Genomic DNA, 57,671 nt, shown 5'->3' on the forward strand with positions numbered 1-57,671 from the left:
GCCGTCGAGCGGAACGGTGGATTTGCCGTTGTATGCGCGCATCGAACCCTTGGCCGAGATACCTTGGGTCAGCCATTACTCGGACCTGGTGAAGGTGACGGTCACTTGGTAAGCGCATTTTTTACAGTACGCAACCTGGCGGAGCCACGGTTGGACAAGGAAGGGGCGTTCGTGGATGAACGCACGTTTTTTGGGTCCTGAGGAATGGGATTGGCGTGATGAGCAGCAGATTCTGGACAGTGATCCCCTTCGCCGCACTGGCATTGCCGCCCCAGGGTGCACAAGCAGCCGTCAGCGGGCAGATCTACGCGCGACTGACGATTTCCGCCGGTTGCGAAGTGACCAACGGCGCCAGCCCCGGCAGCCCGATCAGCGATTTCGGCACCCTCGATTTCGGCCAGCAAGGACCGACCTGGAGCGGCCCGATCAAGGCCAACCTCAGTAAAGAGGGCAGCGGCAAGCTCAACGTTGCCTGCAACCCATCGGTCACCGGGTTCACGGTCACCATCGATGGCGGTACCCATGGCGACGGCACCACCCGCCGCCTGAGCAACGGCACCTGGAGCATTCCTTATCAGTTGTTCCTCGATGCTTCCGGCAACCAGAGCTACAGCATCGGCCAACAACACAATTTCGCCGTCACCAGCGGGGCGCAGGTACCGATTCCGGTATTCGGCTCGGTGGTGGCCAATACCCGCGCGCTACCGGCCGGTGTCTATACCGACACCCTGACAGTGACGCTCGACTGGTAAACCTGTAGAGGACGGACACCATGCACATGCTTGTATCAAGGATAGGTTTGTCATTGCTCGGCCTGGCCCTGGCGTCCGGCGCCCAGGCGGCCACCACTGTCACTGGCCAAATCACCTCCAGCCTGATCCTGACCAGCAGTTGTCAGGTGAACGGGAGCGGCGGTTCCACAGGACTGAACTTCGGCGCACTGAATTTCGGCACCACCGACAGCCTGTTCACCTCTGCCACCGGGCAGGTGTTGGGCGGTGGCGGCGGGGCGTTGTCGATTCTCTGCTCCAGTGGCACCACCCCATCGGTCAAGGTGCGGGCCGGCGCTCACGATGGACAATCGCCAGGCGGTAGCCGGGCGCTATACGACGGTGTCGCCAACTATGTGCCGTACGATTTGTACACCGATGCCGGGCACTCGCAGCTGCTGGCCATCGACGGCGTGATCAATCTTTCCGCGAGTACCGGCGTGGCACAGACCGTGAACATCTACGGCCAGGCGGTGGGCAAGGCCGGGCTGCCGGCGGGCACTTACACCGACACCATTGCCGTCGAACTGACGTTCTAGTGCGATGAAGCGCCACGGCTGTGCGGCGCTGCTCCTGTTCTGTGCCGGTAGCGTGCCAACGCCCTTGGCGGCGGTGACCAGCCAGAGCTTCCAGGTCAGTGCCACGGTGACGGCGGGTTGCCTGGTGGTAGGCGGGGGTTCCAGTTACGGCAGCCTGAGTTTCGGCAGTCGCTCGGCCCTGGCCACCGGCACGGTACAGGTGGCGCTCACCGGGGGCGTGCAATTGCAGTGCACGCCGGGCGTCACCCTGAACATGACGGTGGATGGCGGGCAATACAACAGCGGAGGGCGACATCTGCAACTGACAACCGGCAGCAACCAGATCGCGTACCAACTGTTTCGCGACGCGGCATTCAGCCAGAGCCTGGGGATCGGCCAGAGCGTGGCCGTGGCGTACAGCGATGCGAACAACATCAGCCTGCCGATTTACGGTCAGGTGCAGTTACCGGGCAATCAACCCGGGGGGACATACAGCGATGTGCTGCAGGTGCAGCTGTCGTGGTAACGGGGTGATTGGATCAGGCCTGAGGGTCTTAAGGAGTTGGCATATGTATTCACCTTCGCGGCGGCCTTGGGTCGTGCGTCACGCGTTGTGGGCACTGCTTTGGCTGGGGGCGGCCAAGGTGCAGGCGGCCAGTTCGGTGCTGATCTGGCCGATCGATCCGGTGCTGGAGGCCGATCAACAGGCCAGTGCCCTGTGGCTGGAGAATCGCGGCAACGAAACCGCCAATCTGCAGATCCGCGTGTTTGCCTGGAGCCAGAGCGGCTTCAACGATCAATATCAGAACCAGCGCGACGTGATCGGCAGCCCGCCGGTGGCGAAAATCGAGCCCGGCCAGAAGCAATTGGTGCGCCTGACGCGCACCCGGGAAATTCCCCCAGGGCAGGAACTGGCTTACCGCATCATCATCGATGAAATTCCCTCGGCCAAACCGCCCGCCGCAGAAGACGGCAAGACGGAGGCGGCAATTCGTTTCCAGATGCGCTACTCGGTGCCGCTGTTTGCCTACGGCGCGGGTCTGTGGAGCAAGGAAGACACCACCCGCCAGCGTGATCTCAAAGGCGTGGGCCTGCCGGACCTGAGCTGGCGCACGGTGGCGGTGGACGGACGTCCCTATGTCGAAGTACGCAACCAGGGCGCGGTGCATGCACGGCTGACAGACGTGGCGTTGAAGCAGGGCGGCCAGACCAAACCCCTTGTGGAAGGGTTGCTGGGCTACGTGTTGCCCGGCGCGATCATGCGCTGGCCAGCGCCCGGTGCAATGGCCGGGGATCCGGCGTTGCAAGTTCGGGTCAATGGCGCGCCGCAGGTTCAGAGTATTGCGCCGGCACGGTGAGTCCTGCCGTTTTTTTTGTGGCGAGGGCATTTGCTCACCCTGGCTGCGCAGCGGCCCAAGACCCTGCTGCAAGATTGGCCAGATCACTGCACTGAACGGATGACAGGTTTATGTGCAGGCAGGTGAAGTAACGGAGGACGGCGTCCATTGACGGACAATCAGTAGTCATGAGCCAGGGTTGGGCTCGCCATGTTCAGCGTCCGTTGTGGGCCATGGGCTGTGCGTGGTGCCTGGCGATCGTTCATCACGCAGAGGCCGGTGACCTGCCGCCTCCGCCCAGCGGCATGGAGGCGGTTGCCGATGCGCAGTTGTTCCTGGAACTGGTGGTCAATCAGATGAACACCGGACGAGTGGTGGCGGTCGAGCAGCGCAACGGGCAATTCTTCGTGCCGGCCAGCGCATTGCGTGACACCGGCATGAAACTGCCGGAAAACATCGGCGCCGAAGTCGCGCTCGACAGCTTGCCGGGCCTGCACAGCGAGTACGACAGCACCGGTCAGCGCTTGCTGCTCGATGTACCGCCAGACTGGCTGCCCGAACAGTTTGTCGGCCGTCGCGACGCCTATCCGCGCACCCCGGCCCTGAGCAGCTTCGGCGCCTTGCTCAACTATGACCTGTACCTCAACGACACCGATGATGCCGGCACTTATCTGGCGGCCTGGAACGAAGTGCGGCTGTTCGACCGTTGGGGCACGTTGTCCAATACCGGGCAATATCGCCGCACGATGTCGGGGGCTGCCACCAACGCGCTGAACAACGGCTATTTGCGTTACGACACCACCTGGCGTTACTCCGATGACGATCGGTTGCTGACCTACGAGGCTGGCGATCTGGTCAGCGGTGCATTGCCCTGGAGCAATTCGGTGCGCATGGGCGGGGTGCAGTTGTCGCGGGATTTCGCTGTGCGCCCGGACCTGGTGACCTACCCCTTGCCGCAATTCGCCGGGGAGGCTGCCGTGCCTTCATCGGTGGATCTGTTCATCAATGGCTACAAATCCAGCAGCGCCGAACTGCAACCCGGCCCCTACACGCTGACCAATATTCCCTTTATCAATGGCGCTGGCGAAGCGGTGGTGGTCACCACTGATGCCCTGGGACGGCAGGTCTCGACCACGGTGCCGTTCTACGTCACCAGCAGTCTCCTGCAAAAGGGCTTGAGCGACTTTTCCGTGGCAGCCGGCACCTTGCGCCAGGACTACGCGCTACGCGATTTCAGTTACGGCCGGGGTGCCAGTTCCGGCAGTCTGCGTTACGGCGTGACAGACAACTTCACCCTGGAAAGCCACGCCGAGGCCTCCGATGCCCTGACCCTGGGCGGCATTGGCGGCAATGTGCGGCTGGGCAATTTCGGGGTGCTCAACTCGGCCATCAGCCAAAGCCGTTTCGACGGTGAAACGGGCCAACAACTGAGTCTCGGCTATCAATACAGCAGCCAGCGCTACAGTTTCTCCTACCAACGGCTGCAACGCCGTGATCAGTACGCTGATCTGACATTGGTCGATAGCCCCTACACCACACTGAGCAAACGCAGCGAACAGGCGACCCTCAGCCTGAGCCTCGATTCCTGGGGCAGCCTGGGCGTCGGCTACTTCGACGTGCGCGCAGCGGACGATTCACGCACCCGTTTGCTCAACCTGACGTGGAGCAAACCGTTGTGGCGCAACAGCAGTTTCTATCTGTCGGCCAACCGCGAAATCGGCGATAGCCATTGGGCGGTGCAGGCGCAACTGGTGATCCCGTTCGACCTGCGCGGCAGCCTGGCGATCGGCAGTGAGCGCAGCAATAGCGGGCAAACCCGGCAACGGGTCAACTACAGCCGTGCCGTACCCACCGAAGGCGGGGTCGGTTTCAACCTTGGATACGCCACCGGTGACGGCCCGGACTATCGTCAGGCCGACCTGACTTGGCGCCTGCAATCGGTGCAATTGCAGGCTGGCGTTTATGGCTCCAGCGATGCCGAAACCCGCTGGGCCGACGCCAGCGGTTCGCTGGTGTGGATGGACCGCCAAGTGTTCGCCGCCAATCGCATCGATGATGCCTTTGTCGTGGTCAGCACCCATGGCTACGCCGATATCCCGGTGCGTTACGAAAACCAGTTGGTCGGCCAGACCGATCGCAACGGCCATTTATTGGTGCCCTGGAGTAGCGCCTATTACCGCGGCAAATACGAAATCGATCCCCTGAACCTGCCGGCCAACGTGCGCAGCCCCAACGTCGAACAGCGCATCGCGGTACGTCGGGGCAGCGGTTATCTGCTGGAGTTTCCGTTGAGCCGGGTCATCGCCGCGAGCATCGTCCTGGTGGATGGGCAGCAGCGGGAATTGCCCTTGGGCAGCGGTGTGGTGCACGAGCAAAGCGGAACGCAAACCGTGGTGGGCTGGGATGGCCTGGTGTACCTGGAAAACCTGCAACAGCAGAACAACCTGCGGGTGACGCTGGGCGACGGCAAGACCTGTCAGGTGCGGTTCACCGTCGACATGAACCAGGATCAGGTCCCGCTGATCGGGCCGTTGGTGTGTCAATGAAGGGCATGAAGGGGGTGCTGCTGCTGACGCTGTGTCTGCCGGGCTCGGCCTGGGCATTGTGCTCGGTGACCGGGACCACGCCAGTGGCTTTCGGCTCGGTGAGTTCGATTGCCGTGCGCACCACATCGCAATCCAGTTCCACCGTGAATGGCGGCTTGAGTTGCACCGGTTCACTGCTGTCATTGCTGACCACCAACGATCATTTCTGGGCCACCGTCACCTCAAGCCAAAGCGGCTTGCTCGGGCCGACCGGTGATGTCATCGGCTACACGATCTATGCCAACAACAGCACCAGCTACCCGCTGACCCGCGGCACCGCCTACGACTTTGCGCGCAACGGCATCATCGATGCACTCGGCCTGCTCGGCAGTGTGGTACCCAAGTCCGTGCCGCTTTACCTCGGCACGACCATCGGCAGCAACGTCGCCGCCGGGGTCTACACGGAAACCCTGAGCATCTTCTGGAACTGGAATTACTGCTCCGGCATCGGTGCTCTCGGAGTCTGTCTGGGGCGCGACATCAGCAGCGGCACCGCCACGTTGACGGTCAACCTGACCGTGGCCAACGACTGCACCATCACCGCGCCGAACATCAGTTTCGGCAGCGCCCCGGTGGTCAGTGCCTTCACGCCGGTCACCGGGCAGACCATCAACCTGGCCTGCACCAAGGGCAGCGCTTACACCGTGGGTTTGAGCGATGGGCAAAACCCTGTGAGTGTCGGCGGGCGTCGCCGGATGATTTCGGGCAGCAATTACCTGGCTTACGACATTTTCAAAAGCGCCGGCACCACACGCTGGGGCAGCGTCAGCAGTGCCCGCCGGGCCAGCTCCGATGCCGAGATCAACCCGGGCAACGGCCTGGGCACCGGCAGTCAGGTCTTCAACTACAACGCGAAGATCTATACCGACCAGGCCACACCGCCAGCAGGTACTTACCTGGACAATGTGATCCTCGACGTGGGGTTCTGAAGCCTTGCCTGAATTCGCGATTGTCCTCGAACCTCTGTAGGAGCGAGCCCGCTCGCGATGGACGTCAGCGATAACGCCTGCCATCGGGTTGTCTGATCGTTTTTCGCGAGCAGGCTCGCTCCCACAAAGGCGAAGGGTGTTCAGAACTGGTTGGTTTGCCTCAGCATCTGCGCCGCCGGCGTATCCGCCGGGCTGACCATTGCATAGTTGTAGCCGCCCCCCGACCAGTATTCGGCCTGCAAGCCGTCATCACGGCGACTGCCCCTCGGCAGCAGGAAGTTTTTCGGTCCCGGCGGGCGCACATAGAAGCTGATCTTGTGCCCGCCCTGATCTTCATAAACCACCATCGCGGCCGGCCCTTGCTCGGTACTGAGCAAACGCCCGCTGACCGGTTTGAACCCGGCGCCCGAGAGGTCGGGCAGGCGATTGGCCTGGGTGAAATACCTGTCGAGCCAACCTTGCATGTCGCCGTCGGTGCTGACCTTGTAGTCGGCCGGCAAGATGCCTTGCTGGGCAAACAGTCGATAGGCCTGCAAGGCATCGGTCATGGGCAGCGGGGGGCTGGCGAGCGTCATCTCCCGCGCCTGCCAGCCGCTGAGCCCACCGATGCTGACGGCGATCAGCAACATGGCGGCACTGGCCAGGTGGCGACGGGACTGGCGTTTCAGGCGTTGACGAATCATCACCGGATCGAGGTCCGGGTTGGCCGGTTGCTGCAAGACGCCGCTCAGGGCCGCGCGCAGTTGCTGGGCGTCTTTTTGCCAGGCGCGCACTTGCTCGGCTATCTGCGCATTGTTGGCGAGAAAGGTTTCCACCAGGCGTCGGTCGTCATCGCTGAGTTGGTGGTCGACATACGCGTGCAGATCACGCTCGCTGGGAGGCATGCTGATCATTTGAGTCTCCGCAGGGAAGGGCGGTTGATTTCACCATCGCTGAGTTGGCGCAAGGCCTGGCGGGCGCGGGACAGGCGGGACATCACCGTGCCGGTGGGGACGTCGAGAATCTCGGCGACCTCTTTGTAACTCAGGCCTTCCACCGAGACCCAAAGCAGCAGCGCGCGCTGTTCGGTGGGCAGTTGGTCGAAGGCGTTGAGGGTCGATTGGGCGATCACCGTGCGTTCTGCCGAGGGCTGTGCATCGTCACGCCCGGTGAAGAACTCGAGCATTCGCGCATAGCGTCGGGAGCGCCGGTGCGCGTCGAGGAACTGGCGATAGAGAATCGAAAACAGCCAGGCACGCAGGTCGCCGTCGGGCCGCCTGTCGCCCCAGGCCGACAGTGCCCGCTCCAGGCACGACTGCACCAGATCGTCGGCACTGCTGGGATTTCGCGTCAGCGATACGGCGAAGCGGCGCAGCCTGGGAATAATTTCCCGCAATTGTTCGTCGATCTCATTCATGAAGTTCTGACCAGTCACTACGCTGTGGTGAGTGTCCAGGAAGACGCACGGCAATCGAGGTTATTCCACGCCGGAAAAAATAAATACCGAACGATGGAATAAACCCTCAGGGGGTTCGTCTGTCTGGTTCTTCTCACTTGTGGCCGATGGCCCTGGAGACCTTCATGGTAGATCGATCAACACCGCCCACCCGGCCACCCCTGAGTACCGCGAGCCTGATGATGCGCCTGGCGGGCATTGCGGTAGTCGTCGCTGCCGCAGCCGGGACTTTTGCCTACGTCAACGGCACCCTTGACCCACAACGCTTGACGCCGAAAAAGCTGATCAACGTCCTGGAAACCAACAACGGCGTGCACCCCGGGTTCCGGCGCAATCACTCCAAAGGCGTGTGCGTGATCGGCCATTTCGAGAGCAGCGGCGAAGCGCGCAGTTACTCCTCGGCACAGGTGTTCAATGAAGCGCAGACCCCGGTGGTCGGGCGTTTCGCTTTGCCGGCGGGTAATCCTTATGCGCCGGACAGTGCCGTACCGATTCGCAGCCTGGCGTTGCGCTTCACCCAGGCCAACGGCCAGCAATGGCGCACCGGGATGAACAGCATGCCGGTGTTCCCGGTAGGCACCCCCGAGGCGTTCTATCAATTGCAACAAGCCCAATCGCCAGACCCGGCCACCGGCAAGCCGAACCCGGCAGCGGTGCCCGCGTTCTTCGGGTCGCACCCTGAAGCCGCACCTTTCCTGGCCTGGATCAAGACCGCCAAGCCGTCGGCCAGCTACGTGACGGAAACCTACAACAGCGTCAACGCGTTTTACCTGGTGAACGCCGCCGGACAACGGCAGGCGGTGCGCTGGAGCATGGTGCCAGTGGCCCAGGGCGCACCCGGTGCCACGACCCCGGAAGGCAGCGATTATCTGGAAAAAGACCTGGTTCAGCGCATCGCCGCAGGGCCTTTGCGCTGGCAGTTGAACATCACCCTGGCCAACCCTGGCGATCCGGTCAACGATGCGAGCAAGGCCTGGCCTGAGGGGCGCAAAGTGTTGAACGCCGGCACCCTGGTCCTTGAAAGCACCCAGCCGCAACTCAGTGGCGAGTGCCGTGACATCAACTACGACCCGTTGGTATTGCCGGCCGGGATCGAAGCTTCCGACGACCCGTTGCTCGCCGCACGTTCGGCCGGTTACGCCAATTCCTACCTGCGCCGCACCAGCGAAGTCAGCCAGTTACCCGCCGCTAAACAGGAGGTCAGGCAATGAGCGCCCAACCGAACCATTTCGCTCCCCTGGCGCGACTGCTGCATTGGCTGATGGCGCTGATGATCATCGCCATGTTGTTCATCGGCGCGGGCATGGTCGCGTCGGTGTCCGAACGCCATGAGTGGCTGATTCACCTGCACAAACCTTTGGGCGTCGCCATTCTGCTGCTGGTGATCGTGCGTCTGGCGGTGCGGTTTTCCACGCAACAGCCACCGCTACCGGCGGACCTGCCGGGTTGGCAAGCGCTGGCGGCCAAGGCCTCCCACGTGCTGCTTTACGCCTTGATGCTGATTTTGCCGCTGCTGGGGTGGGCGATGATTTCGGCTTCGGGCGAACCGGTGATGCTTAGCCACTCGCTGCAGTTGCCGTCGATTCTGCCGGCGAATGCGCAGGTGTTTGCTTTCCTGCGCAAGGCACATGGGTATCTGGCGTATCTGCTGTTCTTGACGGTGCTGCTGCATTTGGCGGCGGCGTTGTTTCACGCCTGGGTGCGTCGGGATGGTGTGCTGGACAGTATGTTGCGAGGGAAGGATCGCGGTTAGTCGTCACCTGAAAAAAGATCGCAGCCTGGGGCGTCGCCGCAGGCTGCGATTTTTTGATCTGAAAGAGCAATCAGCGCAGCGTATCAACCATCTCGGCCACCGTGGTCAACACATCCTTGCCCAACTGCTTCGACCGCTTGCCCGACCAGCCGGTCAACGGGTCCGGATGATCATTATTATCCTTGAACGGCATTTCCAGGGTCAGCGACAGGCAATCGAATTTCTCACCCACGCTGTTACACGCCAGCGTCATGTTGGCCTTGCCCGGTTCGTCACGGGTGTAGCCGTGCTTGGTCTGGAAGTCCTTGGTCAGGTGCTTCAGGTGGGAGCGGAAGTGCTCTTCCAGTTTTTCGATTCGCGGCGTGTAACCCGGGTTGCCTTCGCAACCGGCGGTGAACACGTAGGGGATTTCCTCATCGCCGTGGATGTCGAGGAACAGGTCGACGCCGTACTTTTCCATCTGTTGCTGTACGAAAAACACTTCCGGGCTGGTTTCCGGGCTGGCGCTCTGCCAGGCGCGGTTCAGGTCCTGGCCCATGGCGTTGGTGCGCAGGTGACCGTGGAAGGCGCCGTCCGGGTTCATGTTTGGCACCAAGTACAGATCGGCGCTGGCCAGCAGTTTGTTCAGCACCGGGTCGTCGTGTTTTTCCAGGCGTTCGATCACGCCTTCCATGAACCACTCGGCCATGTGTTCGCCCGGATGTTGCTGAGCGATCATCCACACCTTGCGCTGACCTTCGGCGCCCGAGCCTTTGCGCAGCAGCTGAATGTCCCGACCTTCGACGCTTTTGCCGGTGGCCAGCAGTTCGGTGCCCGCCTTGGTTAGCGCCTGCTCGATCAACCAGTCGTGACGACCACGGCTGTAGGGTTCGAAGTAGGCGAACCAGGCGTGGGTCTGGGTCGCTTCAAGGCAGAAACGCAGGCAGTCGCCCTCAAAGATGGTCGGTACACGGAACCAGTTCACATGATCGTAGGACGCCACTGCCTGATAACCGTCCCAGGCCTTGTTGTAAGAGGATTGACTGGCGTTGTTCAGGCGAAACCAGTGCTCCTGTCCGACATGCAGGCCACTGGCTTTGAAGTGGAACCATTGGAAATGCTTGCTTTTGGTGTCGGGGCGGATGGCCAGCAGTGGCTTGAGCGGGTCGCTGACATCGATAACCTGGATGTTGCCACTGTCGAAGTTGGCACTGATGTCGAGAGAGGATTTAGCCACGGTAGGGTTCCTGATTGAGATTTTATGGCGGCTACTTTACACGCAAGCAAAGGGGGTTAGGAGTGCAGAAGAATCGGTTCACCCGCGCTGCTGACGTTCTGAATGACCGCTCACCTTTGCCGCGAAGCGCTACTACACAGCGTAGCGATCATCCGTGTTACCACCAGCACTGTTTTGAGGCCATCGGGTTTAGAGAAGGGACAGGTATTTTTATGCGATGCACCGCACTGGCAGTGGCTGGGTGGATTCGCCTATCGCCGTGCATTGAGGTCAGGCCTGGAGGGAGAGGGCGCTGCAATTTGGCATCAGCCTGATTTTGATGGCAAGACAGGTCATCGCCGAGAAGGGGAACGATGGGGCAGGAACATGATGCAAAACGGGGGGGCGTCCTCCTTGACGCTGTCGCAGCTTAGAGACTGTGGAATTGATTCTCAAGTGCTATTTTCTCGGTGGTTCGCCCAATGATCTCGGGCCGCCCATGCCACCGGGTATTCTTTTGAAATCGTCCGCGCCACTGAGTGTTTGCGGCACTTGAAGGCTTCATTAGCCTGACGCCATAAACCAGAATGCGGGTAAAAAAAGACCCGGCAAAGTGCCGGGTCAAAAACCGTGATTAGCCTGATGAGGAGATAGACCAAAAGTCCGACCTGAGGTCCCTTGATCCATCGACTGATCTCGCGACCAGATGCTGCAATAATAATCATTCTCGTTTATGAGTCAAGCGCTTTTATCCAGCCAATTGGAAAATTCATTCCGAACCACTGCCTGCGCCTTCTCTTTATGCTTTCTGATGCCCTTCCAGGGATCGGGAGACCATGGCCTTGGCCATATCGATCATGTGCACCGCCGAAAACGCCAGGTCCCGACTTGCGCCCTGCAAGTGATTGGCTGACTCGTAGGCAATGGCTGCGGCGCAGCGCAACAGATCCGAGGCATGAATCAATGCTTCTTCACTGGTGATGTTGCGATTCACATCAAAGAAACGCTCCTCGACCTCAGTCTCCGTGACCGTTGGCTTCAAGTAGTAGTCCAGCGCCCGTTGTGCGGCGGCGGAGCCTTGGGGCGAGGTGAGGGAGGTGTCGATTTGCATGTCCGGCAGTTCGTGGGCAGGTTGGGTCATGGTGATGGCAAACTCCGTTATAGATTCAGATCCGTGAATTCATCCTAATACGATTTGTATTTGTGACCATGAGTTTAATACTACAATTTGTGTTTTGATGACCGGAGCTGGCCCAGTATCGTGCCGCCCATGGATAAATGGATCGAATTGGTCAAGGCCAAGATGAGTGAACTCAACGTCACTCAGGAGATACTCGCTGAACGCCTCGGAATGTCCCAGGGCGGCATTGGCCATTGGCTGAATAAACGTCGCGACCCGGGTGTCGAGAACATGAATCGAGTGTTGAAAGCACTCGGCATGGACTTTCTCGAAGTGGCGCTGGTGATCCGCGAGCCTGCGGACGCTGAGGATGAAGAGGTCTGCCTGACACAAAAGTACAATCCGTACTTTCGTTACCCGGTCCGTGACTGGAAGGCAGCCGCTGAGGTGCGCGATGGAGAACGGACGCAGTATCGTTTCGAACTGTCCGACTATCACGCCCAAGGCACGGCATTCTGGTTGACGGTGACTGGCGACGCGATGACCGCGCCCAGTGGCCTGAGCATTGGCGAAGGCATGTTGATTCTGGTGGACCCGGACGTGGCAGCGCAGCCGGGCAAACTGGTGATCGCGCAATGGCCCGACAGCACCGAGGCGATCTTTCGCAAGCTGATCGAAGAGGGCGGGCAGCGTTACCTGGTCCCGCTCAATCCGACGTACCCCAAAGCCCTCTACTCCGACGACTGCCGAATCATCGGCGTAGTGGTTCAGGCGACAGCCAGGTTCTGATCGGATCGGTCCTCGCAAGGCGCAGGACCGATCGTCATTTCACGCCTCTTCCAGTTCGACCAGCGCACTGCCTTCGCTGACCATCTCGCCTTCCTGGCAATACAACGCCTTGATGACCCCCGCGTGAGGCGCACGAATGCTGTGCTCCATCTTCATCGCTTCGAGCACCACCAGTTGCGCCCCGGCTTCGACCGTTTGCCCGGCCTCTACCAGCACACGCACGATGCTGCCGTTCATGGGCGCCGTCAGCCCGCCCTGATGGCTGTGACTGGCTTCGACGGCGCTGATCGGGTCATAGGCTTCGATGCGGCGCAACTCACCATCCCATTGCAGATAGACCAGGTCACCATGGCGGATGGCCCGATGCTGGCGTCGCACGCCGTCGTGCTCGGTGAGCAATTGCTCGCCCTTGAGTCGCGCGCCCTGGGCGTTGATGTCGCCCAGCGTCAGCGCGCGGTCCTGGCCTTCGCAACTCAAGTGCAGGGTGATTTCCGTTGGCAATCCGGAACGGAAGCCGTTGCTGTTGGCCCAGGGCGAACTCGGGTCATCGAGGCGCGGTGAACGGGGCTGGCTCTGGGCAAATGCCTGGGCGGCGGCTTGCCAGAAGGCATCGCTGAGCGCAGCAGGCGCCGGCAGCAGTTGTTCCTGGTAACGCGGAATGAACCCGGTATCCAGTTCCGCCGCGGCAAACGCCGGGTGGGCAATGATTCGACGGAGGAAGTTGATGTTGGTCTTGAGTCCGCCAATGGCGAACTCATCGAGCATGCTCAGCAGGCGCAAACGCGCCTGTTCACGGTCCTCGCCCCAGGCAATCAACTTGCCGAGCATCGGATCGTAGAAGGGGGAAACCTCATCGCCTTCCTCAACGCCACTGTCGACACGACGCCCCGGCCCCTCGGCCGATTCACGATACAACTCCAGGCGCCCGGTCGCCGGCAGGAAATCATTGCCCGGGTCTTCGGCATACAGCCGTACTTCAATGGCGTGACCGATCAGCGGAACCTGATCCTGGGTCATGGGCAGCGCTTCACCGCGTGCGACGCGAATCTGCCAGGCCACCAGGTCCAGGCCGGTGATGGCTTCGGTGACCGGGTGTTCGACTTGCAGGCGCGTGTTCATCTCCATGAAGAAGAACTCGCCGCGCGCATCCAGCAGAAACTCCACGGTGCCGGCGCCGACATAACCGATGGCCTGGGCCGAACGCACGGCCGCTTCGCCCATGGCACGCCGCAGTTCCGGGCTCAGGCCTGGAGCGGGCGCTTCTTCGACGACTTTCTGGTGCCGACGCTGAATCGAGCAGTCACGTTCGTTGAGGTACAGGCAGTTGCCGTGTTGATCGGCGAACACCTGGATTTCCACGTGGCGCGGTTTGAGCAGGTATTTCTCCACCAGCATCCGCGAATCGCCGAACGACGATTGCGCTTCACGCTGGGCCGAGGCCAGGGCTTCGGCCAGTTGGCTGACGTCCTCGACCACTTTCATGCCCTTGCCGCCACCACCGGCCGTGGCCTTGAGCAGCACCGGGTAACCGATGCGTTCACAGGCCGCGCGGAAGGTCTCGAAGTCCTGAGCTTCACCGTGATAACCCGGCACCAGTGGCACGCCAGCGGTTTCCATCAGGGCTTTGGCGGCGGACTTGCTGCCCATGGCGTCGATGGCCGACGCCGGCGGGCCGAGGAAAATCAGGCCAGCCGCTTCGATCGCGCGGGCGAACCCGGCATTTTCCGACAGAAAGCCATAACCGGGGTGGATGGCCTGGGCGCCGCTGGCCTTGGCGGCGGCGATCAGTTTGTCGATTTGCAGGTAGCTGTCGGCGGCTTTGCTGCCACCGAGGTCGACGCGAATATCCGCTTCGCGGGTGTGGCGGGCGTCACGGTCAATGGCGCTGTGTACGGCCACGGTGGTCAGGCCCAGGGCCTTGGCGGTGCGCATGACCCGGCAAGCGATTTCGCCACGGTTGGCCACCAGCACAGAGGTGATAACAGGTGCGCTCATCAACGGGGCTCCTTGGTGGTGGTTTCGGCCTGCCAGCTCGGCGGACGTTTTTGCAGAAAGGCGCGCAGGCCTTCCTGGCCTTCAGGGCTGACGCGAATGCGGGCGATGGCGTTCTCGGTGTAGCGGCGCAGCGCCGGGTTCAGCGAGCCGTCGCCGACTTCACGCAACAGATCTTTGCTGGCACGCATGGCGGCGGGGCTGTTGAGCAACAGGTTGTCGATCCACTGTTCGACCTTTTGCTCCAGCTCGGCCAACGGATAGCTCTCCGACAACAAACCGAGTTCCCGCGCCCGTTGCCCGCCGAAGCGTTCAGCGGTCAGGGCATAACGTCGGGTGGCACGTTCGCCGATGGCTTGCACCACGAACGGGCTGATCACTGCCGGTGCCAGGCCAATGCGGACTTCTGACAGGCAGAATTGCGCGTCATCGGCACCGATGGCCATGTCGCAGCAACTGATCAGGCCCAGGGCGCCACCAAAGGCCGCGCCTTGCACCACCGCCAGGGTCGGCACTTTCAGTTTGGCGAGGTTGTACATCAACTCCGCCAGTTCCCGGGCGTCGTCGAGGTTGGTGTGGTAATCGAGTTCGGCCGATTGCTGCATCCAGGCCAGGTCGGCACCGGCGCTGAAATGCTTGCCGCGGCCACGCACCAACAGAAAACGCAGGCTGGCATCGCTCGAAACCTTGTCCAGCGCCAGGATCAATTCGCGGATCATCTGCGCGTTGAAGGCGTTGTTCTTTTCTTCGCGGCTGAGCCACAGGGTGGCGAAACCCCGAGGGTCGGTCAGCAATTCGAGGGTGGTGAAGTCACTCATTTTTTTATTCTCCACGGCACTTGCAGGAGCGAGCCCGCTCGCGATGGACTAAAGGGCGGCGCGTTTATCCAGAAAGCACGCGTTATCGTTAACGTCCATCGCGAGCCAGCTCGCTCCTACAGGATCGGATCACATCCGGAACACGCCGAAGCGGCTCGGTTCGATTGGCGCGTTCAATGACGCGGACAAGGCCAGGCCCAGGACATCGCGGGTTTGCGCCGGGTCGATGACGCCGTCGTCCCACAGCCGTGCGCTGGAATAATAGGGGTGGCCCTGTTCTTCGTACTGGTCGAGGATCGGTTGCTTGATCTCGGCTTCCTGCTCGGGGCTGAAACCCTGGCCACTGCGCTCGGCTTGTTCGCGCTTGACCTGCACCAGAACACCAGCCGCCTGCTCGGCACCCATCACGCCGATGCGCGCATTCGGCCACATCCACAGGAAGCGCGGATCATAAGCCCGACCGCACATCCCGTAGTTACCGGCACCGAAGCTGCCGCCGATGATCACCGTGAATTTCGGCACTTTGGCGCACGCCACGGCGGTCACCAGTTTTGCCCCGTGCTTGGCGATACCGCCGGCTTCGTATTTCTGCCCGACCATGAAGCCGGTGATGTTTTGCAGGAACAGCAACGGGATGCCGCGCTGGCACGCCAGCTCGATGAAGTGCGCACCTTTTTGCGCGGCTTCGGCGAAAAGGATGCCGTTGTTGGCGAGGATCGCGATCGGATACCCGTGCAGGTGGGCGAAACCGCACACCAGTGTGGTCCCGAACAGTGCCTTGAATTCGTCGAACACCGAGCCGTCCACCAACCGGGCAATCACTTCGCGCACGTCGAACGGTTGCTTGGCATCGGCCGAGACCACGCCGTACAACTCGTCGCTGCTGTAGAGCGGGGCAATGGGTGTGCGTTGCTGAACCTCGCCTTGTTTGCGCCAGTTGAGGTTGGCGATGCTGCGGCGGGCCAGGGCCAGGGCGTGCTCGTCGCTTTCGGCGTAATGGTCGGCGACCCCGGAAATCTTGCAGTGCACATCGGCACCGCCCAGGTCTTCGGCGCTGACCACTTCACCGGTCGCGGCTTTCACCAGCGGTGGGCCGGCGAGGAAGATCGTCGCTTGCTCACGGACCATGATCGCTTCATCAGCCATCGCCGGCACGTACGCGCCGCCTGCGGTGCAGGAACCCATGACCACGGCAATCTGTGGAATGCCCATGGCGCTCATGTTGGCCTGGTTGAAGAAGATCCGTCCGAAGTGCTCGCGATCAGGGAAGACTTCATCCTGACGCGGCAGGTTGGCGCCGCCGGAGTCCACCAGATAGATGCACGGCAAGCGGTTCTGCTGGGCGATGGTCTGGGCGCGCAGGTGCTTTTTCACGGTCAGCGGGTAGTACGAGCCACCTTTCACCGTGGCATCGTTGGCGACGATCATGCATTCGACGCCTTCCACACGGCCGATCCCGGCGATCACCCCGGCGGCGGGAACGTCTTCGCCATAGACCTCGTAGGCGGCCAATTGGCTGATTTCGAGAAACGGCGAGCCCGGATCGAGCAGGCGGTTGATGCGCTCACGGGGCAGCAGTTTGCCCCGCGAGGTGTGGCGTTCTTGCGCTTTAGGGCCGCCACCTTGCGCCACTTGGGCGAGCAGGGTGTGCAGGGCGTCGACCTGTTTGAGCATCGCCGCGCTGTTGGCGGCGAATTCCGCCGAACGGGGGTTGAGCTGGGTATGCAGGATAGCCATGGACAGCTCCGTTTAGCGGGTTTCGTTGAACAGTTCGCGGCCGATGAGCATGCGACGGATCTCACTGGTGCCAGCGCCGATTTCGTACAGCTTGGCGTCACGCAGCAGACGACCGGCCGGGAATTCGTTGATGTAGCCGTTGCCGCCGAGGATCTGGATCGCATCAAGGGCCATTTGCGTGGCGCGCTCGGCGCTGTAGAGGATCACGCCAGCGGCGTCCTTGCGCGTGGTTTCGCCGCGCTCGCAGGCCTGGGCCACAGCGTACAGGTAGGCACGGCTGGCATTGAGTTGGGTGTACATGTCGGCCACTTTGCCCTGGATCAGCTGGAATTCGCCGATACTTTGGCCGAACTGCTTGCGGTCGTGGATGTACGGCACGATCAGGTCCATGCAGGCCTGCATGATCCCGGTCGGGCCACCCGAGAGCACGACGCGCTCGTAGTCGAGGCCGCTCATCAGCACTTTCACGCCGCCGTTGAGCACGCCGAGGATGTTTTCTTCCGGCACTTCGACGTCATCGAAAAACAGTTCGCAGGTGTTCGAACCGCGCATGCCGAGCTTGTCGAATTTGTTGCTGCGGCTGAAGCCTTTCCAGTCGCGCTCGACAATGAAGGCGGTAATGCCGTGGGGGCCCTTTTCCAGATCGGTCTTGGCGTAGATCACGTAGGTGTTGGCGTCCGGACCGTTGGTGATCCAGGTCTTGCTGCCATTGAGCACGTAGTGATCGCCACGCTTGTCGGCGCGCAGCTTCATCGATACCACGTCGGAGCCGGCGTTCGGTTCGCTCATGGCCAGGGCGCCGATGTGCTCGCCGCTGATCAGTTTCGGCAGGTATTTGGATTTCTGCTCGTGGTTGCCATTGCGGTTGATCTGATTGACGCAGAGGTTGGAGTGCGCGCCGTAGGACAGTGCCACCGAAGCCGAACCACGGCTGATTTCTTCCATGGCCACCACGTGGGCCAGGTAACCCAGGCCTGCGCCGCCGTACTCTTCCGGCACCGTGATGCCCAGCAGTCCCATGTCGCCGAATTTGCGCCACAGGTCGGCGGGGAACAGGTTGTCGATGTCGATCTGAGCGGCGCGCGGGGCGATCTCTTTGGCGACGAAGGACTGAACCTGATCGCGCAGCATGTCGATGGTTTCACCGAGGGCAAAATTCAGGGATGGGTAGCTCATGGGTCACCTTTTGGCTTTTTTGTCGGGTGGGGAGGGCCGTGATTCAGCTCTCACCTTTACGTTAACGTAAGCCTGTGACGAATGGCTGTCAATCACCCTTTACGTTAACGTCAACTTGAGCGAGAGTAGGGTTGTTCTTACAGACTAGCGTCGCACTCTGTGGCGAGGGAGCTTGCTCCCGCTCGAGCGCGAAGCGGTCGCAAATCAGCAGACGAGGTGTGTCATTCAGCACTCAAATGCAGATTTCACGACTGCTGAGTAACCGAACGGGAGCAAGCTCCCTTGCCACACACGCCGCGCACCAACAATAAAGACAATAGGGGTCGTCATGGATCAACCCAGTGCACATCCGCAGCGCAGCTACACCCGCGGTTCCCAGGACAAAGCCTTGCTGGCGATGACCATCGGCCAGGCGTTCGACAACACCGTCGCGCAGCACCCGGACGGGGAGGCGCTGGTCGTGCGCCATCAACAGCTGCGTTACACCTGGCGGCAACTGGCGGCGGCGGCGGACCTGCATGCCAGAGCCCTGCTGGCGCTGGGCCTGCAGACCGGTGACCGTCTGGGGATCTGGGCACCGAATTGCGCTCAGTGGTGCATCAGTCAGATCGCCAGCGCGAAGATCGGCGTGATCCTGGTCAACATCAACCCCGCCTACCGCAGCTCCGAACTGGAATACGTGTTGAAGCAATCCGGCTGCCAATGGCTGGTCTGTGCCGGGGCCTTCAAGTCCTCCAACTACCACGCCATGCTGCAAGGGCTGGTGCCGGAACTGGCGGAGCAATCCATCGGCAAGCTGCAGAGCGAACGCCTGCCGGCATTGCGCGGTGTCATCAGCCTCGATGCACAGCCACCCGTCGGTTTCCTGCCCTGGTCGCAGCTGAGCGATCTGGCGGCTAGCGTGTCGCTCGAGCAACTGCACCAGCGCCAGGACAGCCTGCATTTCGACCAGGCGGTGAACATCCAGTACACCTCCGGCACCACCGGGTTTCCCAAAGGCGCGACCCTGAGCCACTACAACATTCTCAACAACGGTTACATGGTCGGTGAAAGCCTTGGCCTGACTGCCGCGGATCGCCTGGTGATTCCGGTACCGCTCTATCACTGCTTTGGCATGGTCATGGGCAATCTGGGTTGCATCACCCATGGCAGCACCATGATTTACCCCAATGACGCCTTCGATCCGCTGCTGACCCTGAGCACCGTCGCAGAAGAAAAAGCCACCGCGCTGTACGGTGTGCCGACCATGTTCATCGCTATGCTCGATCAGCCTCAACGTACCGAATTCGACCTGTCGAGCTTGCGCACCGGAATCATGGCGGGTGCGACTTGCCCGATCGAGGTGATGCGACGGGTCATCAGTGAAATGCATATGAGCGAAGTGCAAATTGCCTACGGCATGACGGAAACCAGTCCGGTGTCCTTGCAGACCGGGCCGTCAGATGACCTGGAATTGCGCGTAACGACCGTCGGCCGCACCCAGCCGCAACTGGAAAGCAAAATCATTGATGAGGCGGGCAACCTGGTGCCGCGCGGCACGATCGGTGAACTGTGCACCCGCGGCTACAGCGTGATGCTCGGCTACTGGAACAACCCCGAAGGCACTGCGGAAGCGATCGACCAGGCAGGCTGGATGCATACCGGGGACCTGGCGAGCATGAACGATGAGGGGTACGTGTGCATTGCCGGGCGCAACAAGGACATGATCATCCGTGGCGGCGAGAACATTTACCCACGGGAGCTGGAGGAGTTCTTCTTCACACACCCGGACGTGGCCGACGTGCAAGTGATCGGGATTCCTTGTTCGCGTTATGGTGAGGAGATTGTCGCCTGGATCAAGTTCCACCCCGGCCACAGCGCGACCGAACAGGAACTGCAAGCCTGGTGCAAGGAGCGCATCGCGCACTTCAAGACACCGCGTTACTTCAAGTTCGTCGAGGAGTTTCCGATGACGGTGACCGGCAAGATCCAGAAATTCCGGATGCGCGAGATCAGCGTCGAGGAGTTGCGTAGCAAGCAGGGCTGAACAGGCCTTGTGTAGGAGCGAGCCTGCTCGCGAAGGACGTCAACGATAACGCGTGCAGTCTGGATCAACGCGGTGCCTTTGAGTTCTTCGTCGGAACGCCGCCCGGAGCAGGCTCGCTCCTACAAGGGGCGGCCGTGCAAATACCGAATGCCAGACAGCACAAAGGGGAGCCGAAGCTCCCCTTTAATTTTTCGTTTCGCGTGCTCTTTTTTTATTATTGAGGGGCGGTCTGTTGTTGTTTTTGGTGACCGTGACCCTTTACCGCTGTTTTTTGTCGATCCCCATCCGGGATCAAGAGCAAACGTATTTTTTTGAGCGCTGATCTACTTTTTCGCTGAGCGATCCAACCAGTTCGGGAGCTACCTGAAGGTAGTTTTATTGTTCTCTGCCCGGTTGCGGGTAACTCCGAAAAGCACCCTGAAAAGCACATCTTCTCCAAAAAAATCTGTTAGCTGCGTCTCTGCCGTGTTGTTTTTGTTATGTCAGAGTCGTTACGTCTTGTTTTTATTGGGTATGCCGCTTTTTTTATTCTTGTTATGCCATAGAGATAGCAGGTGTCGTGCCAACTTTTAAAAATCCTTTTAAATCAACAACTTAAAAAATATAAGGTTTTTTCCCTCAGGCAAACCCTGACAATTTGTTTCCGTGTTACTCGCTTTTACCCCACGTTCTGACACAGCGGTAACACCCGGACACAACCGCGCCCTCACTGAGCGCTACGCGCCCTGGCCACGCGCGAACCGGTAGGCCGCCCCAGCACAGTGCAGATTTGCTGGCCGGCCAGGATCAGGGCGTCCAGGTCGATGCCCGTTTCGATTCCCAGCCCGTTGAGCAGGTAAACCACGTCTTCGGTGGCGACGTTACCGCTGGCGCCCTTGGCATAAGGGCAGCCACCGAGGCCGGCGATGGAGCTGTCGAATACCGAGATACCTTCCAGCAGGCTGGCGTAGATGTTGGCCATGGCCTGGCCGTAGGTGTCATGGAAATGCCCGGCCAGTTTTTCCCGTGGCACGACGGCGGAAACCACGTCGAACATCTTGCGGGTGGCGCCTGCGGTGCCGGTGCCGATGGTGTCGCCCAGGGATACCTCGTAGCAGCCCATGGCGTAGAGTTCGCGGGCGACCCGAGCGACTTGCTCCGGTGCGACGTTACCTTCATAGGGGCAGCCCAGCACACAGGACACGTAACCGCGCACGGTCACGCCGTGTTGCCTGGCGGCGTCCATGATCGGTACGAAACGCTCCAGGCTTTCGCTGATCGAGCAGTTGATATTGCGCTGGGAAAACGCCTCGGAGGCCGCGGCAAACACTGCGACTTCCTTGACCCCGGAGGCGAGGGCGTCTTCAAAACCGCGAAGGTTGGGCGCCAGGGCTCCGTAGACCACCCCGGGTTTGCGCTGGATCTGCGCGAAGACATCGGCGGAACCGGCCATCTGCGGCACCCATTTGGGCGAGACGAAACTGCCGACTTCGATATAGCCCAGGCCCGCAGCCGTCAGCGCGTCGACCAGTTGCACCTTGTCGGCAACGCTGATGGGTTGGGCTTCGTTTTGCAGACCGTCGCGCGGGCCGACTTCGACAAGGCGTACGTGGGTGGGGAGGGACATGGGGTTCGACCTGTGCTGATTGTTCGGAGAATCCTGTAGGAGCGAGCCTGCTCGCGATGGGCTCCCAGGCACCGCGTTTATCCAGCGAACACGCGTTATCGTTAACGACCATCGCGAGCAGGCTCGCTCCTACAAGGGGGCGGGTTTTACTGAATGACTTCCTGGTTTTTGAGGGTCTGCTCCAGCGCCTGGACGCAACGCTCTTCCGCGGTATCGAGTTCGAGTTTCATCTGCTCGATGTCCAGCAGTTGCTGTTCCAGCTGTTCCCGACGCTCACTGATTTTCGCCAGCATGCTGTGCAGTTGCTTGGTGTTACCGCTGGAAGGGTCGTAGAGCTCGATCAGCTCGCGGCATTCGGCCAGAGAGAAGCCGATGCGCTTGCCCCGCAGGATCAGCTTCAGGCTGACCTTGTCGCGGGGGGAATAGATGCGTTCCTGACCGCGCCGTTCAGGGCTGAGCAGGCCTTGCTCTTCATAGAAGCGAATGGCCCGGGTGGTGATATCGAGCTCGCGGGCGAGGTCGGAAATGCTGTAGGTCTGGCTGCTCATGGAAGCGCTCGCAAAAGGTCATGGCGCTAAGCTAATGTCAGGTTGACGTATACGTCAAGGGGCAGGGGTTGACTGCTGTTCTTGCCGGCCCCATCGCGAGCAGGCTCGCTCCCACAAAGTATTCGGGTATACACCTCCTGTGGGAGCGAGCCTGCTCGCGATGAACGATAACGCGGTATGACGCCTTATACCTTCTCGAGCTTCTTCTCATGCGCCGTCACCTGCTGGCACAACTCGATCATTTGCTCGCGCATCCAGCGGTTGGCCGGATCCTGGTCCGTGCTTTCATGCCAGTACAGGTGAGTTTCCACCGGCGGCACATCGTTGACCGGCAAGCTGAAGGCGTGCAGATCATTGCGACGGGCGAAGCGCTCCGGAACGGTCATGACCATGTCGGTCTGCTGCAGCACTTGTGAAGCCATCAGATAGTGCTGGGAGCGCAGGGCGATCTTGCGCTGGATGCCCATCTTGCCCAGTGCCAGGTCGACATGGCCCAGACCGCTGCGGCGGCTGGAAATATGGATGTGGGTCAGCCCCAGATAATCATCCAGGGTGAATTTTTCCTTGCCCGCCAACGGGTGGCCCTTGCGCATGGCGCACACGTAGCGGTCTTCCATCAATTTGACGTGTCGCACCTGCGGGTCAGTGTTGAGCGGCGCATCCACAGCAAAATCGAGGCGACCGGCGGCCAGTTCCTTGGTGGTTTCACGGCGCTTGGACAGGAAGCTCTCGATGATCACCGTGGGAGCGAGGCGACGCAGGCGCTGGAACAGTGGCGGCAGGATCACCGCCTCGGTCAGGTCGGTCATGCTGATGCGGTAGGTCTTGACCGCCTGCAGCGGATTGAAAATGCGGCTTTCCTGTACCGATACCCGCAGCAGGGAGAGGGCGTTGCGTACCGGGCCGATGATGTTCTGGGCCATCGGCGTTGGCACCATGCCCTGAGCGGTACGCACGAACAAAGGGTCGTTGAAGGTCTCGCGCAGGCGGGCCAGAGCGTTCGATACCGCCGGCTGGGTGATCCCGACAATCTGCCCGGCGCGGGTCAGGTTGGCTTCGGTGTAGATCGCGTCGAAGACGATGAAAAGGTTGAGGTCGACCTTGCTCAGATTCATTACGCGGCTCTCTTATTGTGTGGGCGGCTGGCCTTGAAGATCAGCCGATCATATATCGGTGATGAATGTTTATACACGCCGAGAATAGGCTAGGTAAATTTTCGTAGCTGTTCTAGCATCGATTGCATGATCTAAACAACCTCCCCCAAGAAGGTATCTCGCTCATGGATTTCGCTTATTCGCCCAAGGTTCAGGAACTGCGTGAGCGCGTGACAGCGTTCATGGACACCTACGTCTATCCCGCTGAAGCGGTGTTCGAGCGCCAGGTCGCCGAGGGTGACCGCTGGCAGCCGACCGCGATCATGGAAGAACTCAAACTCAAGGCCAAGGCGCAGGGCCTGTGGAATTTGTTTCTGCCTGAGTCAGAGCTCGGCGCCGGCTTGACCAACCTTGAATACGCGCCCCTGGCCGAAATCATGGGGCGTTCGCTGTTGGGTCCTGAGCCGTTCAACTGCTCTGCGCCAGACACCGGCAACATGGAAGTGCTGGTGCGCTATGCCAACGAAGAACAGAAGCAACGCTGGCTCGAGCCGCTGCTGCGTGGCGAAATCCGCTCGGCATTTGCCATGACCGAGCCGGACGTCGCGTCGTCCGACGCCACCAACATGGCCGCCCGTGCCGTGCGCGATGGCGACGAGTGGGTAATCAACGGCAAGAAATGGTGGACCTCCGGGGCCTGCGATCCACGCTGCAAAATCCTGATCTTCATGGGCCTGAGCAACCCTGATGCCCCGCGCCATGCGCAACACTCGATGATTCTGGTTCCGGTGGACACCCCCGGCGTGAAGATCGTGCGTCCGCTGCCGGTGTTCGGTTACGACGATGCGCCCCACGGTCATGCCGAAGTGCTGTTCGAAAACGTGCGCGTGCCGTACGAAAACGTCCTGCTCGGCGAAGGACGCGGCTTCGAAATCGCTCAGGGCCGCCTTGGCCCAGGCCGGATTCACCACTGCATGCGATCGATCGGCATGGCCGAACGTGCCCTTGAATTGATGTGCAAACGCTCGGTGAACCGCACCGCATTCGGTAAGCCCCTGGCGCGGCTGGGTGGCAACATCGACAAGATCGCCGACTCGCGGATGGAAATCGACATGGCCCGCCTGCTGACCTTGAAAGCGGCGTACATGATGGACACCGTCGGCAACAAAGTGGCGAAAAGTGAAATCGCGCAGATCAAGGTGGTGGCGCCGAACGTGGCGTTGCGGGTGATCGACCGGGCGATCCAGATTCATGGCGGGGCAGGGGTCTCCAACGATTTCCCGCTGGCCTACATGTATGCGATGCAGCGCACCCTGCGCCTGGCCGACGGCCCGGACGAAGTGCACCGCGCGGCGATCGGCAAATTCGAGATCGGTAAATACGTGCCCAAGGACATGATGCGTAGCGGACATTGATGCGAAATGGTGCGCCGAACCAGCTGTGGCGCTGGATCGGCGCACCTCCGGTTGTCTGGGCAGCCGGGCGAGAAAGCAGAGCCGTCAGCGCTGGATGCCGTACAGGACTGCTGCATTGGGGGTGCGATAACTTATACCGGCAATAATGAATCGGTCCCCTTGCATCACGATGTCATAGGGAACGCCTCTTAAGGTGTGTCCATAAAAGTTGTTGGCAAAGGTGGGATCCAGCGAACCGTCCTTATTCAAGCGACCCGAGAACATTTGACTGGATGAGCCCGGCATCCAGCCGGCCACCACGATCTTGTCATCCTCGGGTTGTACGCCGACTGCCGTCAAAAGACGTCTATCACGGGTCAACTCAACTTTGACCTCCTTGCCCTGGTTGAACTGATCATCAGGAGTACCGTTTGCGTTGTATCTCATAATGAGTGCAGCTGTACCCTCGGCGTTCCCGACACAAATCAGTTTGCCATCAGGTTGAGCAATCATCTTTTCAAGATGGTATGACTCTACTTCGTGACTCAGGTGGGTATATCCCTCAGTACCAAAACTCGTGTCGAGTTTTCCCCGTGACGTGTAGCGACAAAGGACTATTGCGGAAGCGCTTAACTGCTTCGTTATGTCGTTCATCCCTATGACAATCTTGTCGTCATCCTGTACCGCGACGCTCATCATTCGAATGAACTCGCTACCTAAATCAATCTCGACGTGACCTTGATCTCCAAAGGACTTATCGAGCTCTCCGTTGTTGTTCCAACACGTCAGCAACCCCCCGTCGGCGACTTCTTTTTTAAATCGCTGGCTGAGTATCAAAACTCTTCCGTCCGAGAGTACGCCCCCGTCGCAAGGGGCTGCATTCGAAGAGAAAGCCGGAAGGGGGACAATAACGGGTTGAAAAACCAGGTCAGGGCTACCGTTTTCATTCAGGCGTTTGGCTGCCGGTTTTCCGCCCGCCCCCTCCAGCACATCGCCCACGATCAGTATTTTTTTGTCGTGCGAAACCAGTCGGGTCGGTTTTGAATTGTTACCGGCCTGGAATTGCCCCGTAACGCTGCCATTACTGCCAAACGATGGATCAGGTAGCCCATCGGCGCTTGTGCGGTAAATTTGATATTGATTTGAGCTGTGTATGGCATAAATCAAATTACCGTCGGGTTGCACGACCACCGAGTGAGTCGTTCCGCCTACGGGGCCGTCTACAGCGCCGTTGGTGCCGAACCGGGTGTCCAGATCACCGGGTGCTTTGGGAGATGTTTGTTCAGTGCTCATGAGTATTCCTTGAAAATCGCCTCGATGTACTGACGTCACCTGCATTTGGGCCAAATGTGGAGGTCAGGATTCGTTGCGAGCTTATTTCAGGGGCGTCGAGCAAACACCTGTCAATGTTGACAGTTTCTTAGTTCTTTTTGGTTGGTCTGTTTGTCGTTTTAATGTTGTGAAGCCTAATACACCCAAACCTCAACCCGCCGATTCTTGATCCGCCCCTCATCAGCGCTATTGGTCGCCACCGGCATTTCAGCGCCAAACCCGCGAACTTCGCGCAGCACCACGCCGCTTTTCACCAGTTCGCGCCGCACCGCCATGGCCCGCAGTTTCGACAGCAGGTCAGCGCGCGCCGGGTCGCTCTTGGCATCGCCAAACCCCACCAGTGTTACCTGCCGATCGGTTTTATTGTGTTGCTTTATATAGTCGAGCACCCGTGACAGGTCCTGGCGGGCCTTGTTGTCCAGGCTGGCGCTGCCTTCCTCGAAGCGAAAGTTCACGCTCAGGCGCTGGGCGTGGCGGCTGAGTCCCTGGTATGCCTCGGGCATCATCGCATTGGGTGTGACGCTCATGGCCTGCACGGTCTGGGCGATAAACCCGTTGGCTGCGACAATCGCCTGGCCCTGGCTGCTTTGCGCGAACGTCACCAGCGCTTCGGCCCAGGGATTTTTCCCGTTGGGCGGCAGGTAGAGGAACAAGCGGCGGGACAGGGGATAGTCTTCCGTGGCGATCAGGCTGTTGAGTGGCAGCATGGCCTGGGATTGACCATCGACAATCGCTACGGCTTTGGCCGAACGCACATACGGCAGGCCGATGAAGCCGATACCTTGCGGATCCAGGCTGACCGCGTCGGACAGTTGCTCGCTGGACTCGAAACGTTTCGCTGCACTGCTCAGGGTTTTCCCGCGATGGTTGAGGACAAGTTCCTTGAAGGTGTCGTACGTACCGGACTGATCATCCCGCGCATACAGATGAATGGCCCCACCCTGGCCGCCGAGTTCCTCCCAGGTTTTGACTTCGCCACTGAAGAGGCGCGCCAGTTGCTCGGTGTTGAGTTGGTTCAGCGGGTTTTGCGGGTGAAGGATAATCGCCAGACCGTCGATGGCGATGACCTGCTCGGCCTCGGCGCTTTTCAGATCGCCCAGGACCCGGAGGTCGGCCAGCTCACTGTCCTTGATCGGGCGCGAGGATGCGGCCAGATCGGCGTTGTTGGTCTTCAGCGCGGTGAAACCGGTGCTGGAACCGTGGGCCGCGATCTCGACCTCGACGCGGCGTCCTTGCGGGGTTTCACCGACAACCCGCAGTTCGTTGGACTTGTCCGGCGCTTCGCTGTGCACCTTGAGCAAGCCCTGTTCGCGCAACAGTCCTTCGACCAGCGCCGGACCGAGTGCCGCACCGATGGTGTTGGAGCCCTGGATGCGCAGGACCGGGCCATGGTCGGGCAGCGGCAAACCGCTGGCCGAGGTCATCAACGGCCAGCAGGTGCACAGCATCAACAGGAACAAACCGCGCAGCGTCATGCCGGCACCTTAAATAGCCAAAGGAGGTGCCGGGAGATTAAGTCAGTAAGGTTGCTAAAAGATGACAGTTTTCCGGTGTGGGAGCGAGCGTGCTCACGATGAGGGCCTGGCATTCAATATTCAGTTGGATGACAGTCCGCCATCGCGAGCAGGCTCGCTCCCACAGAAGAGGGGTATCAGCTCAATTCAAGCCAGATCGGCGCATGATCGGAAGGTTTTTCCATACCACGCAGTTCGTAGTCCACGCCGGCATCCTTGACCCGTGGCAACAACCCATGGGACGCCATGATCAGGTCGATGCGCAGTCCACGCTTGGGCTCGTCTTCAAACCCGCGGCTGCGGTAGTCGAACCAGCTGAACATGTCAGTCACCTCCGGGTTCAGGTGACGGAAGCTGTCCACCAGGCCCCAGTTCTTCAGGCGGGCCATCCACTCGCGCTCTTCCGGCAGGAAGCTGCATTTACCGGTTTTCAGCCAACGCTTCATGTTGTCCGGGCCGATCCCGATGTCACAGTCTTCCGGGGAAATGTTCACATCGCCCATGACCACCAACGGCTGATCATTACGGAACTGGCTTTCCAGCAATTGCTGCAGATCGCTGTAGAAGCGTTCCTTGGCCGGGAATTTGGTCGGGTGGTCGCGGCTTTCGCCCTGGGGGAAATAGCCGTTCATGATGGTCACCGGCACGTCATTGGCGTCGGCGAAAGTGCCCCAGATAAAACGCCGCTGGGCATCCTCATCGTCGGTGGCGAAGCCCTTGTGCAGCGCCAGCGGTTCTTTGCGCGACAGCAGGGCGACGCCGTAGTGACCTTTTTGTCCATGGAAATACACGTGGTAGCCCAGGGCTCTGACTTCATCGAGCGGAAACTGGTCGTCATGGACCTTGGTTTCCTGCAGGCCGATCACATCGGGCTGGTGTTTTTCGATCAGCGCCGCCAGCTGATGGGGGCGGGCACGCAGCCCGTTGATGTTGAAGGAGACGATCTTCATGGTCGGCAGTCCTGGCAAAAGGGCGATGCTAGCTGACATGTCGGCATCGGGCCAGTGTCGAGGTGAGTTGAATCGGTGGGTTGCGCCCGCGATGGGTCCGTGCAGCCGTCTTTTATATTGACTGACTGATCTGCGAGTCTGGTCTATACCTGTGGAGGGAACTGTGTTGCCACCCAGGGGCTCGTACCAACAAGAGCACAGCCATCCGAGCTGTGCCGGGGAGAATGACCGCCATGCCCGAAACCTCGACCGCCATCGCCGATATTCACATGCTCGACAGCGGCTATTCCCGCGAAGCACGTTCCCTGTTGTACCAGGCTTACCGGCATGAGCCGACGTTCGGCTACCTGTTCGAAGCGGAGCGTCCCGGCTATGAACAGCGTGTGCGCGCCACGGTGCGTGAGCTGGTCAAGCAGCATTTTCTCCAGGATTTGCCGGCCATCGGCCTGCTGGTCAACGATCGCTTGATCGGCATCGCCCTGATCGCGCCGCCGCAACGGCGCCTGGGCATCACTGAAAGTTGGGCCTGGCGCCTGCGGATGGTGCTGAGCACCGGGTTTCGCTGCACCCGTCGCTACCTCGAGTATCACGATGCGGTGATGGCTTGCGTGCCGTCCGATTCGGTGCACCTGCTGCCATTGCTCGGGATTCATCCGCAATTCCAGGGCAAGCACTTCGGCGAACAACTGCTGCAAGCGGTGCACAACTGGTGCGCGGTGGACGAACACTCTCAGGGCGTGGTGCTCGACACCGGCAATCCGCGCTATCTGGAGTTCTATAAGCGGCAGGGCTATGAGGAAATTGGTGAGGTCGCTGTAGGACCGATCCGCGAGCACGTGTTTTTCCACGCCAATCCTCAAGTCGTGCATACCGCAACGGCGTAACCGTCGAACTTTTGGGGCGCATCAGGCTCTATCACGCTCCCGTGTTCATCAAGCATGCTCGTGATAGCATCCGCGCCTATGAAGTTTCCAGGAAGAATTACCAGTGGCGTGCTGATGCTGATTTCCAGCTGCGCGGCGCTGGCCCAAAGTGAATTGGATGTGCGGATCAAACCGTCCAACGATGAACTGAAAGCCAATATAGAGGGCTATATCGGCAGTCTCGGCGATCGTGACGAAGCAGCCTTGCTGCGCTTCAGCCGGGGCGCCGAGGAGCAGGCGCGCAAAGCCGCCCAGGCCTTGGGTTATTACCAGCCGCACATCGACAGTGACGTGAAGGGCGGCAAGACGCCGCGACTGATACTGACCGTCGACCCCGGCGAGCCGGTGCATCTGCGCAACGTCACCATCCGTATCGACGGCCCGGCCGCCTCGCTCAAATCCTTTCGTGTGCCCAATGACCATGCGCTGACAACCGGCGCGGTGCTCAACCATGGTCGCTATGAAGATGCCAAGCGGCTCATCCAGAACCAGGCCTCGCGCTATGGCTTTTTCAACGGGCGTTTTACCCGTTCGACACTGTCGGTGGACCCGCGGGCCGGCGTGGCTGATATCGAGCTGATTTATGACAGCGGGCCGCGTTATGCCCTGGGCAAGGTCAGCTTCGAGGGCGACACTCCGTTCGATGAAGACCTGTTGCAACGCATGGTGCCGTTCAAGGCGGGTGCGCCCTATGACTCCGAGCTGATTGCCGAACTCAACCAGGCCCTGCAATCGAGTGGCTATTTCGAGGGCGTGCGGGTGGACGCGGCGCCGACCGCCTCCAGGGACAACGTGATCCCGGTGGACGTCAAGCTGTACACCCGCAAGCCGCGGACCATGGGCGTTGGCCTGGGTTATTCCACGGACGTCGGCCCGCGGATCAAAGCTAACTGGACGCGCCACTGGGTCAACCCGCAGGGGCACAGCTACGGCTGGGAGACCGAAGTCTCGGCACCACGGCAAAACGTCGGGGTGTTCTACGACATTCCTCTGGACCCGCCGCTGACGGACAAACTGCGTTTCGCCGGTGGCTATCAGAATGAAGAAATCGCGGACAAGGACAGCCTCAGCAAACTCCTGACCATCGGTCCCGAATGGCACAGCAAGTTGCCCAGCGGATGGCAGCGGGTGGTATCACTCAAGTGGCAGCGTGAGGAGTACCGGCTCGGCGACGATTCGGGGCTCAGCAACCTGCTGATGCCCGGCGTCAGCTATTCGTACCTCAAAAGCGATAACCGCATCGACCCGCACAATGGCTATCGCCTGCAATTCGAAAGCAAGGTGGCCAAGGAAGGTCTGGGTTCGGATAACAACCTGGTGTATGGCACGGCGCTGGTGAAGGGCTTGACCACAGTGTTCGACAACCACCGTTTCCTTGGTCGGGTGCAGGTCGGCGGCAGTGCCACCAACGGCTATAAGTCGGTACCGCCGTCGCTGCGCTTCTTCGCCGGTGGCGATCAGAGCGTGCGCGGCTACGACTATCAGAGCCTGTCCCCGGAAAACAATAAGGGCGACCGCATCGGTGGCCGCTACATGGTCGCAGCCAGTGCGGAGTATCAATATTCCATCGCCGAAAAATGGCGTGTCGCCACGTTCATCGACCAGGGCAATTCCTTCAATACACTTGAACTGCCGAACCTGAAGACCGGCGTCGGTATCGGCGTGCGCTGGGTTTCGCCAGTGGGGCCGATCCGCCTCGACCTGGCCCACGCGCTGGATGACGATGGCGGCATTCGACTGCACTTTTCCATGGGGCCCGAGTTGTGAAGCGTGGTTTGAACATATCGCTGCTGGCGATCCTGACGCTGCTGATGCTGGTCGCCCTGACCCTGGCCACGGTACTGGGCACGGCCGCAGGCAGTCGATGGGTGCTTGGCTTTGTGCCGGGTTTGACCCTCGACAACTTCCAGGGGCGCCTGGGCGGGCAATGGAGCGCCGATCGCGTTGTGTGGCAACAAGACGCCAGCCAGGTCGAACTGAACAAGGTGATTTTTGCCTGGTCGCCGCTGTGCCTGACGCGCATGACCTTGTGTATCGAACAATTGCAGGCTGATCAGGTCAATCTGCAATTCCCGCCGGGCGGTGAAGAACAAAGCAGCGGGCCGATCAGCCTGCCGGATTTGAAATTGCCCGTGGCGCTGGAGTTGGGTGACGTACAGGTCGGCGTCTTGCGGTTCAACGGCAGCGAGCAGCTCAAGGGCCTGCAACTGACGGCGCACTGGACCGAAAAGGGGATGCAGATCGACTCGGTGAAACTGCAGCGGGACGATCTGAACCTGAATTTGACCGGGCAGTTGCAGCCCGGCGGCAATTGGCCGCTCACCGCTGAGGGGCAATTGACCCTGTCGACCCCCGCGCCCTGGGTGCTGGCCCTGAAAATCGATGGCGATTTGCTCAAAACCCTCAATCTGAAAGCCGACAGCAGCGGGTACCTCAACGGCCAACTGACCGGCCAACTGCAACCGCTGGTGGAGAACCTGCCGGCCAAGGTGCGCATCACCGCTGATGGTTTCAAGCCCGGCGCCGACCTGCCGGACACCCTGCAACTCAATCAACTTGAACTCACGGGCGACGGCGACCTGAAAAACGGCTACTCGCTGCTCGGCAAGGCCACGTTACCGGCCGAACAAGGACCTGTTGCACTGATGCTGCAAGGCAAGGTCGACGCCAATGGCGCGCAGATCGCCGCGCTGGATCTGACCGCCAGCGACAAGCAAAACCTCAAGCTTTCCGGGCAAGTCGATTGGAGCAAGGGCCTGAGTGCCGAAGCGAAAATCGATTGGCTGGACTTCCCGTGGCATCGCCTCTATCCGCTGATTGATGAGCCGCAAGTGGCGTTGCGCAGCTTCAATGGCGAAGTCTCCTACACGGACGGTCAGTACCTCGGCCATTTCAACGCCGCCCTGGACGGCCCGGCCGGGGCGTTCAGCCTGACCAGTCCGTTCGCGGGTGACCTGACAAAAATCTACCTGCAACAAATTCAACTTACGGCCGGCCAGGGCAAGGCTGAAGGGCATCTGAACCTGCAGTTCGCCAATGGTATTGCCTGGGATACCGCGCTGGATTTGTCGGCGATCAACCCGGCGTACTGGGTGGGGGAATTGCCGGGCACCCTGGCCGGGCCGTTGCGCAGCCAAGGGGAGGTGAAGGATGAGAAACTCAGCCTGAGCGCCGACCTTGATTTGAAAGGCAAACTGCGTGGTCAGCCTGCGGTGATCCAGGCCAAGGCCAATGGTGGCGGCGAGCAGTGGAACCTCGATGCACTGCAGATTCGCCTGGGCGACAACAGCATCAGCGGCAAGGGCAGCCTGCAACAGAAGGTCGCCGGACAGATCGATATCAAGCTGCCGCGTCTGGCCCAGCTCTGGCCTCAATTGCGCGGCCAGCTCAATGGCCGGATCGATGTCGCCGGCACGCTCAAGGCGCCGCAAGGCAAGTTGGGTCTGCAAGGCACTCAGCTGGCGTTCGCCGACAATCGGCTGCAAAGCCTGAACCTGGACGCCACCCTCGACAGCGCGCAACGGGCGAACATCGACCTCAAGGGCAGCGGGATCCAGGCCGGCGACACCTCCCTCGGCACCCTGACCGCCAGTGGGCAGGGCGATATCAAAAACCAGAAACTCACCCTCGATCTGCAAGGGCCGAAGCTGAAGCTGGCCCTCGGTGTCGACGGCATCCTGGACAAAGGCAACTGGCGCGGACGCCTGGCCAGCGGCGATATCCAGGCCGGCGGCCAGGACTGGAAGCTGCAAGGCCCGGCAAAACTGGAGCGGCTGGCGGACGGCAAGATCAACTTCGGTGCCCATTGCTGGCAGTCCGGCCCGGCCAGTCTGTGCGGCGAAGACCAGCGCCTGATGCCTGATCCGAAACTGCGCTATCACCTCAAGCAGTTCCCCATCGAAAGCCTCGCGCAATGGTTGCCCAAAGACTTCGCCTGGCAGGGTCGACTCAACGCCGACGTGCAGCTGGATCTTCCAGCCAGCGGCCCGAACGGCCAGGTCAGCCTCGACGCCAGCGGTGGCGTCTTGCGCATGCGCGAGAAGGATCAGTGGCTGGACTTCCCGTACCAGACCCTGAAACTCACCAGCAAACTCACGCCCAAGCGCATCGACACCGACCTCAACTTCGTCGGCGGCAAGCTCGGCGAACTGATGGTTCAGGCGCAGATCAACCCGTTGCCCAAGAACAAGCCGCTGAGTGGTTCGTTCCGCTTGAGTGGCCTGGACCTGTCGGTGGCGCGGCCATTTGTGCCCATGGTGGAAAAACTGAGTGGCCGTTTGAACGGTAGCGGCACGATTTCCGGGGGCCTGCTGGCACCGCAGGTCAATGGCAACCTGCTGCTCAGCGATGGCGGGGTCTTCGGGCCTGAGTTACCGATGGAACTTCAGGATTTGCAAATGCAGGCGGTCATCGTCGGCGAAACCGTGCAGTTGAACGGTGGCTGGAAGAGCGGCAAGAGCGGGCAGGGCAGTTTGAGCGGCAACGTCGCCTGGGGCCAGGCCCTGGTGGTGGACCTGGCGCTCAAGGGCTCGCAGTTGCCGGTCACCGTCGAGCCTTACGCGAAGCTGGAAGTGGCGCCGGACCTGAAGATTTCGATCAAGGACAACAAACTGGCGGTCGCCGGGAAAGTCCAGGTGCCCAAGGGCGAAATCATCATTCGCGAGTTGCCGCCCTCAACGGTCAAGGTCTCCGATGACACGGTGATCGTCGGCCAGCAGACCGAAGAGGGCAAGCCGCCGATGGCCACGCTGATGGACATCGATGTGGTGGTGGGCGAGGACAAACTGAGCTTCGCCGGGTTTGGTCTCACGGCCAACCTGCAAGGCCATGTGCACATCGGCGACAACATGGACACCCGGGGAGAACTCTGGCTCAACGACGGTCGCTATCGTGCCTACGGTCAGCGGTTGACCGTGCGCCGGGCGCGCTTGCTGTTTGCCGGCCCGATCGATCAGCCGTATCTCGACATCGAAGCCATTCGCAAGACTGACGACGTGATCGCCGGCATCCGCTTGAGCGGCAGCGCCGAGCAGCCGACCACGCAGATTTTCTCCGAACCGGCCATGAGCCAGGAGCAGGCGCTGTCTTATCTGGTGTTGGGCCGTCCGCTGAGCAGCAATGGCGAGGACAACAACATGCTTGCCCAGGCGGCCCTCGGGTTGGGATTGATGGGCAGTTCCGGGGTCACCAGCGGGCTGGCCAAGAACCTGGGGATTCAGGACTTCCAGCTCGATACCCAGGGCAGCGGCAACACCACCAGCGTGGTGGCGAGCGGCAACCTCTCCGAGAAGCTCAGCCTGCGCTATGGCGTGGGTGTATTCGAACCGGCGAACACCATTGCCTTACGTTACAAGCTGAGCAAAAAGGTCTACCTCGAAGCCGCTGGCGGCGTGGCCAGTTCGCTGGACATCTTCTACAAGCGGGATTTCTAGGTCCCGCGCTCTCCAAAACCTGCTCTCAACCCTGGCTGGCAAGCCTGCTCCTAACGGAATCCATGGACCTGTAGGAGCAGGTTTGCCAGCAAAGGCATCACTGCGTTCGCCGTTAATATCCGACGCCGTTAGTCAACTAATTACAAAGCAGGCTAACTATTGCGTTGACATTCGCTGCCTAAGCAGTAATATCTCGACATACATTCACTGCCTAGGCAGCTAATTGGTGTCCAGATGAAACATTTCTCGCCAGACGATTTCCAAAATTGCCACCTTGGCCTGCTGCTCGGACGCGCCGCGCTGCTCAAGGACCGCATCATCGACACGCACATGGAGCCCCATGGCATCACCGCCGCGCAGTTCAAGGTGCTGATCATCGTGGCCCAGTTCGGCGTCGATACCCCGGCCGAGCTGTGCCGGCACCTGTCTTTGGACAGCGGTTCGATGACCCGGATGCTCGATCGTCTGGAACAGAAAGGTTTACTTGCCCGCCAACGCTCCGAAGCCGATCGCCGGCAGGTCCAGCTGGTGCTGACCGAAGAGGGCCAGAAACTGGCCGCCCTGTTGCCGCACATCGGTGCCGATGCCATGAACGAACTGGCCGGCGGCATCACCCCTGAAGAGTTGAAGACCCTGGAACAGATCCTGAAGAAAATATTGGTGGCAGCCGGTGACGCGATCACTCTGCTGCGGGTAGGTGACAAATGAGCAGCAAAACCCTGCGTACCGGTTTCAGCCTCGTGCTGTTGGCCATGACGCTAGCCGGTTGTGCCAATTACAGCGGCCTGAATACCGAAGGTGTCAGCCTCGAGGCGAAAAACCTCAAGGCCGGGCAATCCCTTAGTGGTGTGACTCTGTCGCCGGCGGCCTGGCCGAAAAGCGACTGGTGGAAAAGCCTCGGCGACCCTCAGCTCGACGGCCTGATTCGCGAAGCCCTGCACGACAGTCCCGACATGCAGATCGCCGACGCCCGTGCCCATCAGGCCAGCGCTGCCGCGTACGCCGCCGATGCCGCGCGGATGCCGACCGTCGATGCCAGTGCCGGCGTGACCCGTTCGCGTCTGGCCCGCGATCAAGACCCGACCGGCCAGGGCGACACGTACTCCACCCTGCGTAACATCGGCGCCAGTTTCAATTACAACTTCGACCTCTGGGGTGGCCAGCGTGACGCCTGGGAAGCCGCCTTGGGCCAGGCCCGTGCCGCTGAAATCGATCAGCAGGCCGCGCAGTTGACCTTGTCTGCCGACGTGGCCCGCGCCTACAGCGATCTGGGGCAGGCGCACATCGTCTATGACCTGTCCGCCGAAGACCTCAAACGCACCCGGCAGATGCTTGATTTGAGCCAGCGTCGACTGAGCGCCGGGATCGACAGTCAGTACCAGTTCCAGCAGACCGAAAGCCTGGAAGCCACCTCTGAAGCGAACCTGATCGACGCCGAAAAACGCCTGCAAAGCGCCAAAATCGCCCTGGCCGTGCTGCTGGGCAAGGGCCCGGATCGCGGTAACGAGATTGCCCGGCCGAAAGTCCTTCAAGCCAGCGCTGTGGCGTTGCCGTCGGTGCTGCCGGCCGAGTTGCTCGGTCGTCGTCCGGACCTGGTGGCCGCGCGCTGGCGAGTCGAGGCAGCCAGCAAGAACATCGACGCCGGCAAAACCCGGTTTTATCCCAACTTGAACCTGAGCGCGGCAGCCGGTGCCCAATCGTTGTTGGGCGATGCGATGTTCGGTTCGGCCAGTCGTTTCTTCAATGTCGGGCCGACGATTTCACTGCCGATTTTCGATGGCGGCCGCCTGCGCGCCGATCTCGATTCCCGCGACGCCGATTACGACCTCGCGGTGGCGCAGTACAACAAAAGCCTGGTGAAGGCGTTGGGAGATGTCAGTGACAGCATCAACCAGTTGCGTGACATCGGCCGGCAAATCGCCGCCCAGCAACACGCCACCGACATCGCCCAGGATTCTTACAACACCGTGGTCCAGCGGTACGGTTCCGGCATCGGCAACTACCTGGACGTGCTCAGCATCGAACAGCAATTGCTCCAGGCCCAGCGGCAGCTGGCCAACCTGAATGCCGAGCAGATCGACTTGTCGATCCAACTGATGCAGGCGCTGGGCGGCGGGTTCACGCCCGACACCCTCGCTTCAGCCAACACATCGCCAGCCACGCTGAGCCACTAATTCAAGGTATTTGTCATGGCCACTGCCGATACAACTCAAACTGCTGAAAACACTCCCGGCAATCCCAACTCGGGCAAGCGCAAGTTCATGCTGCTGATCCTCGCGGCGGCGGTGGCGCTGAGCGGCGCGGGCGTCTGGGCCTACCACGAGTTTTACGGTCGCTGGAGCGAAAGCACCGACGACGCTTATGTCAATGGCAACGTGGTGGAAATCACGCCGTTGGTGACCGGCACCGTGGTCAGCATCGGTGCCGATGATGGCGATCTGGTCCATGAAGGCCAGGTATTGGTCAACTTTGACCCGAACGATGCGGAAATCGGTCTGCAAAGTGCCCAGGCCAATCTGGCCCGCACCGTGCGTCAGGTGCGCGGCCTGTACAGCAACGTCGATGGCCAGAAAGCCCAGGTCAATGCCCAGCAGGCAGAAGTGCAGAAAGCCCAGGACAACTTCAATCGCCGCAAAAACCTCGCGGCGGGCGGGGCGATTTCCCAGGAAGAACTGTCCCACGCCCGTGATGACCTGACCTCGGCGCAAAACGCCCTGGCCGACGCCAAGCAGCGACTGAAAACCACCGCCGCCCTGGTGGATGACACCGTGGTGTCGTCGCATCCGGACGTGATGGCCGCTGCCGCGCAATTGCGCCAGGCGTACCTGAACAACTCGCGCAGCACCTTGATTGCGCCGGTCACCGGTTATGTGGCCAAGCGCACCGTGCAGCTCGGGCAGCGTGTGCAGCCGGGCACGGCGCTGATGGCGGTGATCCCGCTGGATCAGTTGTGGATCGACGCCAACTTCAAGGAAACCCAGTTGCGTGACATGCGCATCGGCCAGCCCGTGGAAATCGAAGCCGACCTTTACGGCAGTGCCGTGAAATACAGCGGCACCATCGACAGCCTTGGTGCCGGTACCGGCAGCGCGTTCGCCCTACTGCCCGCGCAGAACGCCACCGGTAACTGGATCAAGATCGTGCAGCGCGTGCCGGTGCGGATTCACGTCAACGCCGATGAGCTGGCCAAGCACCCCCTGCGGGTCGGCTTGTCGACCGTGGTGGATGTGAACCTGCATGACCAGAGTGGCCCGGTACTGGCGCAACAGCCGCCGCAAAAGGCGTCGTTCAGCACCAACATCTATGACCGTCAGTTGGCCGAGGCTGACCAAATGATCGCTCAACTGATCCACGACAACAGCGCCGCGGTCAGCAAGACCGCGCAGCGCTGATTCGCCTATGTGCAGCAAGCTGCCCCCTCAGTGGGAGCGGGCTTGCTCGCGATAGCGGTTTGCCAGTCAATGAATGTGTTGAATGTTCATTCGCCATCGCGAGCAAGCTCGCTCCCACAGGGTCCCCTGTGTCTCTAACAGACGCAGCGCCAACAAGGTTTCAAAGGATTCGCGATGAGCAATAACGCCTCTTTTTCGCCGCCCAGCCTGCTGCTGAGCACCATCGGCCTGTCGCTGGCGACCTTCATGCAAGTGCTCGACACCACCATCGCCAACGTGGCGCTGCCGACGATTTCCGGCAACCTCGGGGTGAGCTCGGAGCAGGGCACCTGGGTGATCACTTCGTTTGCCGTCAGCAACGCCATTGCCTTGCCGCTGACCGGTTGGCTCAGCCGGCGGTTTGGCGAGGTGAAGCTGTTTGTCTGGGCGACGCTGCTGTTCGTACTCGCCTCGTTCCTGTGCGGTATTTCCACCTCCATGCCGGAACTGGTGGGTTTTCGCGTGCTGCAAGGGGTGGTGGCGGGGCCGTTGTATCCGATGACCCAAACGCTGCTGATTGCGGTCTACCCCCCGGCGAAACGGGGGATGGCACTGGCGCTGTTGGCGATGGTCACGGTGGTGGCGCCGATTGCCGGGCCGATCCTCGGCGGCTGGATCACCGACAGTTACAGCTGGCCATGGATCTTCTTCATTAACGTGCCGATCGGTTTGTTCGCCGCCTGGGTGGTCACCCAGCAGATGAAGAAACGTCCGGTGGTCACCAGCCGCCAGCCCATGGATTACGTGGGCCTGATCGCGCTGATCATCGGCGTCGGCGCGTTGCAGATCGTCCTCGACAAAGGCAACGATGCCGACTGGTTCGAATCCGGTTTCATCATTATCGGTTCGGTGATTTCCGTGGTCGCCCTGGCGTTTTTCGTGATCTGGGAAATGACCGATGAACACCCGGTGGTGAACTTGCGGCTGTTCGCCTACCGCAACTTCCGCTTTGGCACCCTCGTGTTGGTGCTGGGCTATGCCGGATTCTTCGGGATCAACCTGATCCTGCCGCAATGGTTGCAGACCCGATTGGGCTACACCGCGACCTGGGCCGGCCTTGCTGTCGCGCCATTGGGCATCCTGCCGGTGCTCATGTCCCCTTTCGTCGGCAAATACGCCCCGCGATTCGACATGCGGGTGCTGGCGGGCGGGGCGTTCCTGGCGATCGGCCTGAGTTGCTTCATGCGTGCCGGCTTCACCAATGAAGTGGATATCCAGCACATCGCCCTGGTGCAGTTGTTCATGGGCATCGGCGTGGCGTTGTTCTTCATGCCGACCCTGACGATCCTGCTGTCGGACCTGCCGCCCAGCCAGATTGCCGACGGTTCCGGCCTGGCGACGTTTCTGCGGACACTGGGCGGTAGCTTTGCCGCCTCGCTGACGACCTGGATCTGGATTCGCCGGGCTGACCAGCACCATGCCTACCTGACCGAAAGCATCACCCCGTTCGACCCGGCCACCCGGGAGGCGTTACATCAATTGGGCGGGGCAGGGGCCAAGGCTTATACGCAGCTGGATCAGATGGTGATCAGCCAGGCGTACATCATGTCCACGGTGGACTACTTCACGCTGCTGGGCTGGATGTTCATGGGCCTGATCGTGATCGTCTGGCTGGCCAAGCCACCCTTTACCGCCAAGGCCGGGCCGGCGGCCTCTGCCGGGCATTGATACAAACGCAATCCCTGTAGGGGCTAGCAAGCTCGCTCCTACAGTTTTTTGTTGTGCAACTCAGTTGGCGGGGGCAGCCAATTGCGGCGGCGGTGCGAAGTCAAACGGCGCCAATGCAAACCCCTGTTCATCGACCTGCAATGCCCACCCTTGGCGATCCCAATCCCCCAGCACAATGCGCCGGGCGGCTTGATCGCCCAGTTGCAGCTTGTGCACGGCGGGGCGATGGGTGTGGCCGTGAATCAGGGTTTTCACCCCGTATTTCTGCATGATCCGCGGAATTTCTTCGGGTGTGACATCAACGATGTCATTGGCCTTCATCCGCGTTTGCGCACGGCTTTCACTGCGCAGCTTGCGTGCCAGCTTGTGCCGCGTACGCAGCGGCAGATGCCGCAGGATGAACAGGGTGATCGGGTTGCGCAGGTAGCGACGCAGCTTCATATAGGCTTCGTCGCGGGTGCAGAGGCTGTCGCCGTGCATCAATAGCACTGGCTCGCCTGCCAGTTGCACGACACTCGGATCCTTCAGCAAGGTGCAGCCGGCCTGTTTGCAAAAGGCCTGGCCGAGCATGAAGTCGCGATTGCCGTGCATCAGAAAGATGGCCGTGCCGCTGTCGCTGAGGTCGCGCAGGGCCTGGCAGATGGAACGCTGGAACGGCGTCATGGCATCGTCGCCAATCCACGCCTCGAAAAAGTCGCCCAGAATGTACAACGCACTCGCCGAGCGGGCGCGTCCGGCGAGCAAATCCAGAAACGCCCGGGTAATGTCCGGGCGCTCCTCTTCCAGATGCAAATCTGAAATCAGCAATATCACTCAATGATCTCGGCTTTCTCGATGATCACGTCGTCTGCGGGTACGTCCTGGTGGCCGGCCTTCATGGTGGTGGAAACACCTTTGATCTTGTCGACAACGTCGGTGCCTGCAACGACTTTGCCGAATACGGCGTAGCCCCAGCCCTGAGTGGTCTTGGCGCTGTGGTTCAGGAAGCTGTTGTCAGCCACGTTGATGAAGAACTGGGCGGAAGCCGAATGCGGCTCCATGGTGCGCGCCATGGCCACGCTGTACTTCTCGTTCGGCAGGCCGTTGTCGGCTTCGTTCTGGATGCTTGGGCGCTTGTCTTTCTTTTCTTTCATGCCAGGCTCGAAACCGCCGCCCTGGATCATGAAGTTACCGATGACGCGGTGGAAAACAGTGTTTTCGTAGTGACCGGCTTTGACGTATTCGACGAAGTTGGCCACGGTGATCGGGGCTTTCTCGGCGTTCAGTTCCAGGACGATGTCGCCATGGTTGGTGGTCAGTTTGACTTGGGTCATGATTACTACTCTTTTCAGGGAATTCGTGGGTGTTGGGACATTGCGGTCCCTTCACCGGTTCAGCCTTTTTCGGCCAAGGTGCGCAGTTTAGCGTGCCAGACGCGAATTTCGAGGCTGTTTTTCATTTGCGCCCCATTAAATGCGACCGTTTGCAGGCCTGCTCTGTCAGCTGCTTGACGGCATCGGCTATGATAGCGGCTTTGTTTTGTCCGGCCTTTATTACGGCCACGCACTTGTACGTTCAAGGATCCTATGAGCAAGCCCACTGTCGACCCTACCTCGAATGCCAAGACCGGCCCTGCTGTGCCGGTCAATTTCCTGCGGCCGATCATCCAGGCAGACCTGGACTCGGGCAAGCACACGCAGATCGTCACGCGTTTCCCGCCTGAGCCCAATGGCTACCTGCACATCGGCCACGCCAAGTCGATCTGCGTGAACTTCGGCCTGGCCCAGGAGTTCGGCGGCGTCACGCACCTGCGTTTCGACGACACCAACCCGGCCAAGGAAGACCAGGAATACATCGACGCAATCGAAAGCGACGTCAAATGGCTGGGTTTCGAATGGTCCGGTGAAGTGCGCTATGCCTCGCAGTATTTCGACCAGTTGCACGACTGGGCCGTCGAGCTGATCAAGGCCGGCAAGGCCTATGTCGACGACCTGACCCCGGAACAAGCCAAGGAATACCGTGGCAGCCTGACCGAGCCAGGCCGCAACAGCCCGTTCCGCGACCGCAGCGTCGAAGAGAACCTGGACTGGTTCGCCCGCATGCGCGCCGGCGAATTCCCGGATGGTGCACGTGTGCTGCGAGCCAAGATCGACATGGCCTCGCCGAACATGAACCTGCGCGACCCGATCATGTACCGCATCCGCCACGCCCACCACCACCAGACCGGTGACAAGTGGTGCATCTACCCGAACTACGATTTCACCCACGGTCAGTCGGACGCCATCGAAGGCATCACCCACTCGATCTGCACCCTGGAGTTCGAAAGCCACCGTCCGCTGTACGAGTGGTTCCTCGAGAACCTGCCCGTGCCGGCCAACCCGCGCCAGTACGAGTTCAGCCGCCTGAACCTGAACTACACCATCACCAGCAAGCGCAAGCTCAAGCAGCTCGTGGACGAAGGTCATGTCAATGGCTGGGACGACCCGCGCATGTCCACGCTGTCGGGCTTCCGCCGCCGTGGCTACACGCCGAAATCGATCCGCAACTTCTGCGAAATGATCGGCACCAACCGTTCCGACGGCGTGGTGGATTTCGGCATGCTCGAATTCAGCATCCGTGACGATCTCGACCACAGCGCCCCGCGCGCCATGTGCGTGCTGCGTCCGCTGAAAGTCGTGATCACCAACTACCCGGAAGGCCAGGTCGAGAACCTCGAACTGCCATGCCACCCGAAAGAAGACATGGGCGTGCGCGTTCTGCCGTTTGCCCGTGAGATCTACATCGACCGTGAAGACTTCATGGAAGAGCCGCCAAAAGGCTACAAGCGCCTGGAACCGGCCGGCGAAGTGCGTCTGCGCGGCAGCTACGTGATCCGTGCCGACGAAGCGATCAAGGACGCCGACGGCAACATCGTCGAGCTGCGTTGCTCCTACGATCCGGACACCCTGGGCAAGAACCCCGAAGGCCGCAAGGTCAAGGGCGTGATCCACTGGGTGCCGGCCGCTGCCAGCATCGAGTGCGAAGTACGCCTGTACGATCGTCTGTTCCGCTCTCCGAACCCGGAGAAGGCCGAAGACAGCGCCAGTTTCCTGGACAACATCAACCCTGATTCGCTGCAGGTACTCACCGGTTGTCGTGCTGAACCCTCGCTGGGCCATGCACAGCCGGAAGACCGTTTCCAGTTCGAGCGCGAAGGCTACTTCGTCGCCGATATCAAGGATTCGAAACCAGGTCAGCCGGTATTCAACCGTACCGTGACCCTGCGTGATTCGTGGGGCCAGTGATTTAGCGTCAAGGAATTAACGTGCTTACGATCTACAACACGCTCACCAAGAGCAAAGAAGTCTTCAAGCCGCTGGATGGCAACAAGGTGCGCATGTACGTGTGCGGCATGACCGTGTACGACTACTGCCACCTCGGCCATGGCCGCAGCATGGTCGCGTTCGACCTGATCACCCGCTGGTTGCGCTTCAGCGGCTATGATCTGACCTACGTGCGCAACATCACCGACATCGACGACAAGATCATCAATCGGGCCAACGAGAACGGCGAGTCGTTCGAAGCCTTGACCGAGCGCATGATCGCGGCAATGCACGAAGATGAAGCGCGCCTGAACATCAAGAAGCCGGACATGGAGCCGCGCGCCACGGATCACATCCCTGGCATGCACGCCATGATCCAGACCCTGATCGACAAGGGTTACGCCTATGCCCCGGGCAATGGCGACGTGTATTACCGCGTCGGCAAGTTCATGGGCTACGGCAAGCTGTCGCGCAAGAAAATCGAAGACCTGCGCATCGGTGCGCGGATCGAAGTCGGCGAGTCCAAGCAGGACCCGCTGGACTTCGTGCTGTGGAAAGCCGCCAAGCCGGGCGAGCCAAGCTGGGAGTCGCCATGGGGCGCCGGGCGTCCGGGCTGGCACATCGAGTGCTCGGTGATGTCCACGTGCTGCCTCGGCGAAACCTTCGACATTCATGGCGGTGGCAGCGACCTGGAGTTCCCGCACCACGAAAACGAAATCGCCCAGAGCGAAGCGGCCACCGGCAAGACCTACGCCAACGCGTGGATGCATTGCGGCATGATCCGTATCAATGGCGAGAAGATGTCCAAGTCCTTGAACAACTTCTTCACCATCCGCGACGTGCTCGACAAGTACCACCCGGAAGTCGTGCGTTACCTGCTGGTGTCCAGCCACTACCGCAGCGCGATCAACTATTCGGAAGATAACCTCAAGGACGCCAAGGGCGCTCTGGAGCGTTTCTACCATGCGTTGAAAGGCCTGCCGAGCGTGGCTCCGGCTGGCGGCGAAGCGTTCGTCGAGCGCTTCACCACGGTGATGAACGACGACTTCGGCACGCCTGAAGCCTGCGCCGTATTGTTCGAGATGGTGCGTGAGATCAACCGCCTGCGCGAGAGCGATCTCGATGCGGCGGCCGGTCTGGCGGCGCGTCTGAAAGAGCTGGCCAGTGTGTTGGGTGTGTTGCAGCTTGAAGCCGATGATTTCCTGCAGGCCGGCGCCGAAGGGCGGGTGGACGCCGCTGAAGTCGAGGCGCTGATTGCTGCGCGTCTGGCGGCACGTGCCGGCAAAGACTGGGCCGAATCCGACCGCATCCGCGACCAGCTCACGGCCATGGGCGTGGTGCTGGAAGACGGCAAGGGCGGGACGACCTGGCGCCTGGCTGACTGATTGCTTGATCGGTAAAAAAACAAAACCCGCCTTGTGCGGGTTTTGTTTTTTTGTGGCGGGGCGTTAGCTCAGGAGCCCGGTGCTGACCGCAACAATCAGGAAGATCCCGAGCACCGCTCGGTAGATGACAAACGGCCAGGTGGAGAACTTTTCCAGAAAGCGCATCAGGCCCCAGATGGCGAAAAACGCCGAGATGCTGGCGATCACCAGGCCGAAAACCAGGTGCGCCCAGGCTTGCGCGGGAAGATCAGCATGGAACAACACCCACAGCTCCTTCAAACCGGCCAGGGCGATTGCGGGCAGCCCCAGCAGGAAGGAAAACCGCGCTGCCTCTTCACGTTTGAAATTGAGGAACAGCGCCGCGGTCAGCGTTGACCCCGAACGCGACACCCCGGGGATCAGTGCGCCGATCTGGGCAATGCCAACGATCAGCGCATCACGCAGGCGCATTTCGCCAACGGTGCGGCGATGCCGACAACTGAGTTCGGCGGCCGCCAGCAAAACCGCCATGACCACGCAGGAAATCCCGATCACCATCAGCCCCCGCAACGGCGAGTTGCAGGCATTGAGGGTCGAGGACAGCGCGATGCCGGCAATACCGATGGGAATGGTCGCCAACACGATAGCCACCGCGAGGATGAACCACTGGTTGCTGTAATCGCGTTGGCGTATCGCGCCGACACTGCCGCTGACAACTTGTTGAACGTCACGCCAGAAATAACTGACCACCGCCGCCAACGCGGCCAACTGCATGGCCGCCGAAAACGCCGAACCGGGATCAGGCCAGCCGAGCAGGGCGGGCACGATGCGCATATGCGCGGTGGAGGACACGGGCAACAACTCGGTGATGCCCTGAATGATGCCCAGGAAGCCGATTTGCAGGTAATCCAGCGAGGCAAAGCCTATATCAAGGCCGGTAGAACAGATGTTGGTCAAAGCACTTATCCTGTGAGGATCAGGAGGAGGAAGGGTCTGGATCAAATGGAGTGAGGCGAAAAGCCGAAACATTTCGTCACAGTCTAGTCGCTGCGGTCAATAGGGGGAGTGAGTGGTTTTTGCGGTGGGTGGGCGCCTTCGCGAACAGGCCCGCTCCCACAGGGGATTTGTGTCGTGCACAAAAACCAGACCTGACGAAAATCCCCTGCTCGCGATTGACTGCACAGCCGTCAGCTTTCCAATTGGCGCAAGCGCTTATAGAGCGTATTGCGACTAACCCCCAACCGCCGTGCCAGATGGGAAATATTGCCCCTGGCAGCCTTCAGTTCCCGGTTCAACGCCTGGGTGTCATTCAGATCAACCCCCAACGGCTCCGGTGCCTCCACCGGCTCCATCTCCAGATCGACAAAGAAATCATCCGGCAAATGCTCCGGCCGTACTGGTTGTTCCTCGGCCATGGCCAGCGCCACCTGCATCACACTGCTGACCTGGCGTAAGTTACCGGGCCACGGATGACGGCTGAACAGCTCCAGCACTTCATGGCTCAGTCCCGCCCATTGGCTGGGTTCGCGATGCTGTTCCCACAGTCGATTGAATAGCGCCTCTTTGTCGCTGCGTTCGCGCAACGGCGGCAGCTCCAGCGTCAGCCCGCCGATACGGTAATACAGATCCTCACGAAACCGACCCAATTGCACCTGTTCGCGCAGCGAGCGGTTGGTGGCCGAGATGATCCGCAGATCCACCGGGAACAACTCGCTGCTGCCCACCGGTTGCACGCAACGCTCCTGTAGCACCCGCAGTAACCGGGCCTGGGTCGGCAGCGGCATGTCGCCGATTTCATCGAGGAACAGTGTGCCTTTGTCGGCCTTGCGGATCAGGCCGATGCTGCCTTTCTGGTTCGCCCCGGTGAACGCGCCTTTCTCGTAGCCAAACAGCTCGGACTCCACCAGTTCGGTGGGGATCGCTGCACAGTTGACAGCAATGAACGATTGTTTGCTGCGGGAGCTGGCCTGATGCAGGGCCTTGACGAAGACTTCCTTGCCGACCCCGGTTTCACCGTGAATCAGCAGTGGAATGTCTTTCTCCAGCAAGCGCTCGGCCTGGCGCACGGCCTTTTCCACGCGACTGTCGCCGAAGTGCAGGGTGTTCAGGCTGATGGCCGGAGGTTTGGCGGCTACCGCGGCGCTCTCGGGTTCAGTGCTTTGGGTTGCGGAAAACAGTCGTGGCTGAATCGGTGCCTGCTTCGGCCGTTTCAGCAAGCACTGGAAGCGGTGGCGTCCGCAACTCTGCAGGGCAAAGGGCAGGCCCTCGGGCTGATTCAACAATTCCAGCAGCGAGACGTTGAACAAGCTCTCCACGCTGACACGCGACAGGCGGATGCCCAACAAGTTGTCAGCGCGGCGGTTGGCGGACAGCACCTGGCCACTTTCATCGAAAATCAGCAAGCCGGCCCACTGGCTGTCGAGGTTGTTCAGGCCCGTGTTGAAGGTCAACTGGAAATGTTGGCCGTGGAACAAGTTGAGGATCAGCCGGTTTTCCACGGTCTGGCTCATCATCTTGACCATGCCCAGGGTGTGGGACGGCGGCAGGTAGCTGTCGCTGGAGACGTCCAGCACGGCAATGACCTTGCGCTCGGCGTCGAAAATCGGCGCGGCGGAACCGGTCATGAAGCGGTTGGCCTTGAGAAAGTGTTCGTCGTGCTCGATGTGCACCGCTTGTTCGCAGGCCAGGGCGGTGCCGATGGCATTGGTCCCGCTGCAGTGCTCCAGCCAGCTGGCGCCGGCGCTGAAACCGCGGGTCAGGCTTGGCTCTATGAAGCGCTGGGTGCCCCATGACGTCAGCACCTGGCCCTGATTGTCGGCGAGCATGATCAGGCAATTGGAGTTGCTGAGGATGTTCTCGTAATACGGCAGGACTTCCTGGTGGGTGGTCTGCACCAGCGAGTGCTGGCTCTCGAGCAACCGCGCGATACCTTCGGCGGGCAACTGATCGAAGGCCGGAGCGCTCTGATGATTGAGGCCGAACGCGCGGCAACGGGACCAGGAGTCCTGGATGATGGCGTCGTGGGACAGCGGCAGGGCAGGTGGGGCCATTACAAGTCAGCCTCTGATTAACGCTTTTATTGTTGTTATGGATGCATCAACTACGCAGGACTTTGTAGGAGCGAGCTTGCTCGCGATGGACGTCAACGATGACGAGGGCTGTCTGAATGAACGGGGCGATCTCTCGTTCATCGCGAGCGAGCTCGCTCCTACAGGAACCGTAAACGGTCTGTAGAGTGTTGTTCACGAATGTTCATTGTCAATCGGTGAACTGTTCAATTGTTCACTTTCGGTTGTTCATTTGTGTTCATCAACGAACGTGACTCAGTAGTCACTTTCAAGGATTTCAAGCCAAATCAACGGCTTGTGATTTCTGGCACAAATGTCGCTATACAGCTCCGGTCGCTTGACTCCAAAAATAAAAAAAGGCCGAGCCATGTCATTAACCCTGGAGCATGTCAGCCGTACCGTCGAGGGCCAGACCTGGATCGACGATGCCTGTCTGAGTTTCGAACCCGGATCCTTCAACGTTTTGCTGGGGCGCACGCTGTCCGGCAAAACCAGTCTCATGCGCTTGATGGCCGGGCTGGACAAGCCCGACACCGGGCGCATCCTGATGAACGGCGTGGATGTCACACAGCGGCCGGTGCGTTTGCGCAACGTGTCGATGGTGTATCAGCAGTTCATCAATTACCCGACCATGACGGTGTTCGAGAACATCGCCTCGCCGCTGCGGCAGGCCGGGGTGTCCAATGAGCAGATCCAGACCAAGGTGCTGGAAACCGCCAGGATGCTGCGCATCGAGAAGTTTCTGCAGCGTTATCCGCTGGAGCTCTCCGGTGGACAGCAACAGCGCACGGCCATGGCCCGGGCGCTGGTCAAGGATGCCGAGCTGATTCTGTTCGATGAGCCGCTGGTCAACCTCGACTACAAACTGCGCGAGGAGCTGCGCCAGGAAATGCGCGAGCTGTTCAAGGCCCGCCACACCATCGCGATCTACGCCACCACCGAACCCAATGAGGCGCTGGCCCTGGGCGGCACCACGACCATTCTTCACGAAGGCCGGGTGATCCAGAGCGGCAAGTCTTCCGCGGTCTATCACCAGCCGCAGACCGTGTTGGCGGCCGAGCTGTTTTCCGAACCGCCGATCAACCTGATGCCGGGGCGCATCGCCGGTAACGAAGTGAGCTTCGGCAATTTCGTGCATTTCCCGCTGAACGTCGATTTGCGGCCGGTGGGCGAGGGCGAGTTTCGCTTCGGCGTGCGGCCCAGCCATATCTCGCTGGTGCCCAGCAACGACGACGACCTGGAGTTGGCGGTGACCGTCGAAGTCGCGGAAATCAGCGGCTCGGAAACCTTCCTGCATGTGCGCAACGAACATTTCCTGCTGGTGCTGCACTTGCCCGGTGTCCACGAATACGACGTCGATGCGCCGATCCGCATCTACATCCCGACCCATAAACTGTTTGTGTTCGATACGCAGGGGCGGCTGGTCCAGGCGCCGGGCCGGCGTGTCGCGAGGGTTGCCTGATGGCTGAAATCCGTTTGCAGAACCTCGCCCACAGCTACACCAAAACCCCGGGCGGACCCGAGGATTACGCGATCCGCGAGATGGACCACATCTGGGAGCAGGGCGGTGCCTATGCCTTACTCGGTCCGTCGGGGTGCGGCAAGTCGACCTTGCTCAATATCATTTCCGGGTTGCTCAGTCCGTCCCAGGGCCACGTGCTGTTCGATGGCAAAGCGGTCAACGACTTGACCCCGGAGAAGCGCAACATCGCCCAGGTTTTCCAGTTTCCGGTGGTCTACGACACCATGACGGTGTTCGACAACCTGGCGTTCCCGCTGCGCAATCAGGGCATGGCCGAGGCGAAAATTCACGCCAAGGTGCGGGAAATTGCCGAAGTCCTCGATCTGCAGAATCTGTTGAGCAAAAAGGCGCGCAACCTCACCGCCGACGAAAAGCAGAAAGTGTCCATGGGCCGTGGACTGGTGCGCGATGACGTTTCGGCGATTCTGTTCGATGAACCGCTGACCGTGATCGACCCGCACCTGAAGTGGAAGCTGCGGCGCAAGCTCAAGCAGATCCATGAGCAGTTCAACATCACCATGGTCTACGTCACCCACGATCAACTGGAAGCCTCGACCTTTGCCGACAAGATCGCGGTGATGTACGGCGGGCAAATCGTGCAGTTCGGCACGCCACGGGAATTGTTCGAACGCCCGAGCCACACCTTTGTCGGTTACTTCATCGGCAGCCCGGGGATGAACCTGATCGAGGTGCAGCCGCAACCGGGCGGCGTTGGCTTCGCCTCGACCCATTTGCCGCTGTCCGCGGCCCTGCAGCAACGCATCGCCGAGACCCAGTGGGAAACCCTGAAAGTCGGTATACGACCCGAGTTCGTCCATGTTTGGGAAGAGCCATTCGATGACGCGATGCGGGCTCACGTCGTACACGTCGAAGACCTCGGCACCTACAAGATCATGACCCTGGACCTTGATGGCGCAGCGCTGAAAGTTCGCCTGGCCGAAGACAAGCCGGTGCCTGAAGGCACGGCGTATATCAGTTTTCCGGGGCAATGGCTGATGGTCTATGCCGACGAATTCCTGCTGGAGCCCCACGCCGTCAACGAAGCAATGGCCAATAAAGAGGCGCAGCCATGAACAAGGTGCAGAACAACAAGGCCTGGTGGCTGGTGCTGCCAGTGTTCCTGCTGGTGGCGTTCAGTGCGGTGATCCCGATGATGACCGTGGTCAACTATTCGGTGCAGGACATTTTCGACCAGTCCAGCCGCTACTTCGTCGGCGCCGACTGGTACAGGCAAGTGCTGCTCGATCCGCGCCTGCATGACTCATTGCTGCGCCAGTTCATCTATTCGGCCTGTGTGTTGCTGATTGAAATTCCCCTGGGCATCGCCATCGCACTGACCATGCCCACCAAGGGGCGCTGGTCGTCGCTGGTGCTGATTATCCTGGCGATTCCCCTGCTGATTCCGTGGAACGTGGTCGGCACCATCTGGCAGATCTTCGGTCGCGCCGACATCGGTCTGCTGGGGTCGAGCCTCAATGGCATGGGCATCAGCTACAACTACGCGGCGAACACCATGGACGCCTGGGTCACCGTGCTGGTGATGGACGTGTGGCACTGGACGTCGCTGGTGGCGCTGTTGTGTTTCTCCGGTCTGCGGGCGATTCCGGACGTGTATTACCAGGCGGCGCGGATCGATCGGGCTTCGGCCTGGGCGGTGTTCCGGCACATCCAGCTGCCCAAGCTCAAGAGCGTGCTGCTGATCGCGGTGATGCTGCGCTTCATGGACAGTTTCATGATCTACACCGAACCCTTCGTGCTCACGGGCGGCGGACCGGGTAATGCCACGACCTTCCTCAGTCAGACATTGACCCAGATGGCCGTAGGGCAATTCGACCTGGGGCCGGCAGCGGCATTCTCGCTGGTGTATTTCCTGATCATCCTGTTGGTGTCCTGGTTGTTCTACACCGCCATGACTCACTCCGACGCCAACCGCTGAGGCCCGCCATGAGCAAGAGAAAGCTGATTCCATTGCTGGTCTACATCCTGTTCCTGCTGGTGCCGATCTACTGGCTGCTGAACATGTCCTTCAAGAGCAACACTGAAATCCTCGGCGGCCTGACGCTGTTTCCCGCGGATTTCACCCTGCACAACTACAAGGTGATCTTCACCGACCCGAGCTGGTACAGCGGTTATCTCAACTCGCTGTACTACGTGAGCCTGAACACGGTGATCTCCCTGAGCGTGGCGCTGCCGGCGGCCTATGCGTTCTCGCGTTACCGTTTCCTCGGCGACAAGCACCTGTTCTTCTGGCTGCTGACCAACCGCATGGCACCACCGGCGGTGTTCCTGTTGCCGTTCTTCCAGCTGTATTCGTCGATCGGCCTGTTCGATACCCACATCGCCGTGGCCCTGGCGCACTGCCTGTTCAACGTGCCGCTGGCGGTTTGGATTCTCGAGGGGTTCATGTCCGGTGTGCCCAAGGAAATCGACGAAACCGCCTACATCGATGGCTACAGCTTTCCCAAGTTCTTCGTGAAGATTTTCATCCCGCTGATCGGCTCCGGCATCGGCGTCACGGCGTTTTTCTGCTTCATGTTTTCCTGGGTCGAACTGCTGCTGGCGCGCACGCTGACGTCGGTGAACGCCAAGCCGATCGCGGCGGTGATGACCCGTACGGTCTCGGCGTCGGGCATCGACTGGGGCGTACTGGCGGCGGCGGGGGTGTTGACCATCCTGCCGGGCATGCTGGTGATCTGGTTTGTTCGCAACCACGTGGCCAAGGGCTTTGCCCTGGGTCGGGTCTGAGGAACTGAATGATGGAATGGATGAGCTGGACGATTCCCACAGCGGCTTTCTTCGTCGTCATTGGCCTGATTCTGCTGGGCATGACGACCTGGGAGCTGCGTTCGCCGAGCATGTTGCGGCGAGGTTTTCTGCCGATTGCCACCACCCGTGGCGATCGGCTGTTTATCGGTCTTCTCGGCAGCGCCTACCTGCATTTGCTGGTCATAGGCGCGACCGACTGGAGCATCTGGGTCGCCTTCGCGTCGTCCTTGGTGTGGCTGTTGGCTGTGATGCGGTGGGGCTAGTCGAATCGCTCGGCAACGTTGCTCCGAAACTTAAACAGGAGGTCTCTATGTTCGATAAAAACAATAAGCTGCGACATAGCATTTCATTGGCAGCCATGCTGGCACTCAGCGGTTTGAGCGCTTCGGCCTGGGCTGATGCCTATGAAGACGCTGCGAAGAAATGGATTGGCAGCGAGTTCAAACCATCCACCCTGACGGCCGATCAGCAGCTCGAGGAATTGAAGTGGTTCATCAAGGCCGCCGAGCCGTTTCGCGGGATGGACATCAAGGTCGTCTCGGAAACCCTGACCACTCACGAATACGAGTCCAAGGTGCTGGCCAAGGCCTTTACCGAAATCACCGGGATCAAAGTGACCCACGACTTGCTGCAAGAAGGCGATGTAGTGGAAAAGCTGCAGACCGTGATGCAGTCGGACAAGAGCATCTATGACGGCTGGGTCAACGACTCGGACTTGATCGGTACGCACTTCCGTTACGGCAAGACCGAAGCCATCACCGACCTGATGGCCAACGAAGGGAAAAACTTCACGTCGCCCACCCTCGACATCAAGGATTTCATCGGCACCTCCTTCACCACCGCACCGGACGGCAAACTCTATCAGCTGCCCGATCAGCAGTTCGCCAACCTGTACTGGTTCCGCGCCGACTGGTTCGAGCGCCCGGACCTGAAAGCCAGGTTCAAGGAAAAATACGGCTATGAGTTGGGCGTGCCGGTGAACTGGTCGGCCTATGAAGACATCGCCAAATTTTTCAGCGAAGACGTCAAGGAAATCGATGGCAAGCGTGTCTACGGGCACATGGACTACGGCAAGAAAGACCCGTCCCTGGGCTGGCGCTTCACCGATGCCTGGTTCTCCATGGCCGGTGGCGGCGACAAGGGCTTGCCCAATGGTTTGCCGGTGGATGAGTGGGGCATTCGTGTCGAGGATTGCCATCCGGTGGGCTCCAGCGTGACCCGCGGTGGCGACACCAACGGCCCGGCAGCGGTCTTCGCCACGCAGAAGTACGTTGACTGGATGAAGGCCTATGCGCCACCTGAAGCGGCGGGCATGACCTTCTCCGAATCCGGTCCCGTGCCTTCCCAGGGCAACATCGCCCAGCAGATCTTCTGGTACACCGCGTTCACGGCCGACATGACCAAGCCGGGTCTGCCCGTGGTGAATGCCGACGGCACGCCGAAATGGCGCATGGCGCCGTCGCCGCGTGGTCCGTACTGGGAGGAGGGCATGAAGCTGGGGTATCAGGACGTGGGTTCCTGGACGTTCATGAAGTCCACGCCCGAGAAGCAAAAACTCGCCGCCTGGCTCTATGCGCAGTTCGTGACGTCGAAAACCGTATCGCTGAAGAAAACCATCGTTGGCCTGACGCCGATCCGCGAATCGGACATCAACTCGCAAGCCATGACCGACCTGGCGCCGAAGCTCGGTGGCCTGGTGGAGTTCTACCGCAGCCCGGCCCGCGTGCAATGGACCCCGACCGGGACCAACGTGCCTGATTATCCTCGCCTCGCGCAGTTGTGGTGGAGCCACATCGCCGAAGCGGCCAGCGGCGAGAAGACCCCACAACAGGCACTGGACGGACTGGCCAAGGACCAGGACGCCATCATGTCCCGCCTGGAACGCTCAAAAGCGCAAACCACCTGCGCCCCGAAAATGAACCCCGAGCGCGATGCGCAATACTGGTTCGACCAGCCGGGCGCACCGAAGCCGAAACTGGCCAACGAGAAGCCTAAAGGAGAGACCGTGAGCTACAACGAACTGCTGAAGTCGTGGGCCGATGCGCGTAAGTAAATGACCGGAGTGTGAAAGGCGAACGGCACCGGAAGGTGCCGTTTTTGTTTGTGCCTGTGCCAGCGCAGGCACCGTGTTGGGCAGCACGGAAAGATCAGGTCAATACTGCCGGTTCAGTAACGGCCAGAACGCAAAAACGGCACCCGAAGGTGCCGTTTCTGTTTGCTACCGATAACGCTTAAGCGATCAGCCCGCCAGGCCCGATTGCTGAACCAGGCTCAGCAGCGGTTGTGGGTACAGGCCGAGGAAGAACGCCAGTACCGCGATGGCCAGCAGCATCACGCCGCCTGCACGTTGTTCCCAGTGCAGTTGCGCATCGTGACGACGCAGGTTCGGTTCGATCAGGTACAGGGTGACCATCACACGCAGGTAGTAGAACACGCCGATGGCGCTGCCCAGTACCAGCGAGCCGACCAGCCACCACTGCCGGGATTCGACGCCGGTGGCGATGATGTAGAACTTGCCGATGAAGCCTGCGGTCAGCGGGATACCGGCCAGGGACAGCATCATCACGGTCAGTACGGCGGTCAGGTACGGACGGCGCCAGAACAGGCCGCGGTATTCGTACAGGGCATCCGCGTCACGACCGTTGTACGGCGAGGACATCAGGGTGATCACGCCGAAGGCGCCAAGGCTGGTGATCACATAGGTGACCAGGTACACGCCAATGGCTTCCACGGCCATGCCCTTGCTTGCCACCAGGGCAATCAGCAGGTAACCGAAGTGGGCGATGGACGAGTAACCCAGCAGACGCTTGAGGTTGCTCTGGGTCAGGGCCAGCAGGTTACCGAACAGGATCGACGCGATGGCGATGATGGTCAGTACGTTGCTCAGCACGCCGCTGCTTGCTGCTGGCGAGATCTGGAACAGACGCACCATCACGGCAAACACGGCAACCTTGGAAGCGGTCGCCAGGAACGCTGCGACCGGGGCCGGAGCACCTTCGTAAACGTCCGGGGTCCACAGGTGGAACGGTACCAGCGACAACTTGAACGCCAGACCGATCAGCATCATGCCCAGGCCCAGTTGCGCCAGCGAGCTTGGCAGACCGGTAGCCGCCAGCGCCTGACCGATGCCAACGAAGCTCAGGGAGCCGGAGTCGGCGTAGAGCAGGGCCATACCGAACAACAGGAACGCGGAACCGGCCGCCGACAGCACCATGTACTTGATGCCGGCTTCCAGCGAACGCTTGTTGAAGAAGGCGTAGGCCACCAGACCGTAGACCGGCACCGACAGCAGTTCCAGGCCGACGAACAAACCGGCCAGGTGCTGCGCGCTGACCAGGACCAGGCCACCGGCGGCGGCCATCAGGATCAGCAGGTACAGTTCTTCACGGTTGCCCGGGTAACCCGAACCGCCATCGCCGAGGTAGGCGTGGGCGAGGGTGACGCAGGCAAGGGTGGCGACCAGGATCAGCGCCATGTACAGGCAGGCAAAGGTGTCGATTTGCAGCAATGGCGTCACGGCCAGGGGCGCGACTTTCAGGGCTGGCAGGATCGACAACAGTGCCAGGTTCAGACCCGCCACGGAAATCAGGAAGGTCTGCGAGTGGTTGCGGCGCCAGGCGATCGCCAGCATCACCACGACAATGGTGAGGCTGGTAATCAACAGCGGCGCTAGCGCGATAAAGTGTTGAGTCGTGAATTCCATAGCGCTCTTACCGGGCCGAAGCGAGTTGAGTGAAGGCGGTGCCGAGCCACTGCTGCACGCCATGCATCGTAGCGGCAGAGGTATCGAGGAACGGTTGCGGGTAGACGCCGATGTAGATCAGCAGCGCTGCCAGACCGACCACCATGATCATTTCGCGACCGTCCATGCCATGCATCACGGCATCCGACTTGGCCGGACCGAAGTAGGCACGGTGGATCATGATCAGCGAGTAGACCGAACCGAACACCAGGCCCGACGTCGCAATGACGGTGACCCATGGCGCGAACGGGAAGGTGCCGATCAGGATCAGGAACTCGCCGACGAAGTTACCGGTACCCGGCAGGCCCAGGGAAGCGGCGGCGAAGAACAGGCTGATGGCCGGCAGGTAAGCGATCTTCGACCACAGGCCACCCATTTCACGCATGTCGCGGGTGTGGGTGCGCTCGTACAGCTGACCGCTGAGGATAAAGAGTGCCGCGGCCGATACACCGTGCGCCAGCATCTGCATCACCGCGCCCTGCAGTGCCAGTTGGCTGCCGGAGTAGATGCCGATCAGTACGAAGCCCATGTGGGAAACGGACGAGAAGGCGATCAGACGCTTGATGTCGGTTTGCGCGAACGCCAGGAACGCACCGTAGAAGATCCCGATCAGACCCAGGGTCATGGCGATCGGTGCGAACTCGGCCGACGCATTCGGGAACAGCGGCAGGGCGAAACGCAGCAGGCCGTAGGCAGCGGTTTTCAGCAAGATACCCGCCAGGTCCACGGAACCTGCGGTCGGCGCCTGGGCGTGAGCGTCAGGCAACCAGGAGTGGAACGGTACGACTGGCAGCTTGACCGCGAAGGCGATGAAGAAGCCGAGCATCAGGATGTACTCGGTGGTCATCGACATCTTGGTTTTCAACAAGTCGGCGTAGTTGAAGGTAATCACGCCGGTGTTGTTGAAGTTGACCAGTACCAGACCCAGGATCGCCACCAGCATGATCAGGCCGGAAGCCTGAGTGAAGATGAAGAACTTGGTCGCCGCGTAGATCCGGGTTTTCTTGCCGTCCGAAGAACTGTGACCCCATAGCGCGATGAGGAAGTACATCGGCACCAGCATCATTTCCCAGAAGAAGAAGAACATGAACAGGTCGAGGGCCAGGAACACGCCGACGACACCGCCCAGGATCCACATCAGGTTCAGGTGGAAGAAGCCAACGTGGCGCTGGATCTCTTTCCACGAGCAGAGTACCGAGAGGACACCCAGCAGACCGGTCAGCAGGATCATCAACAGCGACAGGCCGTCCAGGGCCAGGTGCACGTTGATGCCGAAGCGCTCGATCCACAGGTGCTTGAACTCAAGCGACCAGGTCGGAGCGGCACCCGGTGCCGGAGCAAATGAATAGTCACCGTGGGCCCACAGCCAGAGGCCGAGCGCAAGCAACAGGGACATGGTGATCAGCGCAATCCAGCGGGGGAGGGTGGCGCCGAAGCGCTCACCCAGCCAGCACAGCAGGCCGCCGATGAAGGGGATCAGGATTAGCCAAGGCAGAATCATGACGGGCTCAATTCCTTTCGCAAGTTCGCAAGGTTCATATCAGACCGCTACCAGCACGACGGCGCCAATTACCAGCACGGCACCAGCAGCCATCGAGGCGGCATACCAACGCAGTTGACCGGTCTCGGTACGGCTCAGGGCGGTGTGACCGCCTTTGGCCATGCGCGGGATCAGACCGATGGTCTGGTCGAGCGGGTCTTTGCGCAGGATGTGGCTGATCGCCAGGTATGGCTTGACGAACAGTTTGTCGTAGATCCAGTCGAAGCCCCAGGCAGCGAACCACCAGGCCGACAGGAAACGGCCGATGCCGCTGTTGGCAATGGCGGTCACGAAGCGACGCTTGCCGAGGAACAGC

General features: G+C 60.6%; 48 protein-coding genes (2 of these 48 cut by a window edge). 27 read left to right on the forward strand and 21 right to left on the reverse strand.

Annotation, left to right across the window (positions count from 1 at the left end):
• From ACVWYU_RS21495 to ACVWYU_RS21525, 7 genes are all read left to right on the forward strand, one after another.
• Positions 1 to 112, forward strand: the end of a protein-coding gene (locus ACVWYU_RS21495; protein ID WP_457373625.1) for a Csu type fimbrial protein. 416 nt of this gene lie to the left of the window's left edge; only the last 112 of its 528 coding nucleotides appear in the window; the start codon falls outside the window, past its left edge; it ends in the stop codon at positions 110 to 112.
• A gap of 106 nt (positions 113 to 218) precedes the next feature.
• Positions 219 to 752, forward strand: coding sequence for a Csu type fimbrial protein (locus ACVWYU_RS21500; RefSeq protein ID WP_247256212.1), 534 nt, complete (start codon positions 219 to 221; stop codon positions 750 to 752).
• Between the two features lie 20 nt (positions 753 to 772).
• Positions 773 to 1,309: a Csu type fimbrial protein gene (locus ACVWYU_RS21505; RefSeq protein WP_390956691.1), complete on the forward strand. Its 537-nt coding sequence runs from the start codon at positions 773 to 775 to the stop codon at positions 1,307 to 1,309.
• Positions 1,310 to 1,313: 4 nt separating this feature from the next.
• A complete protein-coding gene (locus tag ACVWYU_RS21510) occupies positions 1,314 to 1,814 on the forward strand; it encodes a Csu type fimbrial protein (protein ID WP_457373626.1) in 501 nt (166 codons plus the stop codon).
• A 43-nt stretch (positions 1,815 to 1,857) separates the two neighbouring features.
• Positions 1,858 to 2,646, forward strand: a complete 789-nt coding sequence (locus tag ACVWYU_RS21515; RefSeq protein ID WP_457373627.1) for a fimbrial biogenesis chaperone — start codon at positions 1,858 to 1,860, stop codon at positions 2,644 to 2,646.
• A 167-nt stretch (positions 2,647 to 2,813) separates the two neighbouring features.
• Positions 2,814 to 5,171 carry a fimbria/pilus outer membrane usher protein gene (locus ACVWYU_RS21520; protein ID WP_457373628.1) on the forward strand — a complete coding sequence of 786 codons (2,358 nt, stop codon included), beginning with the start codon at positions 2,814 to 2,816 and terminating at the stop codon, positions 5,169 to 5,171.
• Between the two features lie 5 nt (positions 5,172 to 5,176).
• Entirely contained in the window at positions 5,177 to 6,139 is a 963-nt protein-coding gene (locus ACVWYU_RS21525) for a Csu type fimbrial protein (protein WP_457373658.1), read from the forward strand.
• A gap of 140 nt (positions 6,140 to 6,279) precedes the next feature.
• Here the strand turns inward: ACVWYU_RS21525 and ACVWYU_RS21530 are convergent, their stop codons facing one another.
• A complete protein-coding gene (locus ACVWYU_RS21530) occupies positions 6,280 to 7,032 on the reverse strand; it encodes an anti-sigma factor family protein (protein WP_247256206.1) in 753 nt (250 codons plus the stop codon).
• A complete protein-coding gene (locus tag ACVWYU_RS21535) occupies positions 7,029 to 7,535 on the reverse strand; it encodes an RNA polymerase sigma factor (RefSeq protein ID WP_247256205.1) in 507 nt (168 codons plus the stop codon). Before ACVWYU_RS21535 ends, ACVWYU_RS21530 begins: the two co-directional genes overlap by 4 nt.
• Before the next feature lie 164 nt (positions 7,536 to 7,699).
• Here ACVWYU_RS21535 and ACVWYU_RS21540 point away from each other — a divergent pair, with 164 nt between their 5' ends.
• Both ACVWYU_RS21540 and ACVWYU_RS21545 read left to right on the forward strand, forming a co-directional pair.
• On the forward strand, positions 7,700 to 8,785 hold the full coding sequence (locus ACVWYU_RS21540; protein ID WP_457373629.1) for a catalase family peroxidase: 1,086 nt from the start codon (positions 7,700 to 7,702) through the stop codon (positions 8,783 to 8,785).
• Positions 8,782 to 9,327 carry a cytochrome b gene (locus tag ACVWYU_RS21545; RefSeq protein ID WP_247256204.1) on the forward strand — a complete coding sequence of 182 codons (546 nt, stop codon included), beginning with the start codon at positions 8,782 to 8,784 and terminating at the stop codon, positions 9,325 to 9,327. Before ACVWYU_RS21540 ends, ACVWYU_RS21545 begins: the two co-directional genes overlap by 4 nt.
• 70 nt (positions 9,328 to 9,397) lie before the next feature.
• On the opposite strand, the gene ACVWYU_RS21550 is transcribed toward ACVWYU_RS21545, so the two are convergent.
• Both ACVWYU_RS21550 and ACVWYU_RS21555 read right to left on the reverse strand, forming a co-directional pair.
• The gene (locus ACVWYU_RS21550) at positions 9,398 to 10,543 is read right to left on the reverse strand and encodes a M14 family metallopeptidase (protein ID WP_457373630.1); all 1,146 of its coding nucleotides are present in this window, start codon (positions 10,541 to 10,543) and stop codon (positions 9,398 to 9,400) included.
• 778 nt (positions 10,544 to 11,321) lie between these two features.
• Complete coding sequence (locus ACVWYU_RS21555) at positions 11,322 to 11,663, reverse strand: DUF6124 family protein (RefSeq protein ID WP_248915413.1); 342 nt, start codon at positions 11,661 to 11,663, stop codon at positions 11,322 to 11,324.
• Between the two features lie 129 nt (positions 11,664 to 11,792).
• Between ACVWYU_RS21555 and ACVWYU_RS21560 the strand changes: the two genes are divergently transcribed.
• Positions 11,793 to 12,431 carry a LexA family protein gene (locus ACVWYU_RS21560; RefSeq protein WP_247256201.1) on the forward strand — a complete coding sequence of 213 codons (639 nt, stop codon included), beginning with the start codon at positions 11,793 to 11,795 and terminating at the stop codon, positions 12,429 to 12,431.
• Between the two features lie 39 nt (positions 12,432 to 12,470).
• On the opposite strand, the gene ACVWYU_RS21565 is transcribed toward ACVWYU_RS21560, so the two are convergent.
• The 4 genes from ACVWYU_RS21565 to ACVWYU_RS21580 all read right to left on the reverse strand — a co-directional run bounded on the left by ACVWYU_RS21565 (position 12,471) and on the right by ACVWYU_RS21580 (position 18,154).
• On the reverse strand, positions 12,471 to 14,426 hold the full coding sequence (locus ACVWYU_RS21565; RefSeq protein WP_457373631.1) for an acetyl/propionyl/methylcrotonyl-CoA carboxylase subunit alpha: 1,956 nt from the start codon (positions 14,424 to 14,426) through the stop codon (positions 12,471 to 12,473).
• The gene (locus ACVWYU_RS21570) at positions 14,426 to 15,241 is read right to left on the reverse strand and encodes a gamma-carboxygeranoyl-CoA hydratase (RefSeq protein ID WP_090323559.1); all 816 of its coding nucleotides are present in this window, start codon (positions 15,239 to 15,241) and stop codon (positions 14,426 to 14,428) included. The genes ACVWYU_RS21565 and ACVWYU_RS21570 overlap by 1 nt, the downstream gene beginning before the upstream one ends.
• Before the next feature lie 129 nt (positions 15,242 to 15,370).
• The gene (locus ACVWYU_RS21575; RefSeq protein WP_390956680.1) at positions 15,371 to 16,978 is read right to left on the reverse strand and encodes a carboxyl transferase domain-containing protein; all 1,608 of its coding nucleotides are present in this window, start codon (positions 16,976 to 16,978) and stop codon (positions 15,371 to 15,373) included.
• Between the two features lie 12 nt (positions 16,979 to 16,990).
• Positions 16,991 to 18,154 carry an isovaleryl-CoA dehydrogenase gene (locus ACVWYU_RS21580; RefSeq protein WP_008031893.1) on the reverse strand — a complete coding sequence of 388 codons (1,164 nt, stop codon included), beginning with the start codon at positions 18,152 to 18,154 and terminating at the stop codon, positions 16,991 to 16,993.
• A gap of 328 nt (positions 18,155 to 18,482) precedes the next feature.
• Between ACVWYU_RS21580 and ACVWYU_RS21585 the strand changes: the two genes are divergently transcribed.
• On the forward strand, positions 18,483 to 20,180 hold the full coding sequence (locus ACVWYU_RS21585; protein WP_390956679.1) for an AMP-binding protein: 1,698 nt from the start codon (positions 18,483 to 18,485) through the stop codon (positions 20,178 to 20,180).
• Positions 20,181 to 20,886: 706 nt separating this feature from the next.
• On the opposite strand, the gene ACVWYU_RS21590 is transcribed toward ACVWYU_RS21585, so the two are convergent.
• The 3 genes from ACVWYU_RS21590 to ACVWYU_RS21600 form a co-directional block, all read right to left on the reverse strand.
• Positions 20,887 to 21,786, reverse strand: a complete 900-nt coding sequence (locus tag ACVWYU_RS21590) for a hydroxymethylglutaryl-CoA lyase (protein ID WP_390956678.1) — start codon at positions 21,784 to 21,786, stop codon at positions 20,887 to 20,889.
• A gap of 146 nt (positions 21,787 to 21,932) precedes the next feature.
• The gene (locus ACVWYU_RS21595; protein ID WP_090323552.1) at positions 21,933 to 22,334 is read right to left on the reverse strand and encodes a MerR family transcriptional regulator; all 402 of its coding nucleotides are present in this window, start codon (positions 22,332 to 22,334) and stop codon (positions 21,933 to 21,935) included.
• A gap of 185 nt (positions 22,335 to 22,519) precedes the next feature.
• Positions 22,520 to 23,449 carry a LysR family transcriptional regulator gene (locus ACVWYU_RS21600; protein WP_047527602.1) on the reverse strand — a complete coding sequence of 310 codons (930 nt, stop codon included), beginning with the start codon at positions 23,447 to 23,449 and terminating at the stop codon, positions 22,520 to 22,522.
• A 164-nt stretch (positions 23,450 to 23,613) separates the two neighbouring features.
• Between ACVWYU_RS21600 and ACVWYU_RS21605 the strand changes: the two genes are divergently transcribed.
• Positions 23,614 to 24,843, forward strand: coding sequence for an acyl-CoA dehydrogenase (locus ACVWYU_RS21605; protein ID WP_390956677.1), 1,230 nt, complete (start codon positions 23,614 to 23,616; stop codon positions 24,841 to 24,843).
• An 84-nt stretch (positions 24,844 to 24,927) separates the two neighbouring features.
• On the opposite strand, the gene ACVWYU_RS21610 is transcribed toward ACVWYU_RS21605, so the two are convergent.
• The 3 genes from ACVWYU_RS21610 to xthA form a co-directional block, all read right to left on the reverse strand.
• Entirely contained in the window at positions 24,928 to 26,115 is a 1,188-nt protein-coding gene (locus ACVWYU_RS21610; protein WP_457373632.1) for a hypothetical protein, read from the reverse strand.
• Positions 26,116 to 26,288: 173 nt separating this feature from the next.
• The gene (locus tag ACVWYU_RS21615; protein WP_457373633.1) at positions 26,289 to 27,629 is read right to left on the reverse strand and encodes a substrate-binding domain-containing protein; all 1,341 of its coding nucleotides are present in this window, start codon (positions 27,627 to 27,629) and stop codon (positions 26,289 to 26,291) included.
• A gap of 176 nt (positions 27,630 to 27,805) precedes the next feature.
• Entirely contained in the window at positions 27,806 to 28,618 is an 813-nt protein-coding gene (xthA, locus tag ACVWYU_RS21620; protein ID WP_090323548.1) for an exodeoxyribonuclease III, read from the reverse strand.
• A gap of 233 nt (positions 28,619 to 28,851) precedes the next feature.
• Here xthA and ACVWYU_RS21625 point away from each other — a divergent pair, with 233 nt between their 5' ends.
• From ACVWYU_RS21625 to ACVWYU_RS21655, 7 genes are all read left to right on the forward strand, one after another.
• Positions 28,852 to 29,502 (forward strand): GNAT family N-acetyltransferase, encoded by a 651-nt coding sequence (locus tag ACVWYU_RS21625; protein WP_457373634.1) that lies wholly within the window; start codon positions 28,852 to 28,854, stop codon positions 29,500 to 29,502.
• 78 nt (positions 29,503 to 29,580) lie between these two features.
• Complete coding sequence (locus ACVWYU_RS21630; RefSeq protein WP_457373635.1) at positions 29,581 to 31,308, forward strand: autotransporter assembly complex protein TamA; 1,728 nt, start codon at positions 29,581 to 29,583, stop codon at positions 31,306 to 31,308.
• A complete protein-coding gene (locus tag ACVWYU_RS21635; RefSeq protein ID WP_457373636.1) occupies positions 31,305 to 34,973 on the forward strand; it encodes a translocation/assembly module TamB domain-containing protein in 3,669 nt (1,222 codons plus the stop codon). Before ACVWYU_RS21630 ends, ACVWYU_RS21635 begins: the two co-directional genes overlap by 4 nt.
• A gap of 234 nt (positions 34,974 to 35,207) precedes the next feature.
• On the forward strand, positions 35,208 to 35,681 hold the full coding sequence (locus tag ACVWYU_RS21640; RefSeq protein ID WP_090323543.1) for a MarR family winged helix-turn-helix transcriptional regulator: 474 nt from the start codon (positions 35,208 to 35,210) through the stop codon (positions 35,679 to 35,681).
• Positions 35,678 to 37,147 (forward strand): efflux transporter outer membrane subunit, encoded by a 1,470-nt coding sequence (locus ACVWYU_RS21645; protein ID WP_457373637.1) that lies wholly within the window; start codon positions 35,678 to 35,680, stop codon positions 37,145 to 37,147. Before ACVWYU_RS21640 ends, ACVWYU_RS21645 begins: the two co-directional genes overlap by 4 nt.
• A 15-nt stretch (positions 37,148 to 37,162) precedes the next feature.
• Positions 37,163 to 38,365, forward strand: a complete 1,203-nt coding sequence (locus ACVWYU_RS21650) for an HlyD family secretion protein (RefSeq protein ID WP_090323540.1) — start codon at positions 37,163 to 37,165, stop codon at positions 38,363 to 38,365.
• 174 nt (positions 38,366 to 38,539) lie between these two features.
• The gene (locus ACVWYU_RS21655) at positions 38,540 to 40,072 is read left to right on the forward strand and encodes a DHA2 family efflux MFS transporter permease subunit (RefSeq protein WP_248915403.1); all 1,533 of its coding nucleotides are present in this window, start codon (positions 38,540 to 38,542) and stop codon (positions 40,070 to 40,072) included.
• Between the two features lie 60 nt (positions 40,073 to 40,132).
• Here the strand turns inward: ACVWYU_RS21655 and lpxH are convergent, their stop codons facing one another.
• Together lpxH and ACVWYU_RS21665 are read right to left on the reverse strand one after the other, a co-directional pair.
• The gene (gene lpxH, locus ACVWYU_RS21660) at positions 40,133 to 40,885 is read right to left on the reverse strand and encodes a UDP-2,3-diacylglucosamine diphosphatase (RefSeq protein ID WP_457373638.1); all 753 of its coding nucleotides are present in this window, start codon (positions 40,883 to 40,885) and stop codon (positions 40,133 to 40,135) included.
• On the reverse strand, positions 40,882 to 41,385 hold the full coding sequence (locus tag ACVWYU_RS21665) for a peptidylprolyl isomerase (protein WP_090323535.1): 504 nt from the start codon (positions 41,383 to 41,385) through the stop codon (positions 40,882 to 40,884). The genes lpxH and ACVWYU_RS21665 overlap by 4 nt, the downstream gene beginning before the upstream one ends.
• A 252-nt stretch (positions 41,386 to 41,637) precedes the next feature.
• Between ACVWYU_RS21665 and ACVWYU_RS21670 the strand changes: the two genes are divergently transcribed.
• Together ACVWYU_RS21670 and cysS are read left to right on the forward strand one after the other, a co-directional pair.
• The gene (locus tag ACVWYU_RS21670; protein WP_090323533.1) at positions 41,638 to 43,335 is read left to right on the forward strand and encodes a glutamine--tRNA ligase/YqeY domain fusion protein; all 1,698 of its coding nucleotides are present in this window, start codon (positions 41,638 to 41,640) and stop codon (positions 43,333 to 43,335) included.
• Between the two features lie 20 nt (positions 43,336 to 43,355).
• On the forward strand, positions 43,356 to 44,738 hold the full coding sequence (gene cysS / locus ACVWYU_RS21675; protein ID WP_247256186.1) for a cysteine--tRNA ligase: 1,383 nt from the start codon (positions 43,356 to 43,358) through the stop codon (positions 44,736 to 44,738).
• A 63-nt stretch (positions 44,739 to 44,801) separates the two neighbouring features.
• Here the strand turns inward: cysS and uppP are convergent, their stop codons facing one another.
• Both uppP and ACVWYU_RS21685 read right to left on the reverse strand, forming a co-directional pair.
• Entirely contained in the window at positions 44,802 to 45,674 is an 873-nt protein-coding gene (uppP, locus tag ACVWYU_RS21680) for an undecaprenyl-diphosphatase UppP (RefSeq protein WP_390956668.1), read from the reverse strand.
• 230 nt (positions 45,675 to 45,904) lie between these two features.
• Positions 45,905 to 47,767, reverse strand: coding sequence for a sigma-54-dependent Fis family transcriptional regulator (locus tag ACVWYU_RS21685; RefSeq protein ID WP_457373639.1), 1,863 nt, complete (start codon positions 47,765 to 47,767; stop codon positions 45,905 to 45,907).
• Positions 47,768 to 48,152: 385 nt separating this feature from the next.
• On the opposite strand from ACVWYU_RS21685, the gene ACVWYU_RS21690 reads away from it, so the two are divergent.
• Genes ACVWYU_RS21690 through ACVWYU_RS21715 form a run of 6 tightly spaced genes read left to right on the forward strand, consistent with a single transcriptional unit; the run spans position 48,153 to position 54,126 of the window.
• Positions 48,153 to 49,247: an ABC transporter ATP-binding protein gene (locus tag ACVWYU_RS21690; protein WP_457373640.1), complete on the forward strand. Its 1,095-nt coding sequence runs from the start codon at positions 48,153 to 48,155 to the stop codon at positions 49,245 to 49,247.
• A complete protein-coding gene (locus ACVWYU_RS21695; RefSeq protein WP_247256183.1) occupies positions 49,247 to 50,380 on the forward strand; it encodes an ABC transporter ATP-binding protein in 1,134 nt (377 codons plus the stop codon). The genes ACVWYU_RS21690 and ACVWYU_RS21695 overlap by 1 nt, the downstream gene beginning before the upstream one ends.
• A complete protein-coding gene (locus ACVWYU_RS21700) occupies positions 50,377 to 51,243 on the forward strand; it encodes a carbohydrate ABC transporter permease (protein ID WP_090323523.1) in 867 nt (288 codons plus the stop codon). The genes ACVWYU_RS21695 and ACVWYU_RS21700 overlap by 4 nt, the downstream gene beginning before the upstream one ends.
• A gap of 8 nt (positions 51,244 to 51,251) precedes the next feature.
• Positions 51,252 to 52,052 (forward strand): carbohydrate ABC transporter permease, encoded by an 801-nt coding sequence (locus ACVWYU_RS21705; protein ID WP_090323521.1) that lies wholly within the window; start codon positions 51,252 to 51,254, stop codon positions 52,050 to 52,052.
• An 11-nt stretch (positions 52,053 to 52,063) separates the two neighbouring features.
• Positions 52,064 to 52,336: a DUF2160 domain-containing protein gene (locus ACVWYU_RS21710; RefSeq protein WP_457373641.1), complete on the forward strand. Its 273-nt coding sequence runs from the start codon at positions 52,064 to 52,066 to the stop codon at positions 52,334 to 52,336.
• A gap of 47 nt (positions 52,337 to 52,383) precedes the next feature.
• Positions 52,384 to 54,126: an ABC transporter substrate-binding protein gene (locus tag ACVWYU_RS21715; protein ID WP_090323518.1), complete on the forward strand. Its 1,743-nt coding sequence runs from the start codon at positions 52,384 to 52,386 to the stop codon at positions 54,124 to 54,126.
• Between the two features lie 186 nt (positions 54,127 to 54,312).
• On the opposite strand, the gene nuoN is transcribed toward ACVWYU_RS21715, so the two are convergent.
• The 3 genes in view from nuoN to nuoL are tightly spaced (at most 39 nt apart) and all read right to left on the reverse strand, a layout consistent with a single transcriptional unit that may run on beyond the window.
• Positions 54,313 to 55,776, reverse strand: coding sequence for an NADH-quinone oxidoreductase subunit NuoN (gene nuoN / locus ACVWYU_RS21720; RefSeq protein WP_090323516.1), 1,464 nt, complete (start codon positions 55,774 to 55,776; stop codon positions 54,313 to 54,315).
• Between the two features lie 7 nt (positions 55,777 to 55,783).
• Entirely contained in the window at positions 55,784 to 57,316 is a 1,533-nt protein-coding gene (gene nuoM / locus ACVWYU_RS21725) for an NADH-quinone oxidoreductase subunit M (RefSeq protein ID WP_090323515.1), read from the reverse strand.
• A gap of 39 nt (positions 57,317 to 57,355) precedes the next feature.
• A protein-coding gene (nuoL, locus tag ACVWYU_RS21730) for an NADH-quinone oxidoreductase subunit L (protein ID WP_248915399.1) crosses the window boundary here: on the reverse strand, positions 57,356 to 57,671 show its 3' end. The gene runs 1,538 nt beyond the window's last position; only the last 316 of its 1,854 coding nucleotides appear in the window; its start codon lies beyond the right edge, outside the window; it ends in the stop codon at positions 57,356 to 57,358.

The organism is Pseudomonas sp. TE12234 (genome assembly GCF_054061835.1).

Coding starts and splice junctions, on each gene's coding strand:
- ACVWYU_RS21640 (WP_090323543.1), top strand. CDS start 35,208: ATGAAACATTTCTCGCCAGACGATTTCCAAAATTGCCACCTTGGCCTG.
- xthA (WP_090323548.1), bottom strand. CDS start 28,618: ATGAAGATCGTCTCCTTCAACATCAACGGGCTGCGTGCCCGCCCCCAT.
- ACVWYU_RS21715 (WP_090323518.1), top strand. CDS start 52,384: ATGTTCGATAAAAACAATAAGCTGCGACATAGCATTTCATTGGCAGCC.
- ACVWYU_RS21670 (WP_090323533.1), top strand. CDS start 41,638: ATGAGCAAGCCCACTGTCGACCCTACCTCGAATGCCAAGACCGGCCCT.
- ACVWYU_RS21580 (WP_008031893.1), bottom strand. CDS start 18,154: ATGAGCTACCCATCCCTGAATTTTGCCCTCGGTGAAACCATCGACATG.
- ACVWYU_RS21705 (WP_090323521.1), top strand. CDS start 51,252: ATGAGCAAGAGAAAGCTGATTCCATTGCTGGTCTACATCCTGTTCCTG.
- ACVWYU_RS21665 (WP_090323535.1), bottom strand. CDS start 41,385: ATGACCCAAGTCAAACTGACCACCAACCATGGCGACATCGTCCTGGAA.
- ACVWYU_RS21535 (WP_247256205.1), bottom strand. CDS start 7,535: ATGAATGAGATCGACGAACAATTGCGGGAAATTATTCCCAGGCTGCGC.
- ACVWYU_RS21615 (WP_457373633.1), bottom strand. CDS start 27,629: ATGACGCTGCGCGGTTTGTTCCTGTTGATGCTGTGCACCTGCTGGCCG.
- ACVWYU_RS21690 (WP_457373640.1), top strand. CDS start 48,153: ATGTCATTAACCCTGGAGCATGTCAGCCGTACCGTCGAGGGCCAGACC.
- ACVWYU_RS21695 (WP_247256183.1), top strand. CDS start 49,247: ATGGCTGAAATCCGTTTGCAGAACCTCGCCCACAGCTACACCAAAACC.
- ACVWYU_RS21600 (WP_047527602.1), bottom strand. CDS start 23,449: ATGAATCTGAGCAAGGTCGACCTCAACCTTTTCATCGTCTTCGACGCG.
- ACVWYU_RS21575 (WP_390956680.1), bottom strand. CDS start 16,978: ATGGCTATCCTGCATACCCAGCTCAACCCCCGTTCGGCGGAATTCGCC.
- ACVWYU_RS21590 (WP_390956678.1), bottom strand. CDS start 21,786: ATGTCCCTCCCCACCCACGTACGCCTTGTCGAAGTCGGCCCGCGCGAC.
- ACVWYU_RS21545 (WP_247256204.1), top strand. CDS start 8,782: ATGAGCGCCCAACCGAACCATTTCGCTCCCCTGGCGCGACTGCTGCAT.
- ACVWYU_RS21570 (WP_090323559.1), bottom strand. CDS start 15,241: ATGAGTGACTTCACCACCCTCGAATTGCTGACCGACCCTCGGGGTTTC.
- ACVWYU_RS21520 (WP_457373628.1), top strand. CDS start 2,814: ATGAGCCAGGGTTGGGCTCGCCATGTTCAGCGTCCGTTGTGGGCCATG.
- ACVWYU_RS21585 (WP_390956679.1), top strand. CDS start 18,483: ATGGATCAACCCAGTGCACATCCGCAGCGCAGCTACACCCGCGGTTCC.
- ACVWYU_RS21685 (WP_457373639.1), bottom strand. CDS start 47,767: ATGGCCCCACCTGCCCTGCCGCTGTCCCACGACGCCATCATCCAGGAC.
- ACVWYU_RS21565 (WP_457373631.1), bottom strand. CDS start 14,426: ATGAGCGCACCTGTTATCACCTCTGTGCTGGTGGCCAACCGTGGCGAA.
- ACVWYU_RS21505 (WP_390956691.1), top strand. CDS start 773: ATGCACATGCTTGTATCAAGGATAGGTTTGTCATTGCTCGGCCTGGCC.
- nuoM (WP_090323515.1), bottom strand. CDS start 57,316: ATGATTCTGCCTTGGCTAATCCTGATCCCCTTCATCGGCGGCCTGCTG.
- ACVWYU_RS21530 (WP_247256206.1), bottom strand. CDS start 7,032: ATGATCAGCATGCCTCCCAGCGAGCGTGATCTGCACGCGTATGTCGAC.
- ACVWYU_RS21515 (WP_457373627.1), top strand. CDS start 1,858: ATGTATTCACCTTCGCGGCGGCCTTGGGTCGTGCGTCACGCGTTGTGG.
- ACVWYU_RS21625 (WP_457373634.1), top strand. CDS start 28,852: ATGCCCGAAACCTCGACCGCCATCGCCGATATTCACATGCTCGACAGC.
- ACVWYU_RS21500 (WP_247256212.1), top strand. CDS start 219: ATGAGCAGCAGATTCTGGACAGTGATCCCCTTCGCCGCACTGGCATTG.
- ACVWYU_RS21555 (WP_248915413.1), bottom strand. CDS start 11,663: ATGACCCAACCTGCCCACGAACTGCCGGACATGCAAATCGACACCTCC.
- ACVWYU_RS21700 (WP_090323523.1), top strand. CDS start 50,377: ATGAACAAGGTGCAGAACAACAAGGCCTGGTGGCTGGTGCTGCCAGTG.
- ACVWYU_RS21605 (WP_390956677.1), top strand. CDS start 23,614: ATGGATTTCGCTTATTCGCCCAAGGTTCAGGAACTGCGTGAGCGCGTG.
- ACVWYU_RS21655 (WP_248915403.1), top strand. CDS start 38,540: ATGAGCAATAACGCCTCTTTTTCGCCGCCCAGCCTGCTGCTGAGCACC.
- ACVWYU_RS21560 (WP_247256201.1), top strand. CDS start 11,793: ATGGATAAATGGATCGAATTGGTCAAGGCCAAGATGAGTGAACTCAAC.
- ACVWYU_RS21610 (WP_457373632.1), bottom strand. CDS start 26,115: ATGAGCACTGAACAAACATCTCCCAAAGCACCCGGTGATCTGGACACC.
- ACVWYU_RS21510 (WP_457373626.1), top strand. CDS start 1,314: ATGAAGCGCCACGGCTGTGCGGCGCTGCTCCTGTTCTGTGCCGGTAGC.
- nuoN (WP_090323516.1), bottom strand. CDS start 55,776: ATGGAATTCACGACTCAACACTTTATCGCGCTAGCGCCGCTGTTGATT.
- ACVWYU_RS21710 (WP_457373641.1), top strand. CDS start 52,064: ATGGAATGGATGAGCTGGACGATTCCCACAGCGGCTTTCTTCGTCGTC.
- ACVWYU_RS21595 (WP_090323552.1), bottom strand. CDS start 22,334: ATGAGCAGCCAGACCTACAGCATTTCCGACCTCGCCCGCGAGCTCGAT.
- ACVWYU_RS21540 (WP_457373629.1), top strand. CDS start 7,700: ATGGTAGATCGATCAACACCGCCCACCCGGCCACCCCTGAGTACCGCG.
- ACVWYU_RS21645 (WP_457373637.1), top strand. CDS start 35,678: ATGAGCAGCAAAACCCTGCGTACCGGTTTCAGCCTCGTGCTGTTGGCC.
- ACVWYU_RS21650 (WP_090323540.1), top strand. CDS start 37,163: ATGGCCACTGCCGATACAACTCAAACTGCTGAAAACACTCCCGGCAAT.
- ACVWYU_RS21525 (WP_457373658.1), top strand. CDS start 5,177: ATGAAGGGGGTGCTGCTGCTGACGCTGTGTCTGCCGGGCTCGGCCTGG.
- ACVWYU_RS21630 (WP_457373635.1), top strand. CDS start 29,581: ATGAAGTTTCCAGGAAGAATTACCAGTGGCGTGCTGATGCTGATTTCC.